52 protein-coding genes and 3 pseudogenes (2 of these 55 only partly in view) are annotated in these 57,671 nt (G+C 60.3%); 36 read left to right on the top strand and 19 right to left on the bottom strand.

The window, feature by feature from the left end; translation table 11 throughout:
- The 4 genes from LJ360_RS14720 to LJ360_RS14705 all read left to right on the top strand — a co-directional run.
- Positions 1-202 carry the final stretch of a DMT family transporter gene (locus LJ360_RS14720; protein WP_091849788.1) on the top strand. 704 nt of this gene lie to the left of the window's left edge, so the window shows 202 of its 906 coding nt (coding positions 705-906); its start codon lies beyond the left edge, outside the window; the stop codon is at positions 200-202.
- Complete coding sequence (locus LJ360_RS14715) at positions 195-464, top strand: GIY-YIG nuclease family protein (protein WP_091849786.1); 270 nt, start codon at positions 195-197, stop codon at positions 462-464. Before LJ360_RS14720 ends, LJ360_RS14715 begins: the two co-directional genes overlap by 8 nt.
- A 140-nt stretch (positions 465-604) precedes the next feature.
- On the top strand, positions 605-1,651 hold the full coding sequence (locus LJ360_RS14710; protein WP_091849784.1) for an alpha/beta hydrolase: 1,047 nt from the start codon (positions 605-607) through the stop codon (positions 1,649-1,651).
- A gap of 2 nt (positions 1,652-1,653) precedes the next feature.
- Positions 1,654-2,313: an OmpA family protein gene (locus tag LJ360_RS14705; RefSeq protein ID WP_091849782.1), complete on the top strand. Its 660-nt coding sequence runs from the start codon at positions 1,654-1,656 to the stop codon at positions 2,311-2,313.
- A gap of 92 nt (positions 2,314-2,405) precedes the next feature.
- Here LJ360_RS14705 and serA read toward each other — a convergent pair whose 3' ends face one another.
- Complete coding sequence (gene serA, locus LJ360_RS14700; RefSeq protein ID WP_091852540.1) at positions 2,406-3,635, bottom strand: phosphoglycerate dehydrogenase; 1,230 nt, start codon at positions 3,633-3,635, stop codon at positions 2,406-2,408.
- Between the two features lie 270 nt (positions 3,636-3,905).
- Between serA and LJ360_RS14695 the strand changes: the two genes are divergently transcribed.
- The 3 genes from LJ360_RS14695 (at position 3,906) to LJ360_RS14685 (ending at position 6,716) form a co-directional block, all read left to right on the top strand.
- Entirely contained in the window at positions 3,906-5,306 is a 1,401-nt protein-coding gene (locus LJ360_RS14695) for an FAD-binding oxidoreductase (RefSeq protein ID WP_091852537.1), read from the top strand.
- A gap of 1 nt (position 5,307) precedes the next feature.
- Complete coding sequence (locus LJ360_RS14690; RefSeq protein WP_091852534.1) at positions 5,308-5,991, top strand: SIR2 family NAD-dependent protein deacylase; 684 nt, start codon at positions 5,308-5,310, stop codon at positions 5,989-5,991.
- A 191-nt stretch (positions 5,992-6,182) separates the two neighbouring features.
- Positions 6,183-6,716 carry a hypothetical protein gene (locus LJ360_RS14685; RefSeq protein ID WP_091852531.1) on the top strand — a complete coding sequence of 178 codons (534 nt, stop codon included), beginning with the start codon at positions 6,183-6,185 and terminating at the stop codon, positions 6,714-6,716.
- Between the two features lie 55 nt (positions 6,717-6,771).
- Here LJ360_RS14685 and LJ360_RS14680 read toward each other — a convergent pair whose 3' ends face one another.
- The 5 genes from LJ360_RS14680 to LJ360_RS14660 form a co-directional block, all read right to left on the bottom strand.
- Positions 6,772-8,076: an ABC1 kinase family protein gene (locus LJ360_RS14680; protein ID WP_091852528.1), complete on the bottom strand. Its 1,305-nt coding sequence runs from the start codon at positions 8,074-8,076 to the stop codon at positions 6,772-6,774.
- A 34-nt stretch (positions 8,077-8,110) separates the two neighbouring features.
- Complete coding sequence (locus LJ360_RS14675; RefSeq protein ID WP_091852525.1) at positions 8,111-8,773, bottom strand: fumarylacetoacetate hydrolase family protein; 663 nt, start codon at positions 8,771-8,773, stop codon at positions 8,111-8,113.
- Between the two features lie 14 nt (positions 8,774-8,787).
- The gene (locus LJ360_RS14670; RefSeq protein WP_091852522.1) at positions 8,788-9,330 is read right to left on the bottom strand and encodes an adenine phosphoribosyltransferase; all 543 of its coding nucleotides are present in this window, start codon (positions 9,328-9,330) and stop codon (positions 8,788-8,790) included.
- A gap of 18 nt (positions 9,331-9,348) precedes the next feature.
- On the bottom strand, positions 9,349-10,644 hold the full coding sequence (locus LJ360_RS14665) for an NCS2 family permease (RefSeq protein ID WP_091852519.1): 1,296 nt from the start codon (positions 10,642-10,644) through the stop codon (positions 9,349-9,351).
- Positions 10,645-10,746: 102 nt separating this feature from the next.
- Positions 10,747-11,358, bottom strand: coding sequence for a trimeric intracellular cation channel family protein (locus LJ360_RS14660; protein ID WP_091852516.1), 612 nt, complete (start codon positions 11,356-11,358; stop codon positions 10,747-10,749).
- Between the two features lie 158 nt (positions 11,359-11,516).
- Between LJ360_RS14660 and LJ360_RS14655 the strand changes: the two genes are divergently transcribed.
- The 5 genes from LJ360_RS14655 (at position 11,517) to parE (ending at position 18,641) form a co-directional block, all read left to right on the top strand.
- Complete coding sequence (locus tag LJ360_RS14655) at positions 11,517-12,086, top strand: BLUF domain-containing protein (RefSeq protein WP_091852513.1); 570 nt, start codon at positions 11,517-11,519, stop codon at positions 12,084-12,086.
- A 167-nt stretch (positions 12,087-12,253) separates the two neighbouring features.
- Positions 12,254-13,240, top strand: a complete 987-nt coding sequence (locus LJ360_RS14650) for an NADPH:quinone oxidoreductase family protein (RefSeq protein WP_091852510.1) — start codon at positions 12,254-12,256, stop codon at positions 13,238-13,240.
- A 248-nt stretch (positions 13,241-13,488) separates the two neighbouring features.
- Complete coding sequence (locus LJ360_RS14645) at positions 13,489-16,083, top strand: S8 family serine peptidase (RefSeq protein ID WP_177186055.1); 2,595 nt, start codon at positions 13,489-13,491, stop codon at positions 16,081-16,083.
- Between the two features lie 24 nt (positions 16,084-16,107).
- The gene (locus LJ360_RS14640; protein WP_264994410.1) at positions 16,108-16,602 is read left to right on the top strand and encodes a protease complex subunit PrcB family protein; all 495 of its coding nucleotides are present in this window, start codon (positions 16,108-16,110) and stop codon (positions 16,600-16,602) included.
- A gap of 143 nt (positions 16,603-16,745) precedes the next feature.
- Positions 16,746-18,641, top strand: coding sequence for a DNA topoisomerase IV subunit B (parE, locus tag LJ360_RS14635; RefSeq protein WP_091852501.1), 1,896 nt, complete (start codon positions 16,746-16,748; stop codon positions 18,639-18,641).
- Positions 18,642-18,649: 8 nt separating this feature from the next.
- Here parE and LJ360_RS14630 read toward each other — a convergent pair whose 3' ends face one another.
- On the bottom strand, positions 18,650-19,711 hold the full coding sequence (locus LJ360_RS14630; RefSeq protein WP_264996054.1) for an EAL domain-containing protein: 1,062 nt from the start codon (positions 19,709-19,711) through the stop codon (positions 18,650-18,652).
- 53 nt (positions 19,712-19,764) lie between these two features.
- Positions 19,765-19,935 carry a hypothetical protein gene (locus LJ360_RS14625; RefSeq protein WP_264994409.1) on the bottom strand — a complete coding sequence of 57 codons (171 nt, stop codon included), beginning with the start codon at positions 19,933-19,935 and terminating at the stop codon, positions 19,765-19,767.
- A gap of 612 nt (positions 19,936-20,547) precedes the next feature.
- Here LJ360_RS14625 and LJ360_RS14620 point away from each other — a divergent pair.
- Both LJ360_RS14620 and LJ360_RS14615 read left to right on the top strand, forming a co-directional pair.
- Positions 20,548-21,111 (top strand): cytochrome b, encoded by a 564-nt coding sequence (locus LJ360_RS14620; RefSeq protein ID WP_091852495.1) that lies wholly within the window; start codon positions 20,548-20,550, stop codon positions 21,109-21,111.
- Positions 21,112-21,164: 53 nt separating this feature from the next.
- Positions 21,165-21,749, top strand: a complete 585-nt coding sequence (locus tag LJ360_RS14615; protein ID WP_091852492.1) for a YceI family protein — start codon at positions 21,165-21,167, stop codon at positions 21,747-21,749.
- A 52-nt stretch (positions 21,750-21,801) separates the two neighbouring features.
- On the opposite strand, the gene LJ360_RS14610 is transcribed toward LJ360_RS14615, so the two are convergent.
- Entirely contained in the window at positions 21,802-22,038 is a 237-nt protein-coding gene (locus LJ360_RS14610) for a hypothetical protein (RefSeq protein WP_091852489.1), read from the bottom strand.
- Between the two features lie 323 nt (positions 22,039-22,361).
- Between LJ360_RS14610 and parC the strand changes: the two genes are divergently transcribed.
- Together parC and serB are read left to right on the top strand one after the other, a co-directional pair.
- Positions 22,362-24,659: a DNA topoisomerase IV subunit A gene (gene parC, locus LJ360_RS14605; RefSeq protein ID WP_091852486.1), complete on the top strand. Its 2,298-nt coding sequence runs from the start codon at positions 22,362-22,364 to the stop codon at positions 24,657-24,659.
- A complete protein-coding gene (gene serB / locus LJ360_RS14600; RefSeq protein ID WP_091852483.1) occupies positions 24,652-25,875 on the top strand; it encodes a phosphoserine phosphatase SerB in 1,224 nt (407 codons plus the stop codon). The genes parC and serB overlap by 8 nt, the downstream gene beginning before the upstream one ends.
- 51 nt (positions 25,876-25,926) lie before the next feature.
- Here serB and LJ360_RS14595 read toward each other — a convergent pair whose 3' ends face one another.
- The 3 genes from LJ360_RS14595 to epmB form a co-directional block, all read right to left on the bottom strand.
- On the bottom strand, positions 25,927-28,011 hold the full coding sequence (locus LJ360_RS14595) for an EAL domain-containing protein (RefSeq protein ID WP_091852480.1): 2,085 nt from the start codon (positions 28,009-28,011) through the stop codon (positions 25,927-25,929).
- Positions 28,012-28,223: 212 nt separating this feature from the next.
- Positions 28,224-30,053, bottom strand: a complete 1,830-nt coding sequence (locus LJ360_RS14590; protein WP_245742603.1) for a GTPase — start codon at positions 30,051-30,053, stop codon at positions 28,224-28,226.
- A 202-nt stretch (positions 30,054-30,255) separates the two neighbouring features.
- A complete protein-coding gene (gene epmB / locus LJ360_RS14585) occupies positions 30,256-31,302 on the bottom strand; it encodes an EF-P beta-lysylation protein EpmB (RefSeq protein WP_091852475.1) in 1,047 nt (348 codons plus the stop codon).
- Positions 31,303-31,347: 45 nt separating this feature from the next.
- On the opposite strand from epmB, the gene efp reads away from it, so the two are divergent.
- Both efp and epmA read left to right on the top strand, forming a co-directional pair.
- A complete protein-coding gene (gene efp / locus LJ360_RS14580; RefSeq protein ID WP_091852473.1) occupies positions 31,348-31,920 on the top strand; it encodes an elongation factor P in 573 nt (190 codons plus the stop codon).
- A 13-nt stretch (positions 31,921-31,933) separates the two neighbouring features.
- Positions 31,934-32,935 (top strand): EF-P lysine aminoacylase EpmA, encoded by a 1,002-nt coding sequence (gene epmA, locus LJ360_RS14575; protein ID WP_091852470.1) that lies wholly within the window; start codon positions 31,934-31,936, stop codon positions 32,933-32,935.
- Here the strand turns inward: epmA and asd are convergent.
- A complete protein-coding gene (gene asd, locus LJ360_RS14570) occupies positions 32,898-33,791 on the bottom strand; it encodes an archaetidylserine decarboxylase (protein ID WP_091852467.1) in 894 nt (297 codons plus the stop codon). The two genes, epmA and asd, sit on opposite strands and share 38 nt — an antisense overlap.
- 186 nt (positions 33,792-33,977) lie before the next feature.
- Between asd and motA the strand changes: the two are divergent.
- Together motA and motB are read left to right on the top strand one after the other, a co-directional pair.
- A pseudogene (gene motA / locus LJ360_RS14565) lies at positions 33,978-34,828 on the top strand (flagellar motor stator protein MotA).
- 36 nt (positions 34,829-34,864) lie between these two features.
- On the top strand, positions 34,865-35,824 hold the full coding sequence (gene motB / locus LJ360_RS14560) for a flagellar motor protein MotB (protein WP_091852460.1): 960 nt from the start codon (positions 34,865-34,867) through the stop codon (positions 35,822-35,824).
- A 26-nt stretch (positions 35,825-35,850) separates the two neighbouring features.
- On the opposite strand, the gene rsgA is transcribed toward motB, so the two are convergent.
- Complete coding sequence (rsgA, locus tag LJ360_RS14555) at positions 35,851-36,903, bottom strand: small ribosomal subunit biogenesis GTPase RsgA (protein WP_091852457.1); 1,053 nt, start codon at positions 36,901-36,903, stop codon at positions 35,851-35,853.
- Between the two features lie 87 nt (positions 36,904-36,990).
- On the opposite strand from rsgA, the gene orn reads away from it, so the two are divergent.
- The 4 genes from orn (at position 36,991) to ung (ending at position 41,074) form a co-directional block, all read left to right on the top strand.
- Complete coding sequence (gene orn / locus LJ360_RS14550; protein WP_091852454.1) at positions 36,991-37,545, top strand: oligoribonuclease; 555 nt, start codon at positions 36,991-36,993, stop codon at positions 37,543-37,545.
- An 89-nt stretch (positions 37,546-37,634) separates the two neighbouring features.
- Positions 37,635-38,730, top strand: a protein-coding gene (gene prfB, locus LJ360_RS14545; RefSeq protein ID WP_143066604.1) for a peptide chain release factor 2 whose coding sequence is annotated in 2 segments (ribosomal slippage) — positions 37,635-37,706 and positions 37,708-38,730 — 1,095 coding nt in all. Because the reading frame shifts where the segments join, the coding sequence is not laid out codon by codon here.
- 57 nt (positions 38,731-38,787) lie between these two features.
- Positions 38,788-40,326, top strand: a complete 1,539-nt coding sequence (lysS, locus tag LJ360_RS14540) for a lysine--tRNA ligase (protein ID WP_091852448.1) — start codon at positions 38,788-38,790, stop codon at positions 40,324-40,326.
- A 4-nt stretch (positions 40,327-40,330) separates the two neighbouring features.
- Positions 40,331-41,074, top strand: a complete 744-nt coding sequence (gene ung / locus LJ360_RS14535; protein ID WP_264996053.1) for a uracil-DNA glycosylase — start codon at positions 40,331-40,333, stop codon at positions 41,072-41,074.
- A gap of 135 nt (positions 41,075-41,209) precedes the next feature.
- Here the strand turns inward: ung and LJ360_RS14530 are convergent, their stop codons facing one another.
- The 5 genes from LJ360_RS14530 to nadB all read right to left on the bottom strand — a co-directional run bounded on the left by LJ360_RS14530 (position 41,210) and on the right by nadB (position 45,518).
- Positions 41,210-42,043: an HDOD domain-containing protein gene (locus LJ360_RS14530; RefSeq protein ID WP_091852442.1), complete on the bottom strand. Its 834-nt coding sequence runs from the start codon at positions 42,041-42,043 to the stop codon at positions 41,210-41,212.
- A gap of 81 nt (positions 42,044-42,124) precedes the next feature.
- Positions 42,125-43,114, bottom strand: a complete 990-nt coding sequence (locus LJ360_RS14525) for a YgfZ/GcvT domain-containing protein (RefSeq protein WP_091852439.1) — start codon at positions 43,112-43,114, stop codon at positions 42,125-42,127.
- Positions 43,104-43,622 carry a hypothetical protein gene (locus LJ360_RS14520; protein WP_091852436.1) on the bottom strand — a complete coding sequence of 173 codons (519 nt, stop codon included), beginning with the start codon at positions 43,620-43,622 and terminating at the stop codon, positions 43,104-43,106. The genes LJ360_RS14525 and LJ360_RS14520 overlap by 11 nt, the downstream gene beginning before the upstream one ends.
- The gene (locus LJ360_RS14515) at positions 43,606-43,866 is read right to left on the bottom strand and encodes a succinate dehydrogenase assembly factor 2 (RefSeq protein ID WP_091852433.1); all 261 of its coding nucleotides are present in this window, start codon (positions 43,864-43,866) and stop codon (positions 43,606-43,608) included. The genes LJ360_RS14520 and LJ360_RS14515 overlap by 17 nt, the downstream gene beginning before the upstream one ends.
- Before the next feature lie 47 nt (positions 43,867-43,913).
- The gene (gene nadB, locus LJ360_RS14510; protein WP_177186054.1) at positions 43,914-45,518 is read right to left on the bottom strand and encodes an L-aspartate oxidase; all 1,605 of its coding nucleotides are present in this window, start codon (positions 45,516-45,518) and stop codon (positions 43,914-43,916) included.
- Between the two features lie 212 nt (positions 45,519-45,730).
- Here nadB and rpoE point away from each other — a divergent pair, with 212 nt between their 5' ends.
- The 12 genes and pseudogenes from rpoE to era all read left to right on the top strand — a co-directional run.
- Positions 45,731-46,342: an RNA polymerase sigma factor RpoE gene (gene rpoE / locus LJ360_RS14505; RefSeq protein WP_177186056.1), complete on the top strand. Its 612-nt coding sequence runs from the start codon at positions 45,731-45,733 to the stop codon at positions 46,340-46,342.
- 27 nt (positions 46,343-46,369) lie between these two features.
- On the top strand, positions 46,370-46,930 hold the full coding sequence (locus tag LJ360_RS14500; protein ID WP_091852427.1) for a sigma-E factor negative regulatory protein: 561 nt from the start codon (positions 46,370-46,372) through the stop codon (positions 46,928-46,930).
- A 187-nt stretch (positions 46,931-47,117) separates the two neighbouring features.
- Complete coding sequence (locus LJ360_RS14495; RefSeq protein ID WP_264994407.1) at positions 47,118-48,020, top strand: MucB/RseB C-terminal domain-containing protein; 903 nt, start codon at positions 47,118-47,120, stop codon at positions 48,018-48,020.
- Positions 48,021-48,078: 58 nt separating this feature from the next.
- The gene (locus LJ360_RS14490; protein ID WP_091852421.1) at positions 48,079-48,522 is read left to right on the top strand and encodes a SoxR reducing system RseC family protein; all 444 of its coding nucleotides are present in this window, start codon (positions 48,079-48,081) and stop codon (positions 48,520-48,522) included.
- A gap of 147 nt (positions 48,523-48,669) precedes the next feature.
- Positions 48,670-50,117: pseudogene (locus tag LJ360_RS14485) on the top strand (DegQ family serine endoprotease).
- A gap of 255 nt (positions 50,118-50,372) precedes the next feature.
- Positions 50,373-51,127 (top strand): annotated as a pseudogene (locus tag LJ360_RS14480) (CHASE domain-containing protein); the annotation flags it as partial.
- A 54-nt stretch (positions 51,128-51,181) separates the two neighbouring features.
- Complete coding sequence (locus LJ360_RS14475) at positions 51,182-53,098, top strand: putative bifunctional diguanylate cyclase/phosphodiesterase (protein ID WP_413774432.1); 1,917 nt, start codon at positions 51,182-51,184, stop codon at positions 53,096-53,098.
- Between the two features lie 202 nt (positions 53,099-53,300).
- Positions 53,301-55,103: a translation elongation factor 4 gene (lepA, locus tag LJ360_RS14470; protein WP_091852555.1), complete on the top strand. Its 1,803-nt coding sequence runs from the start codon at positions 53,301-53,303 to the stop codon at positions 55,101-55,103.
- 11 nt (positions 55,104-55,114) lie between these two features.
- Positions 55,115-55,930: a signal peptidase I gene (gene lepB, locus LJ360_RS14465; RefSeq protein ID WP_091852412.1), complete on the top strand. Its 816-nt coding sequence runs from the start codon at positions 55,115-55,117 to the stop codon at positions 55,928-55,930.
- Positions 55,931-55,979: 49 nt separating this feature from the next.
- Positions 55,980-56,354 (top strand): DUF4845 domain-containing protein, encoded by a 375-nt coding sequence (locus LJ360_RS14460; RefSeq protein WP_245742600.1) that lies wholly within the window; start codon positions 55,980-55,982, stop codon positions 56,352-56,354.
- Entirely contained in the window at positions 56,351-57,040 is a 690-nt protein-coding gene (gene rnc / locus LJ360_RS14455) for a ribonuclease III (RefSeq protein WP_091852405.1), read from the top strand. Before LJ360_RS14460 ends, rnc begins: the two co-directional genes overlap by 4 nt.
- Positions 57,040-57,671, top strand: partial view of a GTPase Era gene (gene era, locus LJ360_RS14450; protein WP_091852402.1) — the 5' portion only. It continues 286 nt past the right edge of the window; the window shows 632 of its 918 coding nt (coding positions 1-632); the start codon lies at positions 57,040-57,042; its stop codon lies beyond the right edge, outside the window. The genes rnc and era overlap by 1 nt, the downstream gene beginning before the upstream one ends.

Raw genomic sequence — 57,671 nt, 5'->3', positions numbered from 1 at the left:
GGCCATGAAGCTGGCTACCAATACTGCCCGCGTCAGCAACCTGATCTTTATCTCGCCTTTCCTGTCGCTGGTATTTATCTACTTCATCGTTGGAGAGGTCATACTGGCGTCCACCTGGGCCGGGCTGGTGTTGATCGTGGCCGGGCTCTGGTTTCAGCAGCTGGGCGCTCGCAGAGGCGCTACGGAGCCGGCCCATGGCTGACTGGCACCTGTACATCATCCGCACAGCCGGCAATACGCTCTACACCGGCGTGACCACAGACGTAAATCGCCGCTTTACCGAGCACTGTAGCGGGGGACCACGCTGTGCACGGAGTCTGCGTGGGCGGGGACCGCTGGAGCTGGTGTTCAGCCAGGCGGTGGGCAACCGCTCCCGTGCCCTCAGGCTCGAATGGTATGTCAAGCGCTGGCCCCGTCGATACAAGGACGAACTGATCTCGGGGCATCGGGGGCTGGAGCTGTAAAATTGGCACCCGGTCACGTAAAAAACCCGTAAATTCCGTAACAAAGGCCGGCCACCGAGCCGAGTATGTTATTCTGCCGATACCGTAAGACGGCCGTTCGGGCCCCAGAAGACATCTGACAACAGGCGCATAGACCTACTGTGTACTGGAAAAGCGACAAGATCGGCGTTCCGGAGTGGGAAAGTGATGTGGTCCGGGAGGCCTTGCCGGCCTTCGCACCCGATGATGCCCATAGTCTGGGTGAAGACATGAAGGCCTACTGTCGCTTCTACGGACTGGATCTTTGGGTGGAGTACCCGGAAGTGCGTTACACGCCAGGACTGGTGGAAGCCGGGGGCCATTCAGTGGCAGTGCACTTCTATCGTCAGCCGGCAGGTGAGGGTACCAAGGGCACCGTCTTTATCCTCCATGGCTATTTCGACCATGTGGGGTTGTACAGCCAGCTGATTGAGCGTTGCCTGGGCGCCGGTTACGACGTGCTCGCCTGGGATCAGCCCGGTCATGGCCTGTCCAGTGGCACACCTGCGGCCATCGGCAGTTTCATGGAATACCAGGCGGTGCTGAGTGACCTGCTGGCGCAGGTTCGCAGGCATGCCACCAAGCCCTGGTACGCGGTCGGGCAGAGTACCGGTGGTGGCATACTCATCGATTATCTGCTATCCAACCACCATAACCGGGAAACGTCGGCGTTCACTGCCGTTGTTCTCCTGGCACCACTGGTACGTCCGTTTGGCTGGCTGGGTGCGCGGGCATTGCATACAGTGGCCCGGCCATTTCTGAGGCGCTGGAAGCGGGCGTTCTCCGAAAACAGTGCCAATGCGCGCTTCCTGAAATTCCTGCGCGAGCATGACCCCCTGCAGGCCCGGGCAGTCCATGTGGACTGGGTCAGTGCCTTGCGCCAATGGGTGCCTCACATTGAATCGGCCCGACCAGTAGATTTCCCGGTCACGGTCATCCAGGGTGAAAAAGACCGTACCGTCGACTGGCGGCATAACCTGCGGATTATCAGGAACAAATTTGCGTCTGTGGAGGAACTCAAACTCCGCGACGGTCGTCATCATCTGGTGAACGAAGCACAGGATTTACAGGCCGCCGTGTTCAACGGCATCGTTGATGCCTTTGACCGCGCCTGGGAGGCGCACAGGGCGGCCCCGCACAAAAAACGGTTAACAAAACAGGAGACCTGACCGTGAAAAAGACTCTGATCGCATTTTCCGTGGCTGCATTCGGCCTGTCCGGCTGTATGACCTATGACCCGTACACCGGCGAAGAGAAAGTTTCCAGCGCGACCAAGGGTAGCATCATTGGTGCTATCGGTGGTGCAGCTGTAGGGGCGGCGACGTCCAGCAGCAGTGATCGCGGCAAGGGCGCCCTTATTGGCGCGGCCGGCGGTGCCGCCGTTGGTGGCGGTATCGGTTACTACATGGACCGCCAGGAAGCCCAGCTGCGACAGAAACTGGAAGGTACCGGCGTCCGGGTTGTTCGTAATGGCGATCAGATTGAGCTGGTTATGCCGGGCAACATCACGTTCGATACAGACCAGGCTACTATTCGTTCCTCATTCACCGGCGTACTGGAGTCGGTTGGCCTGGTACTGAAGGAATTTGACAAGACGATCATCCAGATCGACGGCCATACCGACAGCACCGGCTCCGACAGCTACAACCAGCTGCTGTCCGAGCGTCGTGCCAGCTCGGTCCGTGACTTCCTGCTGAATCAGGGCATCGCCCCGGCCCGTACCCGTGCGACCGGCTACGGCGAGCGTTACCCGGTCGCGAGCAACGACACGCCGGCCGGCCGCGAGCAGAACCGCCGCGTAGAGCTGACACTGGTGCCGATGCAGCAGTAAGCGTTAGCGAAAGCGCAGTTTGGCGGGCTTTTACTGCTCGCCATTAAAAAGGGGTGCCACAGGGCACCCCTTTTTGATTGCATGGCGCCTGCTCAGAAGAGTACGCGACAGCGAATCGTGCCCTTAACCTTGCGCAGCTTTTCCAACGCCAGCTCGCCGTAGGCCTTGTCCACGTCGATCACCACATAGCCAATCTCTTCTTTGGTCTGCAGGTACTGGCCACAAATGTTGATGCCGTTCTCGGAGAACACCTGGTTGATCTCGGACATGACCCCTGGCACGTTCTCGTGGATATGCAGCAGGCGGTGCTGATTCGGGTGCGACGGTAGGGCCACTTCCGGGAAGTTGACGGAAGAGACCGAGGTGCCGTTGTCGCTGTACATGGCCAGCTTTTCCGCTACTTCCTTGCCGATGTTTTCCTGGGCCTCGATGGTGGAACCACCAATGTGAGGGGTCAGGATAACGTTGTCGAATTCCCGCAGGGGTGAAACGAATTCCTCGTCGTTGGACTTGGGCTCAACCGGGAACACGTCGATGGCCGCGCCCAACAACTTGCCGCTGCGAACCGCTTCCGCCAGGGCCTCGATGTCCACGACGGTGCCGCGGGAAGCGTTCATCAGGATGCTGCCCGGCTTCATCTGGGCGAACTGCTCCGGACCAAACATGTAACGGGTGGACGGCGTCTCGGGTACATGCAGGCTGACCACGTCAGCCAGGTTCAGCAGCTCCTTGAGAGAGCCTACCTGTTTGGCGTTGCCGATGGGCAGTTTGGACACCACGTCATAGAAATAGACGTCCATGCCCAGGCCCTCTGCCAGCACCGAGAACTGGGTACCGATGTTGCCATAACCAATGATGCCCAGCTTCTTGCCGCGAATCTCGTAGCTATTCTTCGCGGTTTTCTGCCAGCCACCCCGGTGTGCCTCGGCGTTCTTTTCGGGGATGCCGCGCAGCAACAGGATGGCCTGGGCCAGCACCAGTTCCGCCACGCTGCGGGTGTTGGAGAAAGGCGCATTAAATACGGCTACGCCGCGACGGGTCGCCGCCTGCAGGTCGACCTGGTTGGTACCAATACAGAAACAGCCCACCGCAACCAGCTTTTTCGCGGCTTCGAATACATTCTCCGTGAGCTGTGTGCGGGAGCGGATGCCGATAAAGTGCGCGTCGGCGATCTTCTCGATCAGCTCTTCTTCCCCGAGGGAGTGGGTCAGGTATTCGATATTGGTGTAGCCCGCGGCGTTCAGGGTGTCCAGTGCAGACTGGTGAACACCTTCGAGCAACAGGATGCGGATCTTGCTCTTCTCAAGAGACGTTTCTGACATGGGTAAGCTTCCAGACCTTCTATTGCGTGGTATGAAGCGCCGGATTTCCGGGCTCCCTGGACCAGAAAATACCTGTGTCCGCGGTTGTGCAGGTACCACTGCACAGCCCCGGTGCCGGGCCTTCCGTTGCCGGTACGGGCTCGGGCTCACAGAACAGGGGCGGTATGATACCATAACCGCAGATTTTCACAGCCGGCCCGTTCACCTGAGTCAACTGGCATTCCGGTGTTCCGGCCTCCTGTCTGGCCCGTTTGAGAGATCCTGTAAACCATGAATCCGGAACAGATTATCGCTGCCCTGAAAAAACTGGTGGACGACGGCAAGGTGCTGACCGATCCCGCCGACCTGGACGCCTACGGCAAGGACTGGACGAAACAGTACGCGCCCCGGCCACTGGCGATCCTGCTGCCAAAAACCACCGAACAGGTGCAGGCCATTGTGAAGTTCGCCAACGAGAACCAGGTTGCCCTGGTGCCCTCCGGTGGCCGCACCGGCCTCAGTGCCGGCGCCGTCGCAGCCAATGGCGAGGTGGTTGTCGCCTTCGATAACATGAACCAGATCCTCGACTTCAACGCCAGTGACCGCACCGTGCGTTGCCAGGCCGGCGTGGTCACCGAACAGCTGCAATCCTTCGCCGAGGATAACGGCCTCTTCTATCCGGTGGACTTTGCCTCCGCCGGCTCCAGCCAGCTGGGGGGCAACCTGTCCACCAATGCCGGCGGAATCAAGGTGATCCGTTATGGCATGAGCCGTGACTGGGTGGCTGGCCTGAAAGTCGTCACCGGCAAGGGCGATATCCTCGAGCTGAACCTCGACCTGGAAAAGAACAACACCGGTTATGATCTGCGTCACCTGTTTATCGGTGCCGAGGGTACACTCGGGTTTATCACCGAAGCGACCATGAAGCTTACCCGTCAGCCCACCAACCTGACCGTGATGGTTCTGGGCCTGGCCGACCTGACCAACACCATGGATGTGCTGCAAACCTTCCTCAAGAACATCGATCTGACCGCCTACGAGTTCTTCTCCCACCAGGCCATGCAGCACGTACTGGCCCACGGCCAGGTACAGGCGCCGTTTGCCGCCGAAGCGCCTTACTACGCGCTGCTGGAATTCGAGGCGGTGTCTGACCAGGTGATGGAAGATGCCATGGCCCTGTTCGAGCAGTGCGTGGAGAACGGCTGGGTGCTCGATGGCGTGATCAGTCAGAGCGAAACCCAGGCCAACAACCTGTGGCAACTGCGGGAGCGGATCTCGGAGTCCATCGCGCCGCGCACCCCTTACAAGAATGATATTTCGGTGGTGGTTTCGAGGGTGCCGGAATTCCTCACCGAGATCGATCAGGTGGTCACCGAGCACTATCCCGACTTCGAGATTATCTGGTTCGGCCATATCGGCGATGGCAACCTGCACCTGAATATCCTCAAGCCGGAGGACATGGCGAAGGAAGAGTTCTTCGACAAGTGCCAGCAGGTGAACAAGTGGGTGTTCGATATTGTACAGCGTCACCGGGGCAGCGTATCTGCCGAGCATGGGGTGGGGCTGGTGAAGAAAGACTATTTGCAGTACACCCGCAGCCCGGTGGAAATCGAGTATCTGCGCGGTATCAAGCGGGTTTTCGATCCCAATGGCATTATGAATCCCGGGAAGATATTCGATATCGGGGGTTGATTTGAAAGATCATGTGGTTGTTCTGACCGGCGCCGGAATCAGCGCTGAAAGCGGCCTTTCCACCTTCCGGGATGCCGGCGGCCTGTGGGAGCGTCATCGCATTGAAGACGTGGCCACGCCGGAAGCCTTTGCCCGCAACCCGGAACTGGTGCTCGATTTCTATAATCAGCGCCGGCGGCAGCTGGCGGACGTGGAACCCAATGCGGCCCACCGGGCCCTGGCCGAGCTGGAGCAGACCCACCGGGTGACAGTGATTACCCAGAACGTTGATGACCTCCATGAACGGGCGGGGTCGACCAATGTGGTTCACCTTCACGGCGAACTCACCAAGGTTCGCAGTTCTGAGAATCCCGAGCTGGTCTACGAGCGGGGCTACGACGAAATCCACCTTGGCGACACCTGCGAACAGGGCACGCAACTGCGGCCCCATGTGGTGTGGTTTGGTGAGGCCGTTCCCATGATCGAGAAGGCCGCAGAAATCGTACCGCTGGCCGATCATTTGCTGATTGTCGGAACCTCACTCCTGGTCTATCCGGCGGCCGGGCTGGTGGAACTGGTAGACTTTGACGTACCGGTCACGGTGATCGACCCCGGTGAGGTGCCGGCCATGACCCGGGCGCAGGTATTTCGTGAACCCGCCAGTGTCGGTGTACCCCGCTGGGTACAGGCACTATTGGCGCGTTAACCCGCCGGATTTGATGGTTTTTTAGTCAGGCCTGCGGGTGCCTGCGCGCCTGCAGGTATGCTGGTCTTCATGGCCGGACTATTAAACATTGTTAGCGCCGCTCCTTGACCCCCCTTTCCTTCGCTAGACTGGCAGGCAGCTACCGTCATGCTGACGGTTGATTCAGCCATGGATCCTTATAGGGGGCTGTCATGAAAACCACCATGCACGTGTCCGGTGAGGTCGTTGATCACAAGCTCGCGGCTGAGTGTGGCACCGAGACCGAGGCCGAAAAGGTTGCTGAAGACCTGTGTCGGTCGACCAGTCTCAGCCGGGACCAGATCCGCATCATACGTCCCGACGACGCCCATCAGGGAAGCGGTCTCGAGCCCGAAGACCGGGGTATCTGGCGCACTGCTGTTCGTGCACACCTGTGGTTCGGGCTGGCTGGCATGGCCGGCGGACTGGTGTTGTTCCTGGTGCTGGCGGCGTCCGGTATTCCCTTCATTGCCCAGAATGCGATGTGGGCCAGTACGTTGTTTGTGGCCTTTGGTGGCGTGGCGGGACTGTTGCTCGGGGGGCTTTTTACTCTGCGCCCGGATCACACGATTTACGTCTCCCGGGCGAGGTCAGCCCTTCGCAAGGGGCGCTTCGTGGTATCCGTCCATGCCCGCGGACGGGAGCAGTTGACCGAGGCGAAGCGCTACCTGGATGCACGACACATCCACACGGTGCAAAGTTTCTAGCCTCCTGTCTGAACCGGCGTATTGATGGCTATTCCGGTTCACCGGAAGGGCTCATTCAGTGATCTTTGAGGTAGCTGTCCAGGTGCTTGCGAAAGGCTGCCTGCACGCCCAATTGCCGCAGTATCCAGTAGTGCCCTGCCACCATGCGATCAATAAACATGCTGTCCACGGCGGGCTGCAATCGGTCCAGGTAGCGGAACACGGTATGGGTGTGGGCAGCGATTTGCCGGTGCAGGTCTGACCGACCAAAATCGTAGGGCTCGTCTCCCGCGAAGGGTTCAATCAACAGGTTGCGCCACATGGCATAATAGTCCGGGCTGATGGCCGGTTTCTCGGCTACCCTTGCGCCCAGGTTCACCAGGTGCTGATCCAGGGCCTCATAATCCTCCTCAAGTGCGGCAATCAGTGCCTGTCGATAATGGGCGACCACCGCCGGTTTGAGGGATTTTACACAGCCGAAATCGTAGAGAATCAGGGTGCCATCCGGCCGGAAAGCAAAGTTGCCGGCGTGCGGGTCACCATGAATGCACTGGAAGTCGAACAGCTCATCCGCCATGGTGATGAAAAGCCGCTCGCCCAGCAGGTTGATTGTCTTCTGGTCATACCGGTCTGGCGCTACCTGGCTGACATGGTCGCCCTCGGCAAGTTCCATGGTGAGAATGTGCCGGGTGGAGTGGCTATCGATCACCCGGGGAATGAGCACCCAGGGGTGACGCTCATGATAGGCCCGGAACCGGCGGATGTTGGCGGCTTCATTCTCGTAATCCAGTTCCTCCTTGAGCCGGATCCGTATTTCCTCAAACAGTCGGTCAGCGCTCTCTTTTGGCATTCGTAGTAGTCCGCCCAGGCGCAACGCCATGCGCAACTGTTTCAGGTCGGAATCACAGGATTCATCCACCCCGGGGTATTGCACCTTGACGATGACTTCGGTGCCATCCTTCAGACGCGCCTTGTGGACCTGGCCAATGGATGCCGCTGCGTAGGGCTCTGCCTGCAGGTCACCAAAGAGTTCGGCCACCGGCGCACCCAGTTCTGCCTCGATCTGCTGGCGGATGATATCGAAGGGCATGGGTGGGGCTTCTTTCTGCAGGCGCTGCAGCGCTTCGGAAAATTCCCGCGGCAGGAAGTCCTGGGTCTGGGAGGCCACCTGGCCCACCTTCATCACGGCACCCTTGAGTTCACCCAGGGTGTCCACGATCTCATCGGCCATACGGGCATACTGGAGGGAGCGCTCCTCATCGGATTCGCGACCAAGGAACTGCCGGGCACGGGAACCGGCAAACTGGCCGGCCACCGAGGCGGTCATGCCGGCCAGTTTGAAAAAGCGTCCGCGACGGGATGTGACGGGTTTCTTGGCCATGCCTGAGGTCGAATACCTGCGAAGTGTAGGCCGATTACTCTACGCTGGTTTGAACCTGAAACCTACCGTCCAGTTCCAGCGTCAGTTGCTGGCCGCTTTGCAGGGTGCCTACACCGGCTGGGGTGCCGGTGAGCACCACGTCCCCCGGTTGCAGGGTAAAGGTTTCGGAGATATGGGCGAGTAACGCCAGTACCGGGGTGATCATATCGCCGGTATGGCCCGCCTGGCGCTGTTCACCGTCAACGGTGAGGGAGAATCGCAGGTTCTCCAGGTCGTCATCGCTGCGCAGGGGCACGAAGCCGGACAGGGGGCAGGCGCCGTCAAACGCCTTGGCCCGCTCCCAGGGGTGGCCCTTTGCCTTGAGCTCGGACTGGAGGTCCCTCAGGGTAAGGTCCAGGGCCAGGCCAATCCCGGCGATGGCGCCCCGGGCCTGCTGCTGGCTTGCCCCGGTGAGAGTCTGGCCCACCAGAATCGCCAGCTCGGTTTCAAAGTGCACGTCGCTCCGGCCATGAGGCAAACGGATCGGGTCGGTCAGTGGTGCAAGGGCACTGGCTGGTTTGAGGAATAGCAGGGGTTGTTCCGGCACCGGGTTATTGAGCTCGGCCGCGTGGGCCGCATAGTTCCGCCCGACGCAGACGATTTTACCCGGTGGCCACTCGACCTTGCTGCCATCCTGCCATTGATGCTGGTAAGCCATGACGCCCTCCGGACTCAGTCGCCCTCGAATTCGCAGACAGTATAAACGCTCAGACCCTCGTCCCGTAGCTTGCGGGAACCACCCAGGTCCGGCAGGTCGATCATGGCGGAGACTTCGACAATCTCCGCGCCGATCTGGCGGATAAGGCGACTGGCCGCCAGCATGGTCCCACCGGTGGCAATCAGGTCATCCACCAGCACCACCTTGTCGCCAGGGCGGAAGGCATCCTTGTGAAGCTCCACCGACGCAGTGCCGTATTCCAGTTCGTAGTCTTCCACCAGGGTGTCGAAGGGCAGCTTGCCCTTCTTGCGCACCAGCACCAGCCCGGCGTTGAGCTCATAGGCCAGTGGTGAGCCGATGATGAAGCCGCGGGCGTCAATGGCCGCGATGGCGTCGATCTTCTGGTCATGATAGCGGTGCACGAATGCGTCCACCAGTTTGCGAAAGGCCGTGCGGTCCTGAAGAACGGTGGTGATATCCCGGAAGGATACTCCGGGTTTGGGCCAGTCCGGCACGGTGCGGATAGCTTTCTTGATGCTGTCGGCGAAATAGTCCATGGGAGGTCTCCGGCGCCTTCAGGCGTCGAGGAAGATGAATTTGAGTACGAAGACAATGGCAATCAGCACAACACTGGGGTTCAGGTGCGACCAGCGCCCGCTCAGGGCCTTGAGAGCGGCGTGAGTGATGAAGCCCGCGGCAATGCCATCGGCGATGGAGAACGTCAGCGGCATCATCAGCGCGGTTACCACGGCCGGTGCCGCGTCGGTTACATCATCCCAGTCGATCAGCTTGAGGCCACCGGTCATCAGTACGGCCACATAGAGCAGGGCGGGGGCGGTGGCGTAGGGTGGAATAATGGCCGCGATGGGGGAGAACAACAGGCAGGCGAGGAAAAGCAGTGCAACGACGACAGCGGTCAGGCCGGTACGCCCGCCTGCCGCAATACCGGCAGTGGATTCCACGTAACTGGTCGTGGTGGATGTACCCAGGGCAGCACCGGACATGGTGGCGACGGAGTCGGACATCAGCGCCCGGCCCAGGCGGGGCAGCTTGCCGTCCTTGTCCAGCAGTCCGCCCCGCTGTGCGGCGCCGATCAAGGTGCCGGAGGTGTCAAACAGGTCGACGAACAGGAATGCAAAGATGACCGAGATCATACCCACGTTCAGGGCTCCGGCGATATCCAGTTGCATCAGGGTGGGCGCCAGGCTGGGCGGTGCGGACACCAGGCCATCAAACTCGACCATTCCCAGCAGCATGGCCACAACGGTAACGACCAGGATGCCAATCATGACCGCGCCGGTGACATTGCGGTAAGCCATGGCACAGATGCCCACAAACCCGGCAAAGAACAGGATAGCCTCGGCGGTTTTGATTTCGCCCATACTGACCAGGGTGGCGGGGTTGTCCACCACGATGCCCGCGTTCTTGAAGGCGATAAAGGCCAGGAAGAAACCGATGCCGGCGGAAATGCCGAACCGCAGTGAGAGAGGAATGCTGTTTATGATCCACTCCCGCACCTTGAAGATGCTGAGCAGGAAGAAGATCAGGCCGGACAGGAATACTGCCCCCAGGGCCACCTGCCAGCTGTAGCCCATGCTGCCCACCACCGTGAACGAGAAGAAGGCGTTGAGCCCCATGCCGGGTGCCAGGGCAATTGGGTAATTGGCCCAGAGTCCCATGATCAGGGTGCCGATAACCGCGGCGATGCAGGTGGCTACGAAGACTGCACCAAAGTCCATGCCAGTGTTCGACAGGATGGACGGGTTGACCACCACGATGTAGGCCATGGTCAGGAAGGTGGTGATGCCGGCAATCACTTCACGCTTGACGGTGGTGCCGTGGGCCTGCAACTGGAACAACTTTTCGAGCATGGGGGCAGCCTCGATGCGGACAGGATTTGATCAATGGTTAAGGGGGCGCAATGATACCTCAGGATAGCCTGTCAGGCCACGGAGGGCGTCAATGCGGTGGGGTCAGTGGGGGTCCCGCTGGAGCCGGATGTCAAAGCGTACGGCGGCCATCCTGACAATAACGATAAACAGTAATCCGATGGTCAGCGCCAGGGTCTCGCTTTCCAGCAGCCACTGACAGACAAAGTAAAGCCAGCAGCCGGCAAAGGAAATCGAGGCGTAGATCTGGTCTTTCCTGAAAATGAACGGCACTTCGTTACACAGGGTGTCCCGCAGGGCACCGCCGAAGGTTCCGGTCATTACGCCCAATAGCGCTGCGATGAACCAGGAGTGCCCGAGGTCGAGGGCGAGCTGGGCGCCCAGGATCGAAAAAATGCCCAGCCCGATGGCATCAGGGAACACGATACGGGATTCATGGATACGCTTGCCCAGGCCGGCGTAGCTGAATACCACAGCCATGGCGAGGATCAGGATGGGCTGTTCCTGGTGCTTGATCCAGTACAGCGGATGGTTATCCATCATCAGATCCCGCAGGGTACCGCCGCCAAGGGCGGTGACAAACCCGATGGTAAAGACCCCCACCGGGTCCATGTTTTTCTGCTGCGCGGCAATCATGCCGGAAATGGCAAAGGCAATAACACCGATCATTTCCAGGACGTAGATGATATCGGGCATAGACGCGGTCAGGCAGGCTTGGATGAAGCGCGCAGGATAGCGGATTTCAGGTCAGGAATCATCTGGGGTTAAGGCGGCTTGTGGTTCCGGAATGATCCGGTTGGCCCTGAAAGCTGTAATCAATACGGATGTGTCCTTCATTCTCCAGGAGTAGATCGATGTCCCTGATCCGATTGGCCTATGCCAGTGAGGCCACTTTCAGCCCCAGCCCCGTCCACTCAGGGGTCGAGCCCCACGTGGCCAGGATCCTGCTGGCCTCCCGTCGCAATAATGCCCGGCAGGCGGTAGTTGGTGGGCTTTATTACGGCAATAATCGCTTCTTCCAATACCTGGAGGGTGAAGAGGAAGCGGTCAACGCCGTCTATGACCGCATTCGCCAGGATGAACGTCACCAGGGCGTGACAACCCTGCTGGAAGAGCCCCTCAAGCAACGCACATTCGATAACTGGTCCATGAAGTATGTGCCGCTGGCCGATGACGTACAGCGTATGTTGCAGCGTCATGGCCTCGCCAGCTTTGAGCCTGACCGGTTTGACCGAAACCTGTGTGAAGAAATGATCTCGGTTATCCGGGACAGTAACGGGGTGGAGCGGGTGATCAGCGACCAGGCACGCCCGCAGGGCGCCAATGACGGGCTATTCACCCCCGGTATCCGCAAGGGCCTGGTGCTGGCGGGCGCCACATTGGTGGCTGCATTGCTGGTGGGCGGCACGCTGTTGCTTCCCTGATCCGGGTAACGCCGTAAAAACCGCCAGCGGTCAGGGTCGGATCAATCGTGATGATGCTCAGCCATAAGCTATCTTTATTTGATTCATGACCACTGTCGGGTTAGCTTGATCCGTTATCCATATCAACCAACAACATCCATACGCGGATAAAGGATCGGAGCAGCAACATGCGTGCAATTCTCTGCAAGGAATACGGCCCGGCGGAAAAGCTGGTCATTGAGGACATTCAATGTCCGGAACCCACGGGCAACCAGGTCAAGGTCAAGGTCAAGGCCGCGGGCCTGAATTTCCCGGATACCCTTATCATTGAAGGCAAGTACCAGATCAAGCCGGAAATGCCCTTCTCTCCCGGCGGTGAAATGGCCGGTGAGGTTATTGCCGTGGGCGACAAGGTGACCCGTTTCAAGGTCGGCGACCGGGTGATCGGCATGACCGGTTACGGCGCCTTCGCGGAAGAGATGCTGGTGGAAGAAAACCGCCTGCTGCCGTTGGCGGAAGGCATGAGCGACGAGGAAGGGGCCGCCTTCACCATGGTTTATGGCACCTCCTACCACGCCCTCAAACAGCGGGCCAACATCCAGCCGGGTGAGAGCCTGTTGGTGCTGGGCGCCAGCGGTGGCGTTGGCCTGGCAGCGGTTGAGCTGGGCAAGGCCATGGGCGCCCACGTGATCGCTGCGGCCAGTACCGACGCCAAGCTCCAGGTGGCCAAGGAAGCGGGAGCGGACGAGCTGCTTAACTACAGCAACACCGACAAGCCCCTGAAGGATGTTATCAAGGAGATGACCGGCGGCAAGGGTGTGGATGTTATCTACGACCCGGTAGGCGGTGACTTCACCGAGCAGGCCCTGCGCGCCATGGCCTGGAACGGTCGCCACCTGGTCATCGGGTTCGCCGCCGGTGAGATCCCTAAGATCCCTGCCAACCTCACCTTGCTGAAGAGCTGCTCGGTTGTCGGTGTGTTCTGGGGCGCCTTTACCCAGAAAGAGCCGCAGAACCATGTGCAGAACATGAAAGAGCTCTTCCAGATGCATAGCGAAGGCAAGATCAAGCCGAAAGTCAGTGAAGTCTTTGCCTTTGAAGATTACGTCAAGGCGCTGGCTGCGCTGTCCGGCCGGACCGCCACAGGCAAGGTGGTGCTGAAAGTCAGCGACTGAGGTCCTGTCGCCGATTCAGACCTGACTTTCCCAGAGACGGGGTGCCCACAGGGCGCCCCGTTTCTCATTTCATGTCATCCCTTCCTGCTATGATCGTCGTAACAATCACTGCTGTGCCCATAAAGGAGCTGGCTTAACACGGGTTATATCCCTGCGCCCGGATATGTGCCACGCTCTGTCGATCGTCCGCCTGAACCTTCGGGCCAATGGTTATCGAAAAGGTAAATATGACTGACAGGAAACGGGTTTTGCCTGGCAAATTGTTATCTTCATCCGTTGGTATTGCGCTATTGCTGACCGGTTGTGGTGGGGGAGGAGGCTCCTCGGATGACGATGCTGGCGTCAGAGGCACTATCGAGATTGCCGCTGGTACCCGGGTAGACGGGGATTACGCCGATCTTTGGGCGGCTTCTGACGAAAGCTGGCCGAGTGGTAGCCGTGATACGGTTTCAGTGCCCGTGCCCTCAACCACCGGCGGCTATCTCAGCGACCGTAGCGATACCTACGCGAATGGGCTTGGGTACCCCCTGGACCAGGAAGACAGCTATGCGGTTTCCCTGGTGGAGGGGGATCGCTACTTCCTTCAGTGTTTTTCCGCCACCGGAGCCGATGCCGACACCCTGAAGGCATCTCTGGTACTGAACCTGGATGGAAATCGTATCGAGATCGAAGATGCCTGCGGCGGGGGCGCTTCGGTGAATGCTTCCGGCAGTGCTACCTTCACGATTTCCGCCAATGATGGCGGCCCCTTCCGGTATGTGTTATCTATCGCGCCGAAAACCTCTCTGTCCGCGCTGGATGTGAGCTGGCCAGAGCCGCCGCTGCAGGTGGATCAAGCTATCGTCAGCGGCTCTGCAGCTGTGGCCAATACTCTGTCTTCCTCCGGTTTGCGGGCCAGTTCCGTCATGGAACTGGAGCGCGCCATCGGGCCGGATACCTGGCAAGTGCGGCGTAAACCCGGTGTTAGTGCGCTGTCGAGTGTATCCGATGGGGGCAAAGATGCACGGGCCGAGACCATTGAATGGATCCGGGAAATGCGGGAGGAATTTGGCCTGAAGGCTGAGCCGAATTATCGTTTCACTTTGGCTTCGGTCAGCCCAGAAACTAATGATTACTTTCGTGATCCGGATTTTTGGAATCTCGATCAAATAAATATTGTTGAGGCATGGGGGCTCAGTGGTGGTAGCTGGGGCCAGGGCGTCGGCGTCGCAGTCATGGACACAGGCATGTTCACCACCACGCCGGACAGTTACAGCAACTGGCACGAGGACCTGGTCAATAACGTGGTGAATGAGGGGGGTATCCTGGATTTCGTCAAACCCGACTATGACGTGGATGGCCAGGAAGGGCCTGACGGGGTTCCGGGAACACCGGTGACCCCCGACAACCCTGAAGCTACCAGCTTCCATGGTACCCATGTGGCCGGCATCATTGCGGCAGAGGATAACTCCGTCGGCACCGTAGGCATTGCCCACCAGGCGACCATTCTTCCCTACCGGGTTCTCGGGGTGGGGCCCTTGGGTGGCGAGGACGGTACCGGGGCGGTTGACGACCTGATTGCTGCAATCAACAGCATTGTTGATGATCGTAATGATGTTGATGTGATCAATCTGAGTCTAGGTGGTCTGCCGCCAGTCGTTGATCTGCAGGTGGCCACTGACCGGGCCAACAGTAATGGTATCCTGGTGGTGGCCGCTGGCGGTAACAGCGGCGATGCCTCTGCGGTCTACCCGGCGGCAAACCGTCGGGTGGTAGGCGTGGGGGCCACCACCCGGGGTGGTGAACTGGCCAGTTACTCCAACTATGGCCAGTCAGTCGACCTGCTCGCACCTGGTGGCGCACTGAACGATGGTATCGTTAATGCCTATGGCCAAGTCTCCGCCACGGGTTCGCTGTCCGATAGCTACGCCTACCTTGCCGGGTCATCCATGGCGGCACCCCACGTTGCCGGTGTCTATGCGTTGATGAAGGGAGTGTCGGACTCACTGACCGCGTCACAGTTCCGCGCCCAGCTGATTGCCGGGCTTCTTACAAATGATTCGGAATTGAGCGACTATACGCTTTACGGGGCGGGGCTGCTGGATGCGAGAGAGGCGGTGACCAATGTCACGGCATTCCCGACCGTGGTCTCGGCCTGGCCCCGGGTAGTGGAACTCAGTCCGTCCGGTACTGAGCGCAGGGTTCTGATGGAGGTGCTGAAGCAATCTTCTGCGGCTGATCCCCTCGTGAGCGGCTCGCCCGATATACCCGGTGCATTTACGCTGACCGATGACGATGGCAACCCGATAAACGTCAATGACGAGATACCCGAGGCGGTGCGCATCAGTGTGGACTCGAGTGCGGTGCCCGATGACCGACCCCTGGTGGAGGAAATACTCATCCCCTACAGCAATGGTACGGACAGCTTCGATCTCAGGATCCCGGCGTATGTACAGGCGGCCGATACCTCCGGAGATCGCGATGCCGGCCGTCACTATGTCCTGTTGCTGGATGCCAACGATTTTGGCTCGAGTCGTTCCCGCCAGGTACTGGCCAGCTACAACGATGGCCGGTATAGCTACGCTATCGACGATATGGTGCCCGGCGACTATATACTGGTGGCGGGAACGGACCTGGACAACAACGGAATCATCTGTGAGAACGGTGAGGCCTGTGCGGAGTATCCCGAGACAGGTAGCCGGCAGGTAATTTCCATTGGTGACCAGGACCTGCAACTGGATATGACGACCAGTTTCCAGCGGCCAACCATCGCCGAGATGGGACTGCCGCGATACGGCTTCCGGGGCTATCCGGTTCCCGGTCACCAGGCCGGGACGCGGCCAGACCGGTCGCTGGGTGAGTAACTGACGAAACGGGGAGATGACGGCATGATTCACTGGTTACGAGTGAAAGGCCTGACAGCATCAATACTGGTGATTGCCACCACCCTGACGGCCTGCGCCGGAAGTCGGGACCAGGGTGCAGCCGATGGCCCCACAGCACGCCAGGTCACTGCCGCCAGCCAGTGCGGGTTCACAGAACCGGGCCTGCTCTATATGGATTCCCGCCAGCGGCTGGAGGAAGTGACCGGTGCACGGGGCATGAACCTCACAGCAATGGAGGATCATGATTTCACTAATGAGCACTTACTGCTGGTGGCTGCCGGGCGCAAGCCCACAGGCGGCTATGGCGTAGCGCTTGATAGCAGTCGGCTGGAGGGTGGTGTCCTGAAGCTGACCATGACGCTGCGTACTCCCTCCCCGGACCAGATGGTTACCCAGGCGCTGACCAGCCCCTGTGCCGTGGTGGCGGTCATTGCGGAAGGCTGGGAAACGGTCCATGTGACCGGCCCGGGCCTGCCGGATCTTTCCCTGGAGCGATGAGCAGGGTGGCAACTCGTCAGTGATTGCATTGATCAGACGGTGAGCCACACCGCAAACCGGCAAACGGCGACGTTGATCTTTGCCTCAGATTCCCTAAGCTATGGGCTCACACGTCCCAGCACATCCGGAGCTGTACCCTTCCTATGAGCCAGAAAACCTATAACGCCGACTCCATTGAAGTCCTCAGCGGCCTGGACCCGGTGCGCAAGCGCCCGGGGATGTACACCGACACCAGCCGGCCCAACCATCTGGCCCAGGAAGTGATTGACAACAGTGTGGACGAGGCCCTCGCCGGCCACGCCCGGCGAATGGATGTGGTGCTGTACGCTGACGGCTCCCTGTCCGTAGAGGATGACGGCCGGGGTATGCCGGTGGACATCCACAAGGAAGAGGGGCTGCCGGGGGTGGAACTGATTCTCAGCCGGCTTCATGCCGGGGGCAAGTTCTCACAGGGTAACTACAACTTTTCCGGTGGTCTCCACGGGGTTGGCGTCTCCGTGGTCAATGCGCTATCCACGCACCTGGAAGTGGCCATCAAACGGGACGGCAACCTCTACCGAATGACCTTTGCCGATGGCGAGAAGGCCTCGGAACTGCAGGTGGTAGACACTGTTGGCAAACGCAACACCGGTACCCGCCTGCACTTCATGCCGGATCCGAAATACTTTGACTCTCCGAAGTTCTCGGTTACCCGCCTGCGCCACAACCTCCGCGCCAAGGCGGTGCTGTGTCCCGGCCTGACGGTTACCTTTACCCAGGAGCAGACCGGCGAGAAAGACGAGTGGTACTACGAGGATGGCTTGCGGGATTACCTGCGCAGCGAGCTGGCCCAGGTGGAAGCGGTACCGCTGGAGCCCTTTACAGGGCGTTTCGCCGGTAACAGCGAAGAAGTGGACTGGGCCGTACAGTGGCTGCCGGAAGGGGGGGAGTCCGTCACCGAGAGCTACGTCAACCTGATCCCCACGGTGCAGGGTGGTACCCATGTCAATGGTTTCCGCACCGGTCTGCTGGAGGCCATGCGGGAATTCTGCGAGTTCCGTAACCTGCTGCCCCGGGGCGTCAAGCTGACCCCGGAGGATATCTGGGAGCGCTGCGCCTACGTGCTGTCATTCAAGATGCAGGATCCGCAATTCTCCGGCCAGACCAAGGAGCGGCTCTCTTCCCGGGAAGCGGCGGCGTTTATTTCCGGTGTGGTCAAGGACGCCTTCAGCCTCTGGCTGAACCAGCACACTGACGTGGCCGAGGCCCTGGCGGAGCTGTTTATCAGTAATGCCCAGCGGCGCCTGCGGGCCAGCCGCAAGGTGGCTCGTAAAAAGGTGACGTCCGGGCCGGCGCTGCCGGGTAAGCTGGCGGATTGTTCCGGGGCGGATGCGAGCCGTTCAGAGTTGTTCCTGGTGGAAGGGGACTCCGCCGGTGGCTCAGCCAAGCAGGCCCGTGACCGGGAGTTCCAGGCGGTGATGCCCCTGCGGGGCAAGATCCTGAACACCTGGGAGGTGGACTCGTCCGAGATCCTGGCATCCCAGGAGGTTCACGATATTGCGGTGGCGATCGGGGTTGACCCGGGGTCCAACGAACTGTCCGGGCTGCGTTACAACAAGGTCTGCATCCTGGCGGATGCCGACTCTGACGGCCTCCATATTGCCACCTTGCTGTGCGCACTCTTTGTTCGCCATTTCCGCCCGGTGGTGGACGCCGGCCATGTGTTTGTGGCCATGCCGCCCCTGTACCGGGTGGATCTGGGCAAGGAAACCTTCTATGCACTGGATGAGCACGAAAAACAGGGCATTATCGACCGGCTGGCGGCGGAGAAACGCAAGGGCAAGGTCCAGGTCACCCGTTTCAAGGGCCTCGGCGAGATGAATCCCTTGCAGTTGAGGGAAACCACCATGGCACCAGACACCCGTCGCCTGGTGATGCTGACCCTGGAAGAAGGGGACGACACGATAGAGCGAATGGATATGCTGCTCGGCAAGAAGCGGGCCGGGGATCGCCGCACCTGGCTTGAGGCCTATGGCAACATGGCCGACGTTGCAGTCTGACGTCGGCTTCAGGTGCTGGCCAGCGGGCCCTGGTCTGCAAGGATATCGCAGCAGAGTACCCGCAAGTGTCCCTTGAATCGGTACCCCAGAGACAGGGTGACGCACATATAGACCCCGGTGATGGACAAGTATGGGCTGGTCACCTGCATCCGGTTGGGCTGGGCCAGGGCCTGCTTCAGGTAGTGCTGGCGATACCAGTCGGCGCTGCTGGTGTTTTCCAGCGGGCGGTATTTGGGGTCAAGTTCGCCGCACGCTCCTTGTCCCGATGCGGTGTCGTCAATCTGTACACCACGGTCGTCGATCAGATAGCAGCGGGACACGGTATGATGGGCCAGTATGTCGGCACATGCGTCTCTCAGAGACTCGCCATTGCGCATTCTGTCTATGGCTTTGAGGAAGGGGCTGGTGAAAAACTCCGCCAGTTGCTGGGTCGGGTCGAGGCGAATGCGGTGGCGGTTCTTGTAATCCCCCAGCAGGCGCTCGAAGTCTGTCACTTCGCCATTGATCCCTTCCAATTCCAGCCTCGGATAGCAGAAATAGAACCCCTGTACGAAATCCACCCCGGCATCGATTGCAATCATGGCCTGGTCGTGGGTTTCCACACCTTCCAGCAATACCAGGCAACCGGACTGGTGAAGCAGCCCCACAATACCATTGAGGATCTGGCGCGCCTTGGGGTCGTTACTGGCCCGTAAGGCCAGGCTGCGGTCCAGCTTCACGATGTCCGGCGACAGGTTCCAGATCCGTTCGAAGTTGGAGTGACCCGCGCCGAAATCGTCGATAGCGGTCAGGCAGCCCAGCTGTTTGTAGTAGTCCACGGTTTCCCGAAGGCGCTCCGAGTCATCCGTGGGCTGTTCGACGATCTCGACGACAATGCGATGGGGAGGCAGGCCGGAACGGCGCAGTAACTCCCCGAAAAAGGAATCGTAACGGTAGCCGGAAGCCACCACTCGTGGGGAGACATTAAGAAACAGCCAGTTCACATCGTCCTGGAAGGCTGCGTAGTTGCGAATGTGAAGTAGCCGGCAGAGCCGGTCCAGCAGCACGTTTTCCTGGTCGCTGTCCGGCAGGCCAAAGAGTTGAAAGGGCGGGACGCTGGCGTTGTCCGGATCAAACGCCCTGATCAGGCTTCATAGCCGATAATCCCCTTGTGGGATATGCTGAAAATAGGCTGCAGGGCCGTCTTCAGTATGAGGCCATGAAAGCGTCCGGTCCAGCGGTTATCCTGCTGGCTCAACAGAGGGTCAAGGAGTTCCAGGTCGGCACCTGACAGCTGTGGTGACAGATAATTCATGGTCCACAATTCTGGCGACTGTTATAACCCCGGGAGACGGCTGGAGGGGCCGTGGTAATCCTGCCGGAATAAGGAAATCTGTTCCGGAGCATGCCAGAACTTCCCGGGGGGCGCCAGTAGGCGGTGTTAAACATTGTCATTCAGTGACCTGGACCACGTAATCGGCCACTTGGTCCAAGGTGGGCTGGCGGGTTGGGTATACGTGCTGGGCCTGGCAACGCTGGTCGAATTCCATGGAATGCGACCACCAAAGAAAAGGGCAGGTTAACCTGCCCTTCAATACTGTTAGTTGTTGCTCGGTACGACTACGGATTCGTCAAATTCGAGTTCCATGGTGCTCTCCTGTGGCTTTGGGCGTTTCGCCCTGTAAAAGTGATAATTCAATTATATGGATTCCATAGCAGGACTGAATCCGTAAAAGCCACATACGACCAAGGGGGTAAGCCCCGCACCAGGCGGCTCTTTCAGAAAAACTGAACAGGCTGAGCAGAATATTGCGGTTGGCTTCGGAGGCCCAGCTTCCTATGCTTCTGGGTATTCCGATGCACGCCGTAAAACCCGGTGCCGTCCAGCTCGGACTGCCCTGGCCAACGTTAAGGAAGGATCCGTGTCATGCAGTTACGAAATTCCCCCAGGCGCTTTGGTGCTGTCCATGCAACGCTGCACTGGCTGGTAGCGCTGGCGGTATTTGGGCTGTTTGGTCTGGGTTATTACATGGTGGACCTGGGCTATTACGATGAGTTGTACCGCCTGGCGCCCCATATCCACCGGAGCGTGGGCATACTGCTGCTGATCACGGTTCTTCTGCGACTCGTTTGGCGTCTGGCAGACACCAGGCCTTCGGCGCTGGGCAGCCACTCACCGGCAGAGATCCTGTCGGCACGTGTGGTGCACGGGGTGCTCTACCTGCTGCTGTTCACCGCCATGTTCAGCGGCTACCTGATTTCTACGGCCGATGGCTCGGCCATCCGGGTATTCAACTGGTTTGAGGTGCCGTCCGTGACCGGGCGGATTAAAGGTATGGAAGATATCGCCGGTGATGTCCACTACTGGGCCACCTGGGGGCTGGTCGTGCTCGCCTCACTCCATGGCCTGGCGGCCATCAAGCATCACTTCGTCGACCGGGACGACACCCTCAGGCGTATGTTGCCTGTCGCCCTGAAGGGCAGGGGCTGATCGGTTTCGGGATCCAACGGACTTCATCAGAGAACATCAAAGGAGAACACGCTATGAAAAAGACCCTTCTTGCATCGGCAATGACCCTGGCCCTGGCCGGTCCTGCCATCGCCAGCGAACACAGTGGCACCTATGCCTTCGATACAGAGGGCGCGCACCAGTTCATTACGTTCGAGGTTTCACACCTGGGCTTCAGCACACTTTATGGTCGCTTTAACGACTTTGACGGCGAGATTGTGTTTGATGCGGAGAACCCGGAAAACAGCAAGGTCAACGTAACCATCGATACCTCCAGTGTGGATTCCAACCACGCCGAGCGGGACAAGCACCTTCGCAGTGAGGATTTCCTGTTCGTTGACGAATATCCGGAGGCGACTTTCCGCAGCACCCGCGTTGAAGTGGATGACGACGGTGAGGAAGCGGATGTTACTGGCGAGCTGACCCTGCGTGGCGTCACCCGGGAAGTTACCCTGGAAGTCGAGCTTCAGGGCCATGGTGAAGATCCCTGGGGCGGCTATCGCATGGGCTTTGATGCAGAGACGGAAATCCGGCTGAAGGATTTCGGTATTCCCATGGACCTGGGACCCGCCTCGGAAACCGTCAAGCTGGAAATCTCGGTTGAGGGTATCCGCCAGTAAGTATTGGTGATTCCAGTCGGGTATAACACCGGCATGAAGAAGGACGGGGCCCTTACTTGGTAGGGGCCCCGTTTTGGTTCTGGTCGCAGCGGCAGAGTCTGAGCTGCCGGAAGAACTGGGCGACGAAGATCACCAGGGCAACCAGGATGCCGGCAATCAGGAACGGTCTTGTCAATGCCAGGCTGCCACTGAGCGAGAACTCCACCAGGAGCATCAATGCCAGGGCAAGTGCGCCGTTGATCATGGCGGTCAGAACCGCCTGACGGCATGCCTTGAGAGTCAGTTTCATAGTGTTCGCTCTGAGTAATGGGCCGGAGCAGGCAGCTGTTCCGGTGTTCAGATGTCGAATCCTTAATCCACAATCCTCGACGAGAATACGGTGACCCGCTGGCCGGAAACATGCGGGAATTCCGCTATTGGAAAAAACCGCCGGGGATTCGTCTTCCAGAATTGGTCTATTGCGCCTCGCCTCCATATAATGAGCCTCGCTATACGGCACACCGCTGTGTAACAAGCAGTATTGTGACCTGTCAGCGTGATTTTCCAGCCCCCGGTGTGGCACGTTGCGCAGGCGGGTTGCACGAGAACCCATTTCCGGAGCAAGGGGCATTCATGCCAGAGTTTCAGACCACCGACGAAGGTTTTGAGCGGGTTTCGTTACGGGACTATACGGAAAAGGCCTACCTGGACTATTCCATGTACGTCATCCTCGACAGGGCCCTGCCCAATGTGGGAGACGGACTCAAACCCGTGCAGCGGCGCATTATCTACGCCATGTCGGAACTGGGACTCAAGTCCACCAGCAAGTACAAGAAGTCTGCCCGTACGGTTGGTGACGTACTGGGTAAATTCCACCCCCATGGCGACAGCGCCTGCTACGAGGCCATGGTGCTGATGGCGCAGCCATTTTCCTACCGCTACCCGTTGGTGGACGGTCAGGGCAACTGGGGTTCACCCGATGACCCCAAGTCCTTTGCCGCCATGCGGTATACCGAGTCCCGCCTGTCGAAGTTTTCAGAAGTGCTGCTCAGCGAACTGGGGCAGGGCACGGTGGACTGGGTGCCCAACTTTGACGGCACCATGGACGAACCCTCTACATTGCCAGCCCGGCTGCCCCATGTGTTGCTGAACGGCACCACCGGCATTGCGGTAGGCATGGCCACCGATATCCCGCCGCACAACGTGCGGGAAGTGACGGCAGCCTGTGTCCGCCTGCTGGACAGTCCGGATTCGGATGTGGACGAGCTGTGTGAGCATATCAAGGGGCCGGACTTCCCCACGGGCGCCGAGATCATCACCCCCCGCAAGGACCTCCGCCAGATGTACCACACCGGTCGGGGTAGCCTGCGGATGCGGGCCCGCTGGGTCCGCGAGAACGGCGAGGTGGTGATCACCGACCTGCCGCACCAGGTTTCCGGCAACCGGGTGCTGGAGCAGATTGCCCACCAGATGCAGACCCGCAAGCTGCCCATGGTGGCGGATCTCCGGGATGAATCCGACCATGAGAACCCCACTCGCCTGGTGATCGTGCCACGCTCGTCCCGGGTCGACGTGGAAGGCCTGATGGCCCACCTGTTTGCCAGTACGGACCTGGAGAAGACCTACCGGGTCAACCTGAATGTTATCGGCAACGACGGCCGACCGGCGGTGAAGAACCTGCACACCATGCTCACCGAGTGGCTGGCCTACCGCAAGACCACGGTGACCCGCCGTTTGCAGTATCGCCTGGACAAGGTCCTGGCCCGGCTGCACATCCTCGAAGGCTTGCTGATCGCCTACCTGAACATTGATGAGGTCATCAACATCATCCGCTACGAGGACGAACCCAAGGCGGAACTGATCAAGCGCTTCGGATTGTCTGCCGACCAGGCCGAAGCCATCCTTGAGCTGAAACTGCGCCACCTGGCCAAGCTGGAGGAGATGAAGATCCGCGGGGAGCAGGATGAGCTTGCCGCTGAACGGGACGAGCTCCAGTCGATCCTTGGTTCCGAAGACCGCATGCGTGAGCTGATCAAGGAAGAGTTGCTGGCGGACGCAGAAACCTACGGAGACGACCGCAGATCTCCCATTGTCGAGCGGGAAGAGGCCCGGGCCTTCTCCGAAGCTGACCTGGTCTCCAATGACCCGGTAACGGTTGTGTTGTCAGAGAAAGGCTGGGTGCGCGCTGCCAAGGGGCATGACATTGATCCCGCAGGCCTTAGCTACAAATCCGGTGACAAGTTCGCCCTGGCCGCGAAGGGCCGGAACAACCAGAACGCTGTGTTCCTGGACTCCACCGGCCGCGCCTATTCCCTGATGGCCCACAGCCTGCCTTCAGCCCGGGGACAGGGTGAGCCGCTCACTGGCCGCATCAACCCGCCCTCCGGGGCGACCTTTGCGGGCCTTCTGGTGGCTAATCCCGATGAAAAATTCCTGTTGGCGACCGATGCGGGTTACGGGTTCGTGGCCAGCGCCGCCGACCTGATCAGCAAGAACCGCAATGGCAAGTCGGTGGTGTCGATCCCGAAGGGTGCGAAGCTGCTGGAACCGGTCCCGGTTCCGCGTCGGGAACAGCCCCGTTACCTGGCGGCCATTTCCAACGAGGGCCGAATGCTGGTGTTCCCGCTGGAACAGCTGCCTGAACTGGCCCGGGGCAAGGGCAACAAGATCATCAGCATTCCCTCGGCCCGGGTCCAGAACCGGGAAGAGTTCGTGGTGGCCCTGACCGTGTTTGGCGAGGCTGACCAGTTGGAGATCCGGGCCGGCAAGCGCAAACTCGGCCTGCGTTTCTCCGACCTGGAGCACTACCTGGGTGAGCGGGGTCGTCGTGGCCACAAACTCCCCAGGGGGTTGCAGCGAGTCGATGGCATCGATGTGATTGCAGCGGCAGGCACCGACGAGGCGGCTACCGGAGAAGAAGACAGTGAGTGAACTGGTCCTGATCAATGTGTCCGGCCGCGACAAGCCAGGCCTGACCTCTGAAATTACCGGCATTATGGGCCGGTACGACGTGCGCATCCTGGATATTGGCCAGGCAGTGATCCATGACTACCTGACCTGGGGCATCCTGGCGGAAATTCCCGATGAGAGCCAGGCATCGCCGGTGATCCGGGAACTGCTGTTCCGGCTCCACGCACTGGACCTGCAGGTACGTTTTGCGCCGATTACCGAGGCGGAGTATCAGCAGTGGGCAGAAGGTCGCAACCGGGCCTGCTACATGGTCACCCTGCTGTCCCGTGATATCAAGGCGGAGCAGATCGCCCGGGTGTCCGAGATTACCGCCCGCCACGGCCTCAATATCGACAACATTACCCGTCTGTCGGCGAGGCCATCGCTGGCGCCTGGTGATAACCGGATCGCCTGCGTGGAGTTTTCCGTGCGGGGCACTCCGGAGGACCTGGAGGCGCTGCGTTCGGATTTCCTGAAGATTGCCGGCGACATGAACGTGGATATTGCCTTCCAGGAAGATTCCATTTTCCGTCGCAACCGTCGTCTGGTGGTGTTTGATATGGACTCCACCCTGATCGAGGCGGAGGTCATCGACGAACTGGCGCTGGAAGCCGGCGTGGGCGAGCAGGTCTCTGAAATCACCGAGCGTGCCATGCGTGGCGAGCTGGACTTCAGCGAAAGCTTCGCCGAGCGCCTGGCCCTGCTCAAGGGTCTGGACGAAGCGGTGCTGGAGCGTATCGCTGCCCGTCTGACCATGACCGAGGGCGCTGAATACCTGATCCGTACCCTGCGTTCACTGGGGTATCGCACGGCCATACTGTCCGGCGGGTTCAACTACTTTGCCCGCCACCTCCAGGCGCGCCTGGGTATCGACTATGTCTACGCCAATGAGCTGGAAATTGTCGATGGCAAGGTCACCGGTCGGGTGGCCGGCCCCATCGTGGATGGTGCCCGCAAGGCACAGTTGCTGCTGGAGATTGCCGAGCGCGAGAAGATTTCCCGGGAGCAGGTGATCGCTGTCGGCGACGGGGCCAACGACCTGCCCATGCTGAGCCAGGCGGGACTGGGTGTGGCCTTCCGTGCCAAGCCGGTGGTGAAGGAGTCTGCCCGCCACGCCATTTCCACACTGGGTCTGGATGCCATCCTGTACCTGCTGGGTTACCGCGAATCCGAGACCCGGCTGGCATCACCCCGCTGAGCGCAGGGAGGCGTTAACCAGTAACCGCCGGCTCAGCTGGCTGGCTGACGGTTACTGGTCACCAAAGTCGTAGTTCATCTCCGGCACCGGCGCCTGCAGGTAGTAACCCTGGATGTAGTTCACCCCTGCCTGCCAGAGCGTTGCCAGCACAGAGGCACTTTCCACCAGCGGAATGATCGTGAGTTTGCCGCTGCTCTGCAGCGACTGGATCATCTCTTTCACCTTGTCCCGGGCCTCGTCGCTCTTCTGGATTTCCTCGGTGAAGGAACCGTCGATTTTCACGTAGTCCACATCCACGTGCTTGAGGGTATTGAAAGGGTTCAGGGCGCAGCCAAACTGGGACAGGGCGACCTTGCAGTGGAGTTCCCGCAGGGACTTGCTGAAGTCGCGGGCCTGTTTGAGGTGACTGGTAGCGTCCCCCTCTCGCAGCTGGAAGATCAGTGAGTCTCCGGGCAGTCGCGCGGCTTTCAGGGCTACGCTCAGCCACTGGCTGAAGGTCTGGTCCTGCAGGGTTTCTGCGGTCACATTCAGGAACAGCCGGGTATCATGGCCGTGGCTGCGATGCTGTGACAATTGTTTGATGGTTTGCAGCACGACCCAGCGGTCAATCCGGGTGGCCATGTCAGACGGTCCGGCTGGTGGCAGGAAGTCATAGGGGGAGACCTCCTTATCGTCCTTGTCCAGCATCCGCACCAACGCCTCGTAGTGCTCTTCGCCTTCACCCCGCAGATTGATGATGGGCTGGAACAGCAGGCGGAAACGGTTCTCTTCCAGTGCCTTGGTGATGGCGTCAAGGGAGTTGGAGTCATCGAGTGTTTCGTAGTTGGCCGGGTTGTACACCACTACGCCGTTGCCGTTCTCATGGCCCGGTTCCTTCCGTACTGCACCATGGGCGATATGGGCCCGGCCCAGAAGGTCGGCGGCCTTGGGAGCATTCTCGGTGATGGCTGCCACACCGATGGAAACCGTCACCTGGGCAGAGCGGCCCTGGATATCGAACAGGTGGTCATCGACGGCCTTGCGAATGGCTTCGCAGCGCTCGGCCATGAACTGTTCCTCACAGGGCTGGCACAACAGGCAGAACGCGTCATCACTGATCCTCGCCAGTACCATGTCGTCACCGGCGTGCTTTTCCAGCAAGGCTGCGAAGTCTCGCAGTAGCAGGTCCGTGCCGGCAATGCCGAGGTCATTCTTGAAGCTGACAAACCGGTCGATACCGATGTAGGCAAGGGCACCGGTCTGGTTCTTCTCGCCGGCGGTCGCCACCGCACGGTTCAGCTGCTCCATCAGGTACTGGCGATTGTACAGGCCCGTCAGCAAGTCCTGGTTACTGATCTCGCGGATCTTTTCCTGCAGTTCTGCGTCGTTATGTTCAGGCTGGATGACCACCTGGATGCAGGCTTCACCATCATAGGTCGCAGCCGATACGGTCATGGTGATATTGATGTCCTGGTCATCACTGCGACGGGCTACGGCATTAAGGTTCATGCCGTCTTCCCTCGTTTCAGCAAAGGACTTCATAAACTTGCGCAGGTCATCCTGGCTCCCGGGGGCCAGGGTGTCCAGCAATGGAATGCACATCAGTTCATCGAGATCGTCGTACCCCAGGAAGTCCATGTAGGCATGGTTGGCATAGACGTGCATGCCATCGTTGACGTAGGCAATGGCATCCTTTGAGCTTTCCAGCAGCAGCTGGCAACGCTGCTCGGCTTCCCGCAGGTGGGACTCCAGCACCCGGCGCCGGCGGCGTTCTTCAAGGTTGGCGAGCTCGCGCCGGATCACCAGCATCAGTCGCTCGGTTTCACCCGCCGGGCAGACGTCCTGGGCACCGGCTTTCATGATAGCGAGGGAGCGCTCCAGGTCTTCGGATTCGGTAAGCAGGACGAAGGGAATATCCTTGTCCAGCCGACGGATGATGGCCAGGGCATCGTCAGGAATAAAGTCTGACTGGTTATCCCGCGCCAGGAACAGGTCCCACTGGCCAGTGCGGATCGCTTCATCCAGGTCTTCCTCAGACGTAACCCGGTGTGCCCGGGTGGCGCGGCCTGAATTCCGCAACAGGCTGACCAGTGATTCCGCATCGTTCTGGGAGGGGTCCATGATCAGCAGGTGGACGGTGGTCTTTTGCTTCTGCATTCGCTGGCGGTCTCGCTGTCTGTCTGCTGCCCTGAAATCCGGGCACCTGATGCTTCGAAGGGCCGTCCGTGCCAGTGCTCTGATCCCTGTTGGCAGGCCCCGCAGGGCGGGGGCCGGGCAATAATAACCCCGAATGATGCAGGGGATAGGCGTCAATAACAAGCCTCAGCTGGTCACAGCGGGAGCTGGCGCGCAGTTTTGTCGTGACGGGATCAGAGGTCCGGCCAGAGGGAGTCGAACTCACTGTCACTGGTGCCGAAGGGGTTTTTCCTTGATTGCGGTCCGGAGTCCGGTTCGTCGGGGCGCTTGTAAAGCCGCAGTTCGAACTGACTGATGCTGCCGGTGACGGCGATCTTCCGGCCCAGCAGGCCCTGGTCCTGCACGCCTTGTCTCAGCAGGGTTATCCGGCTTCCGGACTGGAATGGCAGCTTCGGGGTGATAAGGCTTTCCGGCAGGTGGGCGTCGGGTATCTCTGGCAGCAGCAGGCCCCGGAGGAATTCGCTGCTGTTGCCGGTTTTCTGGATAAGTTGTACGCCACAGGGAGCCGCCCCCGGCGCTATGACCTCTATGCCGATCCGGGTTCCTTCTCCCCGGTGCTGCCGAAGCCAGCGGACCAGCGCGATACTCCAGGGATGATTACGGTGTTCCCGCACCCCCAGAATCTCCCCCGCCTGAAGGGTCGGAGGAATGTTAGCGCTCCAGACGACGCAGTAACCGCCGGGGCTGGTATTGACCACCCGGGTCAGGTAGGACCGCGGCTGATGCCGTGTCTGGGAAGTGTCACTCCCTGCGCCGGGCTTCTGGTAGTTGATGGGCGCATCGGCCAGTGGGCGGACTCGCTCTTCGGAAATACCGGCGTCGAAGGCATCGGACCAGGCATCCCGGCGGGTCGGCTTCATGAAGCGATTGTCGGGTTCCGTTACTTCTGTGCTCGCACTGCTCACCACGAATTCCGCAAAAGGCTTCTCGCCGGCCACGAAGTAATGCACGGCAGTCAGCCCGGCACAGACTTCCAGCTGGCCATCCGTCTCCAGTCGGTTGAAGTTACGCTGAGTGAGCAGGGCGAGGGCCTGTCCAAGGTGCGTCAGCAACGTGTCACTGCTCCGTGGAAGGAGGGGCAAGTCGCTGGTGTTGGAGTTTGGCTTGCCGGCCTGGGCCTTGGTGTTAACCGTCCCGGACGTATCACGGAGGTGGTTGCTGATCTGCTCGGCCAGGGACCCGGTATCGAAACCCCACCAGTGACCGCCCTCAGCATCAGGCGCGAGTGACCGATAGCAGGGAGGCTTGTCGCTGTTCATGTCCACCAGGAAAACGGCCTTTGCAGCCAGCTCGGGCGCGCACTGGACCCTGGGTGACCAGAGTTCGAATAATTCGCTGGCCTGCTCCAGTTCATTCTGGCGAAGCTGGTTCGCCCGGGCACAGCCGAGCAGCAGGGTCTGACAATAGGCATCGGCGACAGTGCTTTCGCTTCGGTGAGGCCGTTGGTCGTCCTGTACGGCAAGCGTGTGCAGGTTGTTCTGGCGCGCGAAACGGAACAGCTGATGGCTCTCGTGCCAGCTCCCGGAGGGGCTCGCAGTGTACAGTTGCTGGGCCCTGAGGATTGTGGCGCCCAGCTCTGTGAGTGCGCGGTGACAAGCCTGGGCAAGGGGCTTTCGTTGTCGGTCGATCGTGCCCGCATCGAGCAGCTCGGTGATAACCAGTTTGTAGCCTGAAGCCAGGTGCAGTTGCAGGGCCTGGGACAGGTTGGCGATCTTGCGTTGCTTTTCGGGCAGGGCGATCGCCATGCCAAGGTAGTGGCGTGACAACTCTGTGCAGACGAAGCGGATGCGCGGTCGGATCAACTCAAGGAGCTGCAGCCGTTGGGATGGCGGGCAGAACAGCTGGTTGACCTCGATAATGGCATGGTAAAGCTGGCGGGAGAGCTCGCCCAGATTGGCCATGGGCAGGTGGTCCACCCAGTACCGGAAGGCCTTCGGGGTCGCTTCGCAAAACGACAGGTGTGCGATCCTTGGCTCGGGTACTGTCAGTTCGGGTTTCTGCATCGTGTTACCAGTTGGACCTGTCATTCATGCCGCGATTACCGTTTACGCCAAAGGAGGGTTCCATACGCTGACACCCTGAAAAAATTTCCAGAATTACAGATTGTTATCGCTAACCGGGCTAACCATAAAGTAGCAAAAACCCGAGGGAAAGCCAGATAACTGTAACATGACAATCTTTGACAGTTGCAATGTTCCGCCGGCATTACTGTTCCATACCAATATCCAGCAGCGTCTTGCCGGGACGGTCGGGTATTTCCCGTACCAGTCGTGGCACCAGGTAGCCGGGCAGTCTGGCCTGCAGCGCGCGAACCAGTTGCCTGGCGCGCTGATCACTGACATCAAAGTGGTGGGCGCCGGCAACCGGGTCAAAGGCATGGAGGTAATAGGGCAATACACCGGACGAAAACAGTTGTTCGCTGAGATCCGCCAGGGTGTCCGGGTCATCATTGACCCCCTTTAACACCACGCTCTGGTTGAGCAGCGTTACCCCGGCGTCCCGCAGTGCTTTCATGGCCTTTCGGACGTCGTTATCGATCTCGCGGGGATGGTTAACATGTACCACCATAACGACCTGCAGGGGAGACTCCCTGATCCAGGCCAGCAGGGAATCGTCCACCCGTTGGGGGATGACAATGGGCAGCCGGCTGTGGATGCGTAACCGGGTCAGGGACGGAACTGTCGCAAGCGCCCGGGCCCAGGCAGACAGCAGGCGGTCGTTTACGGCAAGCGGGTCTCCGCCGCTGAGAATGACCTCATTGATTTCGGGACTTTCGGTGAGCGTGGTGATCACCTGCTCCCGCTGCTGTGGCGACAACCTGTGGTCCGGGTAGGGGAAGTGGCGGCGGAAACAGTAGCGGCAGTTGATGGCACACTGCCCGGTCACCATCAGCAAGGCCCGACTTCGGTACTTGCGGATCAACCCGGGGGTGGGCGTGGAGTCGGTTTCCTGCAGTGGGTCCCGCACAAAGCCGGGGTAGTCCTTACCCTCCTCCGCGAGGGGCAGCACCTGGCGCAGTAGCGGGTCATCCGGGTCTCCCGGTCGGATGCGGGCCAGCCAGGGTTCCGGTACCCGTACTTCAAATGCGTCATGGCCAACCCGGGCGTCGTGTTCGCGTTGCGCGGAATCCAGGCCCAGGCGGCGCAAAAGAACACCCGGGCTGGTCACGGAGCGGGCCAGCAGGCTCTGCCACGTAGGCATGGGGTTATCCGGGTCTTGGGCTTCTATACGGGCGACGGTTCGCTGTATCATAGCGGACTTTCACATTCCAACAGCGTCATTTCAGGTGAGTGTTTCATGGCTTCTTATTCTACCAACGAATTCCGCGGCGGTCTTAAGGTTTTGCTGGATGGCGATCCCTGCGTCATTCTCGAGAACGAGTTCGTCAAGCCCGGCAAAGGCCAGGCGTTCAACCGCGTCAAGCTTCGCAACCTGATGACCAACCGGGTCTGGGAGCGTACCTTCAAGTCCGGCGAGAGCCTGGAGGCCGCTGATGTAATGGACCAGGACATGGAGTACCTGTACACAGACGGTGAGTTCTGGCACTTCATGAAAACCGACGGCTCCTTTGAGCAGTATCCGGCCGATGCCAAGGCCGTAGGCGATACCGTGAAATGGCTCAAGGAGCAGGATGTCTACACGGTCACCCTGTATAACGGCGCCCCGCTGTCCGTCACGCCGCCGAACTTCGTCGAGCTGGAAGTGGTGGAAACCGACCCGGGCATGAAGGGCGACACCGCCCAGGGTGGCTCCAAGCCAGCGACACTCACCACCGGCGCGGTGGTCCAGGTGCCCCTGTTCATCTCCATCGGTGAGGTACTGAAGGTTGACACCCGTACCGGCGAGTACGTTAACCGGGTCAAAAGCTGATCAGGGGGTAGTCATGGGCAGGGGTCAGTCGCTGCCGGGAGCAGCGCCGTCCTGGCAGCCCACTGCCACCCGGCAGGTTCTTGAAGGCCGTGCACGCCAGCTGGACTGGGTGCGCGGCTTTTTTGCGCAGCGGGGGGTGCTGGAGGTGGAAACCCCGGTGCTGGGGCAGTGTGGTATCACCGATGTGAATATCGATTGCATTGCCGCCGCGCCACAACCGGTAGCGGGCTGGACCCATTCCACCGGCTGGCTGCAGACCTCTCCGGAATACCACATGAAGCGCCTGCTGGCGGCAGGCAGTGGCAGTATTTACCAGGTCAGCCATGTATTCCGTAACGGCGAGCGGGGGCGCCGCCATAATCCCGAATTTTCCCTGCTGGAATGGTATCGCCCTGGCTGGAATGACGAGCAGTTGATGGACGAGGTAGCGGCCCTGGTATGTGGCTGGCTGGGAGCGCCTGAGCCTGAGCGGATGTCCTATCGCCAGCTGATGAGGGCGCATGCGGGCCTGGATCCGATGACAGCGGACCTGCCTGAACTGCGCAATGCCTGTTATTCCCTGACCGGCGACGCAGCATTGGTGGATCAGCTGGATCGGGACAGCTGCCTGGACCTGGTCATGAGCTTTCGGGTTGAACCGGCCCTTGGCTTTGACCGTCCGGTCTTCGTCACCCGCTATCCCGCCAGCCAGGCGGCGCTGGCCCGCATCAGCGAAGAAGATGGCTGCCCGGTGGCCCACCGTTTTGAGCTCTATGTACAGGGCATAGAACTGTGCAATGGCTACTGGGAGTTGACGGATGCTGACGAGCAGCGGCAGCGGTTCGAGGCTGACAACGCCCGCCGCCGTGAACTGGGCAAACCGGAGATGCCGGTGGACGAACGGTTACTGGCGGCACTGGAGGCGGGGCTGCCGGAATGTGCCGGTGTCGCCCTGGGGCTTGATCGCCTGCTGATGCTCAAGTGCGGTGTGGACGATATCAGCGAGGTGCTGGCGTTTCCTGCTGAGCGTTCATGACCTTGCCGAACGACTGGCCCAGACGCACCTGATCACGGGATTGCAGGTTTTCCTGCCACCGGGTGGCTCCTTTCGGGAACACCAGGATGACGGTAGAGCCCAGGCGGAAGCGGCCCATTTCCTCGCCCCGTTCGTATCGGACACCCGGCGACTGATGGCGGTAATCGGACGTGGTTACTTCACGTTTGCCGTCGGTTGGTGCCACGACACCGCCCCAGCGGGTTTCCACGCTGCCGACGATCATCGCACCGACCAGTACCATGGCCATGGGGCCTGCGTCAGTGTCGAAGATGGCGACTACTCGCTCGTTGCGGGCAAACAGCCGCGGCACAGCTTCGGCGGTGACCGGATTGACCGAGAACAGCCGGCCCGGCACATAGGCCATCTCCTGCAGTTTTCCTGCCAGGGGCATATGAATGCGGTGATAGTCGTGGGGGGCGAGGTAGATGGTGGCAAACTCGCCGCCTTCAAATGGCTTTGCCCTTTCTGCATCGCCGCCGAGTAATTCGGTGAGGCTGAACGACTGACCCTTGGCCTGGAACACGCGGTCATCACTGACCTGGCCGAGCTGGCTGATGGTGCCATCCACGGGGCTGACCAAGGTCTCACTGCCCCCGGCAAGCGGGCGCAGGCCGGGCTTGAGCTCCCGGGTAAAAAATGCGTTGAAGGTGCCATAGCTGGCCGGGTTTTCATCAGCGGCTTCGTTCATGTTTACGCCATAGCGGCCGATAAACCAGCGTATAACGGCTGTCAACACGGGCGCCGGTGGCCGGCTGTCGGCCAGTTTTCCGGCAAGGCGGGAAATCAGGATTTGCGGCAGAACGTATTGTGCCAGGACAAAAAGCCGGTCAAGCATAGGTCAGGGGCCTTCGAACAAACGAGGCGTGAGTTTACCAAAATCCGGCTTATTGGTAGAAATCATTTATTGGTTTTCCGTTTACAAAATGTCATTGCTATCATGGCTGGCTAACGAATAACCTGCCAGTCTGCTCCCCGGCAGCGTTGAACAGTTCACAAATAACAGGCAGATGGTCAGGAACCCATGGGTCTAATAATCGGTAGTGTCATAGTTCTGGTCTGTGTGCTGGCAGGCTACGTGCTTCACGGCGGCAACCTGATGGTGTTGTGGCAACCAACAGAGGTGCTGATCATTGGCGGTGCGGCCATCGGTTCCTTCATCATTGCCAACCCGTTCCATACCATCAAGGAGGTCTTTGCCGGGGTCATGCGGCTGATTACCGGCTCCCCCTACAACAAGGCCTTCTACATGGACCTGCTGAGCCTGTTGTACGACATCTTCGACAAGTCCCGCAAGCAGGGCGTCATGGCGATCGAGGAAGACATTGATAACCCGGAACAGAGCCAGATCTTCAGCCGCTACCCGGCAGTGATGAAGTCAAAGCACCTGACCGCCTTTGTGACCGACTATCTGCGCATCATCAGCTCCGGCAACATGGCGCCCCATGAGCTCGAGGGCCTGATGGACCAGGAGCTGGATACCCGGCAGCACGAACTGGAAGAGCCGGCCCATGCCGTCAACAAGATCGCCGACGCCCTGCCGGGCCTGGGGATCGTGGCAGCGGTGCTGGGTATCGTTATTACCATGAATTTCATGAGTGAAGGCCCTGAAAAATCGGCCTGAGTGTGGCCGCCGCCCTGGTGGGCACCTTCCTCGGTATCTGGATGGGCTATGGCTTTGTGGGGCCGACCTCCATCGCCCTGGAACACCACGCCAAGTACGAACTGCGTGCCTACGAGTGCGCCAAGGCATCGATTATTGCGACAGTTTCCGGCCAGGCGCCGCAGATGGCCATCGAGTTCGGCCGCAAGGCCTTGCCCAGCGACAAGCGGCCCAGCTTCCAGGAACTCAATGACCATGTCCGTTCCAAGTAATGTCCGGCAGAAAGCCGGCCTTGCGCAGGTGTTGTAGTGGCTGACGAACCGATTATTGTAAAACGCGTCAAGAAAAGGGCTGCCGCCCACCACGGCGGCTCCTGGAAAGTCGCGTTTGCCGACTTCGCTACCGCCATGATGGCGTTCTTCCTGGTGCTGTGGCTCACCACCAACGCAACACCGGAGCAGAAGCTGGCGGTGGAGGGGTATTTCAAGGATCCGGTGGGATACACAGAGGGCGGTAGCCAGAACCCGGTCGACCTTGGCGGCAGTGCCGCGGTGTTGGAGGCCAGTGGCGAGGACCAGGTTGGCAGCACCATCTCGGTAGATGATCAGAGTATCGAAAGCCTTTCGGAACAGCTGGAGCAGCGCCAGATGGAAGAGCTGTTCCAGGACCTGAGGGAGCAGATCGAGAGTAGTGAAACCTTGAGCGAGTTCAGGGACCAGCTGCTGATTGACATCACCGACGAGGGTCTGCGCATCCAGATTGTCGACCGCTCCCAGCGCCCCATGTTTGACAGCGGCAGTGCCCAGCTCAAGCCCTATTCCCAGGATATTCTCTTTGAACTGGCAAAGCCCCTCGGTTCCGTGCGTAACAAGCTATCCATTACCGGGCATACGGATGCCACGCCTTTCAGCGGCCGGCCGGGTTACACGAACTGGGAGCTGTCTGCCGACCGGGCCAACGCTGCCCGCAGGGCGCTGGTGACTGGCGGAGTCCGGCCCGAGCAGATTAGCCGTGTCGTGGGGCTCAGCGATTCGGTGTTGTTCGACAAGGAAGATCCTACCGCGCCGGTTAACCGTCGCATCTCGATTATCGTGCTTAACAAGAAGGCCGTCGGTGAAATTGAAGGCCGGGCGGGGCGTACCGGTGAGCCACTTATTGATCTCACCAAGCCTTCCGAGGCTGAGGAGGAGGCTGCCCGGCAACGGCTGGAGAGCGGAGAATGGGCTCAGGAAGAAGAGCCAGTGCGCCCCAATGAGCTGAACTGGTAAGGGCGGAATCGCCCCGGTTAATTGTCTCAGCTCAGCTTCAGGCCCCTTGCCTGCTGCTCCTCCATGGCCTGCAGGATTCGCCGGAAGCTGTGCAGGCGTTCTGGCGTAATCCGGCCCTCTGCCACCGCTTCATCCAGGGCGCACCCCGGCTCTCCCTGGTGGCGACAGTCCCGGAAACGGCAATGGCCGATGACCTCGCGGATCTCACGGAAACCGAACTCGATTTCCGCCGGCGTCATGTGCCACAGGCCGAATTCACGAATGCCCGGTGAGTCGATCAGGTCACCCCCGCAATCCAGGTGGAACAGCCTTGCCGTTGTCGTGGTGTGGGTGCCCTTGCCGGTACTTTCTGACAGGGCGCCCACCTTCAACTCCCGGTCCGGCACCAGCGTCTGGATAATCGACGACTTGCCAACGCCGGACTGCCCTACGAACACACTGGTTCGGTCCTTCACCAGGCCGGTTATCACGCCGCCATGGGCATCCGGGTGATGAGCAGAGGCTTCAAGTACCTCATAGCCAAGGTGACGGTACCGGTCGAGCAAGGCATCGATGTGGTCCCGGTTCCGGTCGGTGAGCAGATCGGCCTTGTTCAGTAAAAGAACCGCGGGAATTCCGGTGTTCTCGGCCGCAACCAGGTACCGGTCAATCAGGTTGTCATGGGGTTCCGGCTCCGGCGCAATCACCAGCACAATATGGTCAATGTTCGCCGCCACAGGCTTCAGCTGACCAAAGTTGTCAGGCCGCTGCAGCAGGGAATGGCGCTCCTGCCGGGCCACGATCACCCCGGTATTGTCCGCCCCCTCGCACCAGGTGACCCGGTCGCCGGTCACCAGGCTGTCGATATTGGCCCGCACAAAGCAACGGAACAGCTTGCCCTGATGCTGCCCCTCCAGCGCCTCGACATCCAGCTGCTGGCCGTAATGGGCAATGACCAGCCCCGATTGTTCCGACCCCAGCTCACCGGACTCCCGCTGGGCCGCAATGGCCTGCTCCCGCTTGCCGGCACGGCGGGTGCGTTCTGCCTGGATCTTCTGGATACGGTGTTGCTGCTGCTTGCTGAGGCGGCGTTTCGCCATGGGAATCCTGATTGTTCTGGAAGTTGGGATGCTTCATCATATCAGACCTTGCCCAGCACACCTTCCAAACAGTGGAGATACGCCGCCATGGCCGAAGAAAACAACGACCGCCTGGTCTGGATAGACCTGGAAATGACCGGCCTGGATCCGGAAAGGGAACGGATCATCGAAATCGCCACCATCGTCACGGACTCCAACCTGAAGGTCATCGCCGAAGGCCCGGTACTGGCCGTCCATCAGAGCGATGAAGTACTCGACGCCATGGACGAATGGTGCACCCGCACCCACGGTAACAGTGGACTGACCCAGCGGGTAAAGGAAAGCCCCATCACCGAATCCGCCGCCGAGGAACAAACCCTGAACTTCCTTGCCCAGCACCTGGAGCCAGGCACCTCGCCGTTGTGCGGCAACAGCATCGGCCAGGACCGCCGCTTCCTGGTCAAATACATGCCCCGGCTGGAAGCCTTCTTCCACTACCGCAACCTCGACGTCAGCACTGTCAAGGAGCTGGCCCGCCGCTGGCGCCCGGATGTATTGGGCGGCGTCCGCAAGAAAGGCTCTCACCTGGCCCTGGACGACATCCGGGATTCCATCGCGGAATTGCAGCACTACCGGGAGACATTTTTCCGTTTGGAAAAATAGGGCTTTCCCGGCGGCTGAACTGAACAAGGAATTCCGGTAGAATTCCGCCTCTGTTTTCAGCCATCGACCAACACGAGCAAAAGGGTCCCATGGAAATCAATCCCATTGTTACGAAGATCAAGGAACTTCGTGAGCGCACTGAAGCGCTCAGGGGGTATCTTTGACTATGATCAGCGCAGTGAGCGCCTGACCGAAGTCGAACGCGAACTCGAACAACCCACCGTCTGGGACGACCCCGACCGGGCCCAGGCCCTCGGCAAGGAACGCGCCGACCTCGAACTGATCGTGCGCACCATCGACAACCTCACCAGCGGCCTCGACGACGCCGACAGCCTGCTGGAAATGGCCGCTGAGGAAGAGGACGAAGGTACCGTCGCAGACATCGAAAGCGACCTCGACAGCCTCGACAAGGAACTCGAAAAACTCGAATTCCGCCGCATGTTCTCCGGTGAAATGGACGCCAATAACGCCTACCTGGACATCCAGGCCGGCTCCGGCGGCACCGAAGCCCAGGACTGGGCCAACATGCTCCTGCGCATGTACCTGCGCTGGGCCGAGCGCCGTGGCTTCAAGGCCGAGATCGTCGAACTCCAGGAAGGGGAAGTGGCCGGCATCAAGAGTGCCACCATCCACATCCAGGGCGACTATGCCTACGGCTGGCTACGTACCGAAACCGGCGTACACCGCCTGGTGCGCAAATCCCCGTTTGATTCCGGCAACCGTCGCCACACCTCTTTCTCGTCGGTGTTCGTGTCACCGGAAGTGGACGACAGCTTTGTCATTGAAATCAATCCCGCCGACCTGCGTGTGGACGTGTACCGCGCCTCCGGCGCCGGCGGTCAGCACGTTAACCGGACCGAATCCGCGGTGCGACTGACCCACAACCCCACCGGCATTGTCGTGGCCTGCCAGGCTGGTCGCAGCCAGCACCAGAACAAGGACCAGGCCATGAAGCAGCTCAAGGCCAAGTTGTTCGAGCGGGAAATGCAGTTGCGTAACGCCGAAAAACAGAAGCAGGAAGATGCCAAGTCGGACATCGGCTGGGGCAGCCAGATCCGCTCCTACGTGCTGGACGACAGCCGCATCAAGGACCTGCGTACCAAGGTTGAAACCAGCAACACCCAGAACGTACTGGACGGTGACATCGACAAGTTCATCGAAGCCAGTCTAAAGATGGCGCTGTAAACAGCGCCTTCTGCCATCGCTCTAACCCGGAAACTCCGACCTATTCTGTGAGCCAAGATGACTGACCACAACCCGAACGCCACACACACCGAGGACAACAAGCTGATTGCCGAGCGCCGTGCCAAGCTGGCCGAGCTGCGCGAACAGGGCAATCCCTTCCCCAACGATTTTCGCCGCGACGCCACGGCTGCCGAGCTGCAGGAGAAATACGGCGACAAATCCAAGGAAGAGCTGGAGTCCATGGGCATCAAGGTGGCCATTGCTGGCCGCATGATGCTCGATCGCAAGGCGTTCAAGGTGGTCCAGGACATGACCGGCCGAATTCAGGTCTATGCGTCCAAGGACGTGCAGAAAGATACAAAGCACTGGGACCTGGGCGATATTATTGGCGTGCGAGGTACCCTGTCCAAGTCTGGTAAGGGCGACCTTTACGTCACCATGGATGAGTATGTGCTGCTCACCAAGTCCCTGCGCCCGCTGCCGGAGAAGCACAAGGGCCTGACCGACACCGAGGCCCGCTACCGTCACCGGTACGTGGACCTCATGATGAACGAGGAAAGCCGCCGGGTGTTCCACGCCCGCTCGCAGATCATCAACGTCATGCGCCAGTACTTCGCTGAGCGGGATTTCATGGAAGTGGAAACCCCCATGTTGCAGGTGATTCCCGGTGGTGCGACTGCCAAGCCCTTTGTCACCCACCACAACGCCCTGGGTATCGACATGTACCTGCGGATTGCGCCGGAGCTGTTCCTCAAGCGCCTGGTGGTGGGTGGTTTTGAGCGGGTCTTCGAGATTAACCGTAACTTCCGTAACGAGGGTCTCTCCACCCGGCATAACCCCGAGTTCACCATGGTGGAGTTCTACCAGGCCTACGCCGACTACAACGACCTGATGGATCTTACCGAGGATATGCTGCGCACCATTGCGCAGAAAGTACTGGGAACCACGACGGTCACCCATACCCGCACCCTGGGTGACGGTACCGAAGAGACCATTGAATACGACTTTGGCAAGACCTTCGAGCGCCTGACCGTGGTTGATGCGATCCTGCGCCACAACCCGGATATTACCCGGGAGCAACTGGCTGACAACATGCAGGCTCGCCAGGTTGCCCAGGACCTGGGTATCCAGGTCAAGGCTGGCTGGGGGCTGGGCAAGGTGCAGATCGAGATATTCGAGGCCACCGCCGAGCACCGGCTGATGCAGCCGACGTTCATCACCGAGTACCCGAAGGAAGTGTCACCCCTGGCTCGTTGCAAGGACAGTGACCCGTTTGTCACCGAGCGGTTCGAGTTCTTCGTTGGCGGCCGCGAGATTGCCAACGGCTTCTCCGAGCTCAACGATGCGGAAGACCAGGCCGAGCGCTTCCACGCCCAGGTCGCCGAGAAAGACGCCGGTGACGACGAGGCCATGTTCTACGACGAAGACTACGTGATGGCGCTGGAATACGGCCTGCCGCCCACGGCCGGTGAGGGCATCGGTATCGACCGGCTGGCCATGTTGCTGACAGATTCCCCGTCCATCCGTGACGTTATCCTGTTCCCGGCCATGCGCCCGGAGCACCGGCATGAGCACAAGCACGACGAGGCCGAGTAACGCCATGCATCCCGCCGAGATCCTGGCCCGGGAACTCAAACCCGGGCGCGGCTGGGACCAGTGGCTGGCCGACGAGTTCCGCCAGCCTTACATGCAGCAACTGGCGGAATTCCTGGCGGCGGAGGAAGCCGCCGGCAAGGTGCTGTTCCCGGAGCGTCGCCATTGTTTCAACGCCCTGAACAGTACCCCACTGGACCGGGTCAAGGTCGTCATCATCGGCCAGGACCCGTACCACGGCCCGGGCCAGGCCCACGGCCTCTGCTTCTCGGTGCGCCCCGGTGTCGCCGTGCCGCCATCACTGGTCAATATCTTCAAGGAAATCCGCGACGACCTGGGTATCGAACCCCCGGACCATGGCTGCCTGCAGCCCTGGGCGGAGCAGGGGGTCCTGTTGATCAATGCGGTGCTCACCGTTCAGCAGGGCAATGCCGGCGCCCATCAGGGCAAGGGCTGGGAGCACTTTACCGACAAGGTTATCGAAACCATCAATGAGCACCGGCAAGGCGTGGTGTTCCTGCTCTGGGGCAGCTATGCCCGTAAGAAAGGCCGCATCATCGACCGCAGCCGCCACCTGGTGCTGGAAGGCCCGCACCCGTCACCCCTGAGCGCCTACCGCGGCTTTTTCGGCTGCAAGCACTTTTCGAAAGCCAACCAGTGGCTGGAGCAGCATGGGCAGGAACCCATCGACTGGTCATTACCCAGCATGCAAGAACTACTTGAAAGGTACGCAAAGAGATCAGCGGGATAAAGCTCCCACCCTGGCCAGGCGGGCGTGGGGGTGGGGATGTTTTTCTGCAGGGAAAAGGTGTCTGAGCGAAGCGAGTTCTTTTCCCGAAAGAAAAATATCCCTGCCGCCGCGCCCAGGCAACGGAAGCTGAACTAACTACTTCAGTAACGCCATAGCCGCTTCCATCTGAGCGTTAAGGTCTTCCTCATCATTCAGGTTGGCATTGGGGTCCAGCCCCAGCCGGTCAAAAGCACTGATCGTGCTCCAGTCCATCTCGTTGACCGGGTGATCTGTGCCAGCAAGCAGCTGGAGATTGGCAACCATCACCAGGTCAGCGTAATCGGCGGATGCTACCTGGCGCTGGTAGTTCTGATATTCCAGCGGGACCATCTGCAGGTCTTCCGGGAAGTCCCAGCGCTTGAGAATGCTCGTGCCAATGCGCGGGTGCAGCTCGTCGATCACATTGTCCAGCATGATGCTGCTGATCTGTACGTCCTGGTCTTCCACATAACGCAGGATAGGCAGCACGCCGATCATGTGAACCAGCCCGGCCAGCGTGGCCTGGTCCGGTTTCAGGCGGGTGTATTGCTGGGCAAGTACGTGGCAGATGCCCGCCACCTCGGTGCTGGTCTGCCAGTTCGCCCGCAGGCGCTTGTCGACCATGTCGGAGGTGGCCTGGAACATCTGCTCCATTGCCAGGCCCATGGCCAGGTTGCTGGTATAGGCCATGCCCAGACGGCTGACCGCCATGTTCAGGTTCTCGATGGCGCGACTGCCCCGGAACAGCGGGCTGTTGCAAACCCGGATGAGCCGCGCGGACAGTGCAGTATCGTTGCTGATGACCCTCACCAGATCCATGATGGACGAGTCTTCGGACTCGGCAATGTCACGTACCTGGAGGGCAACCTCCGGCAGGGTGGGCAGGATCAGTTTGTCGCTTTCGATAGCCGACAGGATATCGTCGCGAATGGTGTCAACAATGTTGGACATAGTGCGTTTAGGTCCCTGATCATTCAGTTAACGTCGCAGATGGTCCCGTTATAGCAGATCCGGACGCGTTTTCCTGTCACCTTATGTATCTGACGACTCTGCCTCACGTTCCGGGACCGCGTAGGGCAGGGGCAATACTTGTAGCGGTCGTTCCGACCCGGGAAGGAACAGGTCCTTACCGGCATCAGCGTGGCGCAGTACTGCCAGGAACTGAACCGAACCATTGTCAAATGTCACTGCGCGGACTACCTCGCCGACTGATTTTTCGCCTGCCATGACGGGCGATCCCGGCGCTGGTTGCTCTCCCGACTCAACGCCAAGGCGATACAGGCTCTTCTTCAATTGTCCCAGGAAGTGCATGCGGGCAATGACTTCCTGCCCGGTATAACAACCCTTTTTGAAGTGAATGCCCTCCAGGTGCTGAAGGTTCAGCATCTGGGGAACCCAGGCTTCCTTTGTTTCAGGGGTCAGTTCGGGGACTCCGGCGGCAATCTCACTGGCGTTCCATTCCGCCAAAGAGACCTGGTGAAGCCGGCCAAGGATGTCCTGAAGGGTGCCATCCACCCCTTGCGGTAGCCAGAGCTCAAAACGGGGAGTGCCCTCGGCGGTGGCGTTGGTGCGTACGAGGTACCCACTGCCCAGTGCCAGTGAGCTGTTGATTGCCTCTGGCACGGGTGAGGCATCACCCGCGACTGTCCCGGCGGCGGCTTCGCCGATAAGGCCGAAAACCTGGCCACTATCGAGTCGTTCCATGGACGTGCCCCGGAAAAGCATCAGATACTTGTTCAGGTGGGCCGCCACGTCATCCGCCAGGCTGGCGGGCATGGTCAGCAACACGTCTTCGCCATCGCGGACCAGCCGGGTCAGCAGGTAGGCGCGGCCCTTGGGCGTGCTGGCGGCGGCCCGGGGGGAGTGTCCCGCCACCACATTGGTGAGGTTCTGGCTCAACTGGCCCTGCAGGAAGTCATTGGTACCAGGCCCGCTGACCCGGAACAGCATCTGGTTGTCCAGCCGCGCGGCGGCGGGAAGTTCCGGGTGACGACGGGCGACATTATTGGCATCAGTGGTCATGGGTCTTGCCTCCGGGCCAGATACGTTGCGTGAAATTCTTGTACCACGGGGTCTCATCAATGGGGGCGGGGTGCTCCGGCATCAACCTCAGCCACACCCGCATTCGCCGCAGGGATTCAGCCGGCACATTGCCCAGCGGCCTGGGCAACAGGATAACCGGGTAGCGGCGACCACTGCTGTGCCCCAACAGGCCAAGGACCAGGTAGCGCCCAGAAACCCGGCTGTCGCCGGATACCTTGACCTCTTCCTCATCGCCATTCGCCAGGGTTGTGAAGAGGCGTGGGCCGCGGGCAGTCAGTTGCCTGACGGCGTCCGGTTCGGTAAGTGTTCCAGCCTGGCGCCAGCGGCGCATGCCCTGAAGGGCCAGCAAGGCGACAACCGGCACCAGTAGCCAGGCTCCCCTGATGGCCATGCCCAGCCCGACGAGCACCAGCAGTATCCAAGGCGCAGCGGCAAGCAGCCCGATTACCGTGGAGGGCGCAAGGGGTAGTTCAATCCGGTTGTACACGGTCCAGGATCAGCCGGACGATGCGGCGCAGGTCGGGGTCATCCGGCTCGCTGCGCTGCATGAACCATTCAAACATGTCTGCATCCTCGCACTGGATCAGCTTGTGGTAGCGTTGCCGGTCTTCTTCCGGCAGCGACGGATAGGCTTCCTCCAGGAAGGGAATCAGCAGCACGTCCAGTTCCAGCATGCCACGACGGCTGTGCCACCAGAGGCGATTGAACTCGGCTTGGGATTTTTCGGACATCGATTCAGGGCTCGCTTGAGAGTGTGGTGCCGGTTAATGGCCGGCACTCAGGGTGATGCAATACGGTATGTGGTCGGCACCAGTACGGTATCTTCCGGGTCATTCTGCAAGCCCGGGTAGTCCAGGGTGAAGTGCAGCCCCCGGCTTTCCTTGCGTTGCAGGGCCGAGCAGATAATCAGGTCCGACACGGTGACCAGGTTGCGAAGCTCCAGCAGATCGTTGGTGACCCGGTAGTTGCTGTAGAACTCGCTGATCTCCCGGGCCAGCAGGTCGACCCGGTGCTTGGCGCGCTGTAGCCGCTTGGTGGTGCGCACAATGCCCACATAGTCCCACATGAAGTGGCGGAGTTCATCCCAGTTGTGGGAGATCACCACATCCTCGTCAGAGTCGCGAACCTGGGACTCGTCCCAGTCGGGTGCTCTCGGCGGTGCGGGGATGTCGTCCTCCCGCCGGGCGATATCCGCTGCGGCAGCCCGACCATACACCAGGCACTCCAGTAACGAGTTGCTGGCCATCCGGTTGGCGCCATGCAGGCCGGTAAAGGCCGCCTCGCCCACCGCATAGAGCTGGTTGATATCGGTGCGGGCGCGCTCGTCAGTGATGATACCGCCACAGGTATAGTGGGCCGCCGGCACCACCGGGATCGGTTCGCGGGTGATATCAATGCCGAAGCCAAGGCACTTCTCATAGATGGTGGGGAAGTGCTCGCGGATAAAGTCCGCCGGCTTGTGGCTGATATCCAGGTAAAGATGGTCCGCCCCCAGCCGTTTCATTTCATGGTCAATAGCCCGGGCGACGATGTCCCGGGGTGCCAATTCGCCCCTGCTGTCAAAGCGATCCATGAAGCGACTCCCGTCGGGCAGTTTCAGCACCCCGCCTTCGCCCCGCACCGCTTCGCTGATCAGGAACGACTTGGCATGGGGGTGGTAAAGACAGGTGGGGTGGAACTGGTTGAATTCCATGTTCGATACCCGGCAACCGGCCCGCCAGGCCATGGCAATACCATCGCCGGAAGCACCGTCCGGGTTGGTGGTATAACGGTAGGCCTTGCTGGCGCCACCGGTTGCAATTACCGTGAACCTGGCCCTGAACAACTCCACGTGGCTGGTTTCCAGGTTCAGGATGTAGGCACCCACACAGCGGTTGCCGGGCAGTGCCAGCTTGCGGTTGGTAATCAGGTCGACCGCTACCCGGTTGGACAGCAGGTCAATGTTCGCCCGACTGGCGGCTTGCTGGCTCAGGGTGGTGGAGACGGCATTACCCGTGGCATCCGCCGCATGGATAATGCGCCGGTGACTGTGGCCACCTTCCCGGGTCAGGTGCAGCTTTTCATTTTCGTCGCGGGTGAACTGCACACCGTTGTCGATCAGCCAGCGGATGCTCTCGGCCGCATTCTCCACGGTGTAACGGACGGCATCTTCATGGCAAAGGCCTCCGCCGGCACTGAGGGTATCGTTGATGTGCGCCTCGATGGAGTCGTCGCTGTCGAGCACAGCAGCGATGCCGCCCTGGGCCCATAGCGTGGCCCCACTGGTAATATCGGCCTTGCTGATCACAGCGACCCGCAAATGGGGAGGCAGGTTCAGGGCGACAGTGAGCCCGGCAGCGCCGCTGCCGATAATGAGAACGTCGTATTCGTGAGACTGTGGCATGTGATCGTTATCGCGGGCCATAATGTGCCGGGTATTGAACTAAACTTTCTGCCTGCTGTCTATTTGCCCACAAAGGAACGGACAGGTTACCCGGCGTATCGGACGCCCGGGATTTCCGTCGCCAATATGTGGAACCAGCGCCTATGATCATGAGCGAAAGACGGCAGTCAGGTCCAGCGGTCCAGCTAAAGGAGGCACCCGCCGGCCCCATCATGAAACCGGATGCAGAACAGACCCGGCCCAACGCCCCGGACGGCCAGACGGACCTGCAGCTGGTTCGCAAGGCTCGTCAGGGTGACCGGTCAGCCTTTGACCTGTTGGTGCTCAAGTACCAGTCCAGGGTGGCCTCCATTATCAGCCGGTATATCTACGACAGCCAGGAAGTGATGGACCTGACCCAGGAAACCTTCGTCAAGGCCTACCGGGCCATTGAACGGTTCCGGGGTGACAGTGCCTTCTACACCTGGCTATACCGGATCGCGGTGAATACCGCCAAGAATTTCCTTGAAGCCCGCGGCCGCCGCCCTCAGGGCGTGGCTGACGTGGCAGACGCTGAAAGCTATGAAGACGGTGGGCGCCTTCGGGAAGTGGCGTCACCGGAGGGGTTCCTGCAGCGGGACCAGCTGCGGGAGGCTTTGGAAAAAGCCATCGGAGCCCTGCCGGAAGAGCTGCGATCAGCCTTCCTGTTGCGGGAATATGAAGGGCTCTCCTATGAGGACATCGCACGGATCCTGGAATGCCCCATTGGCACCGTCCGTTCGAGGATATTCAGGGCCAGGGATGCCATTGACCGCCAGCTCGGACCGATGCTGGATAACTCATGACGACTGATTATCAAAGAGGTACAGGCAATGGATGATCGGCTCAGAGAAACCTTGTCGGCCATGATGGATGACCAGGCTGACGAGCTGGCTGTGCGCCGGGTCCTGTCCCATCCTGACCAACAGGCCGTTCGGGAACAGTGGCAGCGCTGGCAACGCATCCGGGATGTGATTCACGAGGCGCCCCATGGTGATGCCGGTTTTGATGTGCGGGCGGCGGTTCGTGACAGCCTGGACCGGGCAGCCGATGCCGAAGTGGCCCAGCGACGGACCATTCGCCGGCGCCATGCGCCCTGGCGTTGGTCCGCGGTGGCGATGATCGCACTGGGTGTTGCTGTTGGCTTTGGTGCCGGCAGCGGCTGGGAAGTGATGTCAGAAGGTAGTCCTGACCACCTGGTGCCGGTTCAGGCACAGGCGCCGGCTGCCGCCAGCGGAACGGTGCCTGAGGTGGCCATTCAGGGTCTGAACGAGCGGCAGCGTGAACAGATCAGTCGCTACCTCCTTGAGCACGCCCAGTACAATAGCATCGGAGCCGGCCACGGGGCGTTGGGTTACGCACGTGTGACCAGTGTATCCGGTCAGGGTTACTAACAGGGTTGTCGCAAGATTGGGCGTTGCCGGTGGCGACTGACCGGTTACGGTTTACTGACGGGTTGAGGGTGTTTGTTTGATCCGATTGAAAGGGGTTCCCACAGGTTCGGCCAGGTCTGCGGCACAATGGTGCCCAGGCGCGCGGGGCTGGACAGTAGCCTGCCTGCTTGCGCTCATGGTCCTGGCCATGGTGCCTGCCCAGGCTGCCGCCCGGGAAACTGCCGAGTCCTGGTTGCTGAAGCTTGGCCCCGCCCTGAATATGACAACCTACCGGGGGGTCTTTGTATATTCCCGGGGTGACCAGGTGAGCTCCATGATGATTGCCCACCGGTATCGGGACGGGCAGGTGGATGAACGCCTGGTGGTCCAGGACGGTGCCAACGGCGAAATCATCCGGCGGGGCAGCCGGGTGGTGTGTGTCTTGCCAGAGCATGGCCGTATCCACCTGGACCAGGTGATCCCGTCCGGTCCCTTCGCGGAAGCCTTTGCCAGTCAGCAAGTGCCCGTGGGCGCCTGGTATCAGCCAGAGTTGCTGGGTGAGGACCGGATAGCCGGGTATCCCGCCGTAGTGATTGCATTGCAACCCCGGGATGACCACCGCTACGGCTACCGACTGTGGATGGAAAAGGACACCGGACTGTTGCTCAAGAGCCATGTGCGTCAACAGGATGAAGTGCTGGAACGTTTCCAGTTCACTACGCTCGAGATCACCGATTACCTTCCTGACTCCGAGTTCGAAGTTAATGTCGGGGCTGAAGTGAAGGATATTACGCCGGTGCTGAACCTGTCGGGGGAGCATGGTGGGATGGATGGCTGGGACCTGGGATGGCGCCCGGATGGCTTCATGCCGGCGGCCACCCCGCGAGGCGGTCGCGGCCAGGCGGTGTCGTTCTCCGACGGCCTGGCCACCTTCTCGGTTTTCGTGGAGCCCGCCGGGACCCCGGAGATGCCCCAGGGCGCATCACGAATCGGGGCTACCACCCTTTACATGCATTACACCGAGGCCGGGGAAGCAGACCGGGAGCGCTTCCTGGTCACGGTGGTCGGGGAAATTCCCCACATACTGCCATGCAGGTGGCCCAGTCCGTGACGGTTGACGATCGCAACGCCCTTGCGCGGGCGTTGGCTGACTGACGACAGGACCTTACATGATCCACGAGACCGGTACCGTCATTTCCGTGCAGGGTGGGGATGCCTGGGTACAAACCATCAGGGAGAGTGCCTGCCAGTCCTGCAAGGCACGCCATGGCTGTGGTCAGAAAGCCCTGGCCGGCCTGACTTCAGGCCAGTCACGGCAGATCCGTGTTGCCAATACCCTGCAGGCGAAGCCGGGGGACCAGGTTACCGTTGCCATCGAAGAGACTGCCCTGCTGAAAGCGTCCCTGTTGGTGTATGCAGTGCCATTATTGTTGATGGTGGCAGCAACGGCCCTGGCCGGTATGCTATTGCCGGGTAATGACCTTGCAGCGATGCTCTGTGCCGGCGCAGGGCTTGCCACCGGGCTTTGGTGGGCGGGGCGTCAGTCCCGGGTCGGCGCGGCGCGCTGGCAGCCGGTGATGGGGCGGCTGGTGCCCCGGGTCCGGGAGCTCTGAGCAAGGCATTACAGTGCCAGTAAGGCGTTGAAAATCCCCGACATGGTCACCAGATTGGAAATGATCTCACAGTGCCCGTCCAGAGGGCAGGGCACCCGGATAACGAAAAGGGTTTACATAAAACGGCACGTCATAGGGAGCGATTACATGACAAGACTGTTCCAGCCTGCATCATCTGTCCGGCAAGTGCGCCTGCCATCCTGGTTTGCGTTGCTGGTTGCCTCTATCCTTCCATTACTGCTCATCCAGTCGGCAAGCGCCCAGTCGTTGCCGGATTTCACCGGCCTGGTGGAGGAGAATTCCGCAGCGGTGGTCAATATAAGCACGGTTTCAGAACCGGATCCCCGTACACAGCAAACACCGTTCAGCGAGCGGGAGCTGGAGCAGATGCCGGATTTCTTTCGTCATTTCTTTGGGGGCCCCAGTCACCCTTCGGAGGTGGCTCAGCCCAGCCCAGGCGTTCGATGGGTTCTGGCTTCATTGTTTCCGAAGACGGTTATGTACTCACCAATAACCATGTGATCGAGGGGGCGGACGAAGTCATGGTGCGCCTTAATGATCGCCGCGAACTGCCGGCCACGGTGGTGGGTACAGACCCCCGATCTGACATGGCCGTGCTCAAGATAGAGGACGACGAGCCATTGCCGGTGGTTCGTATCGGCCAGTCGTCAGAGCTGAAACCGGGTCAGTGGGTCTTTGCCATCGGTTCGCCATTCGGCTTCGACTACACCGTCACTTCCGGCATTGTGAGCGCAACCGGACGCTCCCTGCCCACCGAGAACTATGTCCCTTTCATTCAGACCGATGTGGCCATCAACCCCGGTAACTCAGGCGGCCCGCTGTTCAACATGGATGGCGAAGTGGTCGGTATCAACTCACAGATCTACACCCGTTCCGGTGGTTTTATGGGTGTGTCTTTTGCTATTCCCATCGATGACGCCATGAATGTGTTCCGGCAGCTTCGCGACGGGGGTTCCGTGGCCCGGGGCTGGCTGGGTGTGCTGATCCAGGAGGTCAACCGTGACCTGGCGGAATCTTTCGGCCTGAGTCGGCCCCGTGGAGCGCTGGTTGCAGAGGTGATGCCGGATTCTCCGGCAGCGCAGGCAGGTCTGCAGGCGGGTGACATCGTGCTGGCCTACGAGGGCGAAGCGATTGAGCGTTCGGCTGACCTGCCGCCTAAAGTTGGCCGCACCCCCGTGGGCGATCAAGTAGACCTGACCGTATTGCGGCAGGGCAAGGAGCGCACCATCGAGGTGGAAATCGGCCGCCTGCCCGAGGAGGAGGGTGCAGGCACAACCCCGGGCGCCCCCTCCGGTTCTGCTGGTGGCCCGCTGGGCATGCAGGTGGAGCCGTTGCCGGACCAGTTGGCCAGCCGGCTGGATATTGCTGGCGGGGTGCTGGTCACCGAAGTGGGGCAGGGGCCGGCCTTCCAGGCGGGTATTCGTCGCAATGACGTGATCACCGAACTCAATCGCCAGGCCATCAGCGGCATTGAGGATTTCCGGGCGGCGGTCAGCAATTTGCCCTCGGACCGCGCAGTCTCGGTGCGTATTATCCGGGAAGGTCGTGCCACCTACCTGGTGATGAAGCCCTGATGTGACCCCCTTATCACCACCTGACTGTCAACTGTGACGGAGTTGGCAGCCAGGTGGGTTGGCGTCTGCTGTTCTGGCGGACGGCTTTCTGTTACTTTTACCTGTTAATGAATGCGACACTCGATGATGGGCGGGGTCCCGCCACTTGTGGTTTCTGGCATTCCGGTCATCTTTTGGCCACACTATTGATCCAGTGGCGCGCCCCTGTTTGCTCAGGCGGGGCAGGCATTGAATATCCAGGGAACGGACTCGGAAATGATCAACAAGAAGGATATCTCCCTCAGGGAACTGCTTCGTCCCCGCCACGCACGCATGGCGTGGTTGGTCCTGGCCATTGCCCTGTGTGTTACCGCTGCCCTTTGGGTTCTCTCTCTCCGCCTTGTCGAAGACCGCACTGAAAGCCGTTTCAATACACAGTCCCTTCAACTCAAGACCGCTATCGAGGAACGACTGCTCAACTATGAACAGGTGCTTGCCGGCAGCGCCGGTCTGTTCTCGGTGGCCGGTGAGGTCTCCCGGGAGGAGTGGCGTACCTATATCGACAAGGTCAATATTGACCGTTACTACCCCGGCATCCAGGGGATTGGCTACACCCGGCGTATCATGATCAATGAGCTTCATGGGCACCTGCAGGAACTGGAAGCAGAGGGCCTGGAGGGGTATGTGGTCCGACCCCGGGGCTGCGGCCGGAATTCCACCCCATCGTTTACCTGGAGCCCGCCACGGAGCGCAACCGGCGGGCCTTTGGCTACGATGCCTACCAGGATCCCATTCACCGGAAGGCCATCGAAAGGGCCCGCGATACCGCCGGCCCGGTGGTGACCGGCAAGGTCGTGCTGGTGCAGGAGGAGGTGGCCGAGGACCAGGCAGGCTTCCTGATGTACTACCCGGTCTATCACGGCGGCGTTGTACCCCAGTCCCTTGGAGAGCGCCGTATGTTGCTCAAGGGCTTCGTGTTCAGTGCCTTCCGGACCAATAACCTGCTGGACGGTATTGTCGGGCTGATTTCACCCTTCCTCGACGTGCGTATCTATGACGGCAGCAGCCTGGGGCGGGAAACCCTGATGTACGGTTCCAACCTCGGTTCGCTGGATGAGGACTTCAGTTTCGAAAAGACCCAGCAGATCGAGTACGGCGGTCGTACCTGGGTGATCCAGACCCGCTCCACGCCGGCCTTCGATTTCCTGGCGTCCGATCCGCGCCCGGCAATTGTGCTTGGCTCGGGCATACTGGTAAGCCTGCTGCTGTTTGCCTTTGCTCTGGCGTTGATCCGTTCGAGGGTTCTGGCCCAGATAAGCGCCGGTCGTTACCGGGCCATTACGGAAGGCGCAAGCAATATCACCGTGGTGCTGAACCGTCAGGGACGGGCCACCTATGTCAGCCCGTCCAGTAATACCATTCTCGGATACGACCCGGACGATGCCCGTGACGTGCCCTCCCAGACACGGGTGCACAGTGATGACTGGCCCCGCCTGCAGGACGGCTTCCGTGAGGCCCTTCGCAAGCCCGGCGAACAGATGCCGGTGGTACGTGCGCGGATACGGGATGCCTCCGGCGAGTGGCGGGAAATGGAAGGCTCGTTTATCGCCATGTTGGATGTCCCGGGGGTTGAGGGCGTCGTGCTCAGCCTGCGGGACCTGACCCAGCTGCGGGCGGCCCAGTCGGAACTGCACAGGCTCGCCTTCTATGACCCGCTCACCGGACTGGCCAACCGCCAGCTGTTCCGGGACCGGCTGGCCCATGTGGTTCGCCGCAGTCGCCGCAGCCAGGAGCCGGCGGCCCTGATGTTCCTGGACCTGGACGGCTTCAAACGTATCAACGACACCCTGGGTCACGACGCCGGCGACCAGTTGCTGGAGCATGTGGCCCGGTGGCTCACCGGCTGCGTGCGCGAGGAAGACTCGGTGGCCCGACTGGGCGGCGATGAGTTCGTGGTGTTGCTGTCCCGTATCAGCGGGCCCGAGGCCGCCGCCAAGGTGGCCGAAACCATCCTGCGCCGTCTGTGTCAGCGGGTGCGCCTGAATGAACATGAGGTGGGCATCACCGTCAGTATTGGTGTAACCATGATCCCCCATGACAGCGAAGACCCGGGCGTGTTGATGAAGTACGCGGACCTTGCCATGTACCGGGCCAAGGAGCGGGGGCGTAATAACTACCAGTTCTTTACCCCGGCTATGAACCTGCAGGCCGCCCGCCGCCTGCTGCAGCAGGAAGAGCTGGCAAACGCCCTGGATGAAGACAGGTTCGTACTGCATTACCAGCCAAAGGTGGACCTCCACGCCCAGCAGGTCGTCGGCGTTGAAGCCTTCCTGCGCTGGCAGCACCCGGAGCGGGGGATGATCTCGGCACAGCAGTTTATCAACCTGGCCGAGGAGTCAGGGTTGATCATCCGTCTCGGCGAAATGGCATTGCGGCAGGCCTGTATCCAGATCCAGGCGCTGGAGCGCGCCGGGTTCGAACGTCTGCGGGTGGCGGTGAACCTGTCCGTTCGCCAGGCTACGGACCAGGGCTTCCTTGATCTGTTCCGCCGAATTATCACGGAAACCGGCGTGATGCCGGAGCGACTGGAGCTGGAGCTGCCAGCGGCACTGTTGAATGAGGACCCGCGTACCTTGCGAGCATTGCTCAATGGCCTCCACGAAACTGGCGCCCACCTGGTGCTTGACGACTTCGGTAGCGGCGCCTGTTCGCTGGCTGCCCTGCAACAGCTGCCCCTGGATGCGGTGAAAATCGATGACCGTTTTATCCGTGATATCCCCTACAACTCCAATGCCACCGACGTGGCCTCGGCCGTCATCGCCCTGGCCCGCAAGCTGCGCCTGACGGTGGTAGCCGAAGGTGTGGAGACCCCCCATCAGCTGCAATTCCTGCAGGATGCCGGCTGCGCCCAGTGTCAGGGCAACCTGTTCAGCCATCCACTGGATGAAGACTCGCTGATCAGTTACCTGGTCAACCAGTACGAGCGGGCGCTGATTCCGTGATCTGTGCGCATAATTGCGGAACCTCCGGGGTTGCTGGTCGATGGTAATGAGGCCAGACAACCGGTAAAATCCCGCCTTTGCAGGCGCCTGGCATTTTTCATTCGGCCGGCCCTGAAATTCTCCACCGTGAGGGCAGCGCCTTCCAGGTGCCCGCGGCGCCCGCTGTCCGGTGAACACGTCTGCTACGGGTAACCATTTGTCTGTGACTGAACTGAGCCGCATTCGTAACTTCTCGATCATCGCCCACATTGACCATGGCAAGTCCACACTGGCGGACCGGTTTATCCAGGTCTGCGGGGGGCTGACCGACCGCGAAATGGCGGAGCAGGTGCTGGATTCCATGGATCTGGAGCGGGAACGGGGTATCACCATCAAGGCCCAGAGCGTCACCCTCAACTACAAGGCCCGCGACGGCATCGAGTACAAGCTCAATTTCATTGATACGCCGGGCCACGTGGATTTCTCCTACGAGGTGTCCCGCTCCCTGTATGCCTGTGAGGGTGCGCTGCTGGTGGTCGACGCGGGCCAGGGCGTAGAGGCCCAGTCTGTGGCCAACTGCTACACGGCCATTGAGCAGGGGCTCGAGGTGGTGCCTGTCCTGAACAAGATGGACCTGCCCCAGGCTGAGCCCGAGCGGGTCGCCCAGGAGATCGAGGACATCATCGGTATTGAGGCCCAGGACGCGGTGCGCTGCAGTGCGAAGAGCGGCATGGGCGTTGAAGATGTGCTGGAAGACCTGATCAAGCGCATTCCGCCTCCCGTAGGGGACGAAAAAGCCCCTTTGCAGGCGCTGATCATCGATTCCTGGTTCGATAACTACCTTGGCGTGGTTTCACTGGTGCGTATCCGACAGGGCGTGATGAGCAAGGGGGACAAGATCCAGATCAAGTCCACCGGCAAGGCCTGGACGGCTGACCGGGTGGGTATTTTTACGCCGAAGCTGAAGGATACCGGCGAACTCAGCACCGGCGATGTGGGCTTTGTGGTCGCTGGCATCAAGGACATCCACGGGGCGCCGGTGGGTGATACGATCGTGCACCAGAAGTACGCCGATGAAACCCCGATGGTTCCCGGCTTCCAGAAGGTCAAACCCCAGGTCTATGCCGGCCTGTTCCCGGTCAGTGCGGACGATTACGAAGACTTCCGGGATGCCCTTGAGAAGCTCACCCTTAACGATGCCTCACTGTTCTATGAGCCAGAGAACTCCGATGCCCTGGGCTTTGGTTTCCGATGCGGCTTCCTCGGCATGCTGCACATGGAAATTATCCAGGAGCGGCTGGAACGGGAATACGACATTGACCTGATTACCACCGCGCCCACGGTAATCTACGAGGTGGTGACCCGCAGCGGCGAGGTGAAGGCTGTGGACAACCCTTCCCGCTTGCCGGATATCGGCTCCATCGAGGAAATGCGCGAGCCCATTGTGGAGGCCAGTATCCTGGTGCCCCAGGAGCATCTGGGCAACGTCATAGCGCTGTGTGAGGAAAAGCGGGGCGTGCAGAAGAATATGCTGTTCCTGGCCAACCAGGTGCAGCTGTCCTACGAACTGCCGATGGCCGAAGTGGTGCTGGACTTCTTTGACCGCATCAAGTCTGCCAGCCGGGGCTTTGCCTCGCTGGATTATCACTTCGTTCGCTTCCAGGCCGCCAACCTGGTGCGGCTGGATGTGATGATCAACGGCGACCGGGTTGATGCCCTGGCGCTGATTGTTCACCGGGACCAGGCCCATCACCGGGGCCGTGCGCTGATCGAGAAGATGAAGGAGCTGATACCCCGGCAGATGTTCGATATCGCCATCCAGGCGGCCATCGGCAACCAGGTGGTTGCGCGGGTTACCGTCAAGGCCCTGCGCAAGAACGTCACGGCCAAGTGCTACGGCGGTGACGTCAGTCGCAAGAAGAAGCTGCTGCAGAAGCAAAAGGAAGGCAAGAAGCGGATGAAGCAGGTGGGTAACGTCGAGGTACCCCAGGAAGCGTTCCTGGCGGTGCTGAAAGTGGATAACTAGGGCTTTACTGAATGGATATCAATTTTCCGCTGATCCTGGTCGTGCTGACCTTCGCCACGGGCATTATCTGGCTGGGTGACCGGCTGTTCCTCCGACCGAAACGGGAAGCCGCATGGGAGGCTTCAGGCGGCGCTGCGGTTGCCAGCGGCGGTTCAGCAGGCGCCAGCGACGAGCAGGCCGGTCCGCCAGAACCCTACCTGGTGGACCTGAGCCGGTCGTTCTTTCCGGTGCTGGCCATTGTGCTGGTTCTGCGGTCGTTCCTGATCGAACCCTTCCAGATTCCCTCCGGCTCCATGTTGCCAACCCTCGAAGTGGGGGATTTCATCCTGGTGAACAAGTACGCCTACGGCCTGCGCCTGCCGGTGGCTGGTACCAAGGTAGTGGACATCGGTGACCCGGAGCGTGGCGATATTATGGTCTTCCGTTACCCGCAGGACGGCACCACCAATTACATCAAGCGGGTGGTGGGCCTGCCGGGTGACCGGATTGGCTATCGTAACAAGGAGCTGTTCATCAACGGTGAGCGTGTGTCGACCCGGTTCGTGGCGAACCTGCCCCCCTATGAAATGCTGGAAGAGCAACTGGGCGATGTGGAACACCTGATTTACCGCGACCTCGGCGCTCGCACTGGCGTGGGTGAAGGGGAATGGATTGTTCCGGATGGGCACTACTTCATGATGGGAGACAACCGGGATAACAGTAATGACAGCCGCTTCTGGGGTATGGTTCCGGATGATATGGTGGTTGGCAAGGCATTCCTGATCTGGATGCAGTGGCCCTCCATCACCAGCCTGCCCTCGTTCGACCGGGTAGGCTCCATCGACTGATTTTACGAACGTTTGTCGGCGTAATGCCGCTAGTATGAGGTACGTGCGTATGAACCAATACTTCCAGCAGCGTGGTGCTTCCACCCTGGGTATCCTGATTGCGGTACTGTTCTTTGCCAGCCTGCTGACACTGGTGATCAAGCTGGGCCCGGCCTACCTTGATGACTACACTGTTCAGGGAGCCCTGGAAGGCCTTGATGGCGAAGAAGGATTGTCACAGATGACCCCGGCGGATGTGCGTCGTCTGGTGACCAAGCGCCTGAGCGTGAACAACGTGGATGGCTTCAATGCCAAGGATATCCAGATCGAAAAGGATGGTGACATCGTGGTCATCAGCCTGGATTACGAAGTTCGTACCCACGTGGTGTACAACGTGGATGCGGTAATCAGTTTCAGTCATTTCTACGAGCTGACAGGACAGTGACGAACCAACCCGACCTGGACAGATTGCAGCGCCGCATCGGCTACCAGTTCAATGATCCTGAATTGCTGTTGCTGGCGGTGACCCACCGCAGCTTCGGCAACCAGAACAATGAGCGGCTGGAGTTCCTTGGTGACTCGCTGGTGAACATGATCATTGCCGAGCATCTGTATCATAACTTCGAGCGGGCCCGGGAAGGCCAGCTCAGCCGCTTGCGGGCGCGGATGGTCAAAGGGGTGACCCTGGCGGAAATCGGGCGAGAGTTCGAGCTGGGCCAGTACCTTCGTCTCGGGTCGGGGGAAATGAAAAGTGGCGGCTTTCGCCGGGACTCGATCCTGGCGGATGCCGTGGAATCGATCATTGGCGCCATCTACCTGGACAGCACTTTCGACACCTGCCGGGAGCAGGTGCTGAGCTGGTTCGACAAGCGCCTGGAGCGCCTCGATATCCAGGACACCCAGAAAGATCCCAAGACCCGCCTGCAGGAATACCTGCAGTCACGGCAATTTCCGCTGCCCCGGTATGAGGTGATCTCGGTGGACGGCGAGGCCCATGCCCAGACCTTCCACGTGTCCTGCGCCATGCCTTCGCTGGACCGCAAGACCACCGGCGTCGGCAGCAGCCGCCGCATCGCCGAGCAGCAGGCAGCCCGTGCTGCCCTCAAGCAGCTGGGCGTGGAGAACAGTTGATGAATGACATTACCCGGCCTGAAAATACCGACAGCCGCTGCGGTTTCGTGGCCATCGTGGGCCGCCCGAATGTAGGCAAGTCCACGCTACTGAACCATATCCTGGGGCAGAAGCTCAGTATTACCTCCCGCAAGCCCCAGACTACCCGTCACCAGATCCTGGGCATCAAGACCGAAGGGCCGGTACAGGCCATCTACGTGGATACCCCGGGCATGCACGAAGAGGAGCCGCGAGCCCTTAATCGCTACATGAACCGGGCCGCTTCCGCCGCCCTCAAGCATGTGGACGTGGTGGTGTTCGTAGTGGACCGTCATCACTGGACGCCGGCAGACGAGATGGTGCTGAACAAGCTTACCCACCTGACCTGCCCGGTAATCCTGGCGGTGAACAAGGTGGACAAGCTGGAAAAGCGGGAAACCCTGCTGCCGGTGCTTGAGGAACTTGCCGCCAAGCGGGACTTTGCCGAGATCATTCCCATGTCGGCCCTGAAAGACCAGAACATTGAACCCCTGGAGGAGGCGGTCTCCCGCTTTCTGCCGGAGAGCGTTCACTTTTACCCGGACGATCAGATCACCGACCGCAGTGAACGGTTTGTGGCTGCCGAAATTGTGCGGGAGAAGATCACCCGTCA

This window comes from Marinobacter sp. AN1 (assembly GCF_026013985.1).
Taxonomy (GTDB): domain Bacteria; phylum Pseudomonadota; class Gammaproteobacteria; order Pseudomonadales; family Oleiphilaceae; genus Marinobacter; species Marinobacter segnicrescens.
Note: the sequence above shows the minus strand (reverse complement) of the source record. Positions and strands in the feature narration are given on the sequence as shown.

Coding starts and splice junctions, on each gene's coding strand:
- LJ360_RS14715 (WP_091849786.1), top strand. CDS start 195: ATGGCTGACTGGCACCTGTACATCATCCGCACAGCCGGCAATACGCTC.
- serA (WP_091852540.1), bottom strand. CDS start 3,635: ATGTCAGAAACGTCTCTTGAGAAGAGCAAGATCCGCATCCTGTTGCTC.
- LJ360_RS14695 (WP_091852537.1), top strand. CDS start 3,906: ATGAATCCGGAACAGATTATCGCTGCCCTGAAAAAACTGGTGGACGAC.
- LJ360_RS14685 (WP_091852531.1), top strand. CDS start 6,183: ATGAAAACCACCATGCACGTGTCCGGTGAGGTCGTTGATCACAAGCTC.
- LJ360_RS14680 (WP_091852528.1), bottom strand. CDS start 8,076: ATGGCCAAGAAACCCGTCACATCCCGTCGCGGACGCTTTTTCAAACTG.
- LJ360_RS14675 (WP_091852525.1), bottom strand. CDS start 8,773: ATGGCTTACCAGCATCAATGGCAGGATGGCAGCAAGGTCGAGTGGCCA.
- LJ360_RS14670 (WP_091852522.1), bottom strand. CDS start 9,330: ATGGACTATTTCGCCGACAGCATCAAGAAAGCTATCCGCACCGTGCCG.
- LJ360_RS14665 (WP_091852519.1), bottom strand. CDS start 10,644: ATGCTCGAAAAGTTGTTCCAGTTGCAGGCCCACGGCACCACCGTCAAG.
- LJ360_RS14660 (WP_091852516.1), bottom strand. CDS start 11,358: ATGCCCGATATCATCTACGTCCTGGAAATGATCGGTGTTATTGCCTTT.
- LJ360_RS14655 (WP_091852513.1), top strand. CDS start 11,517: ATGTCCCTGATCCGATTGGCCTATGCCAGTGAGGCCACTTTCAGCCCC.
- LJ360_RS14650 (WP_091852510.1), top strand. CDS start 12,254: ATGCGTGCAATTCTCTGCAAGGAATACGGCCCGGCGGAAAAGCTGGTC.
- LJ360_RS14640 (WP_264994410.1), top strand. CDS start 16,108: ATGATTCACTGGTTACGAGTGAAAGGCCTGACAGCATCAATACTGGTG.
- parE (WP_091852501.1), top strand. CDS start 16,746: ATGAGCCAGAAAACCTATAACGCCGACTCCATTGAAGTCCTCAGCGGC.
- LJ360_RS14625 (WP_264994409.1), bottom strand. CDS start 19,935: ATGAATTATCTGTCACCACAGCTGTCAGGTGCCGACCTGGAACTCCTT.
- LJ360_RS14620 (WP_091852495.1), top strand. CDS start 20,548: ATGCAGTTACGAAATTCCCCCAGGCGCTTTGGTGCTGTCCATGCAACG.
- LJ360_RS14615 (WP_091852492.1), top strand. CDS start 21,165: ATGAAAAAGACCCTTCTTGCATCGGCAATGACCCTGGCCCTGGCCGGT.
- LJ360_RS14610 (WP_091852489.1), bottom strand. CDS start 22,038: ATGAAACTGACTCTCAAGGCATGCCGTCAGGCGGTTCTGACCGCCATG.
- parC (WP_091852486.1), top strand. CDS start 22,362: ATGCCAGAGTTTCAGACCACCGACGAAGGTTTTGAGCGGGTTTCGTTA.
- LJ360_RS14595 (WP_091852480.1), bottom strand. CDS start 28,011: ATGCAGAAGCAAAAGACCACCGTCCACCTGCTGATCATGGACCCCTCC.
- LJ360_RS14590 (WP_245742603.1), bottom strand. CDS start 30,053: ATGCAGAAACCCGAACTGACAGTACCCGAGCCAAGGATCGCACACCTG.
- epmB (WP_091852475.1), bottom strand. CDS start 31,302: ATGATACAGCGAACCGTCGCCCGTATAGAAGCCCAAGACCCGGATAAC.
- efp (WP_091852473.1), top strand. CDS start 31,348: ATGGCTTCTTATTCTACCAACGAATTCCGCGGCGGTCTTAAGGTTTTG.
- epmA (WP_091852470.1), top strand. CDS start 31,934: ATGGGCAGGGGTCAGTCGCTGCCGGGAGCAGCGCCGTCCTGGCAGCCC.
- asd (WP_091852467.1), bottom strand. CDS start 33,791: ATGCTTGACCGGCTTTTTGTCCTGGCACAATACGTTCTGCCGCAAATC.
- rsgA (WP_091852457.1), bottom strand. CDS start 36,903: ATGGCGAAACGCCGCCTCAGCAAGCAGCAGCAACACCGTATCCAGAAG.
- orn (WP_091852454.1), top strand. CDS start 36,991: ATGGCCGAAGAAAACAACGACCGCCTGGTCTGGATAGACCTGGAAATG.
- lysS (WP_091852448.1), top strand. CDS start 38,788: ATGACTGACCACAACCCGAACGCCACACACACCGAGGACAACAAGCTG.
- ung (WP_264996053.1), top strand. CDS start 40,331: ATGCATCCCGCCGAGATCCTGGCCCGGGAACTCAAACCCGGGCGCGGC.
- LJ360_RS14530 (WP_091852442.1), bottom strand. CDS start 42,043: ATGTCCAACATTGTTGACACCATTCGCGACGATATCCTGTCGGCTATC.
- LJ360_RS14525 (WP_091852439.1), bottom strand. CDS start 43,114: ATGACCACTGATGCCAATAATGTCGCCCGTCGTCACCCGGAACTTCCC.
- LJ360_RS14515 (WP_091852433.1), bottom strand. CDS start 43,866: ATGTCCGAAAAATCCCAAGCCGAGTTCAATCGCCTCTGGTGGCACAGC.
- nadB (WP_177186054.1), bottom strand. CDS start 45,518: ATGCCACAGTCTCACGAATACGACGTTCTCATTATCGGCAGCGGCGCT.
- rpoE (WP_177186056.1), top strand. CDS start 45,731: ATGAAACCGGATGCAGAACAGACCCGGCCCAACGCCCCGGACGGCCAG.
- LJ360_RS14500 (WP_091852427.1), top strand. CDS start 46,370: ATGGATGATCGGCTCAGAGAAACCTTGTCGGCCATGATGGATGACCAG.
- LJ360_RS14495 (WP_264994407.1), top strand. CDS start 47,118: ATGGTGCCTGCCCAGGCTGCCGCCCGGGAAACTGCCGAGTCCTGGTTG.
- LJ360_RS14490 (WP_091852421.1), top strand. CDS start 48,079: ATGATCCACGAGACCGGTACCGTCATTTCCGTGCAGGGTGGGGATGCC.
- LJ360_RS14475 (WP_413774432.1), top strand. CDS start 51,182: ATGTACGGTTCCAACCTCGGTTCGCTGGATGAGGACTTCAGTTTCGAA.
- lepB (WP_091852412.1), top strand. CDS start 55,115: ATGGATATCAATTTTCCGCTGATCCTGGTCGTGCTGACCTTCGCCACG.
- LJ360_RS14460 (WP_245742600.1), top strand. CDS start 55,980: ATGAACCAATACTTCCAGCAGCGTGGTGCTTCCACCCTGGGTATCCTG.